49 protein-coding genes, 1 tRNA gene and 1 other RNA gene (1 of these 51 only partly in view) are annotated in these 57,671 nt (G+C 65.9%); 30 read left to right on the top strand and 21 right to left on the bottom strand.

Features of this window, described 5'->3' with window-relative positions:
* Positions 1-259, top strand: partial view of an amino acid ABC transporter substrate-binding protein gene (locus tag API01S_RS17070; protein ID WP_006221132.1) — the 3' portion only. 764 nt of this gene lie to the left of the window's left edge; 259 of the gene's 1,023 nt are visible here — the last part of the coding sequence; its start codon lies beyond the left edge, outside the window; its stop codon occupies positions 257-259.
* 212 nt (positions 260-471) lie between these two features.
* Entirely contained in the window at positions 472-2,031 is a 1,560-nt protein-coding gene (locus API01S_RS17075; RefSeq protein ID WP_061305404.1) for an acetolactate synthase large subunit, read from the top strand.
* 29 nt (positions 2,032-2,060) lie between these two features.
* On the opposite strand, the gene API01S_RS17080 is transcribed toward API01S_RS17075, so the two are convergent.
* From API01S_RS17080 to API01S_RS17110, 7 genes are all read right to left on the bottom strand, one after another.
* The gene (locus API01S_RS17080) at positions 2,061-2,771 is read right to left on the bottom strand and encodes an ABC transporter ATP-binding protein (RefSeq protein WP_006221130.1); all 711 of its coding nucleotides are present in this window, start codon (positions 2,769-2,771) and stop codon (positions 2,061-2,063) included.
* A complete protein-coding gene (locus API01S_RS17085; protein WP_061305405.1) occupies positions 2,759-3,538 on the bottom strand; it encodes an ABC transporter ATP-binding protein in 780 nt (259 codons plus the stop codon). Before API01S_RS17085 ends, API01S_RS17080 begins: the two co-directional genes overlap by 13 nt.
* 19 nt (positions 3,539-3,557) lie before the next feature.
* Entirely contained in the window at positions 3,558-4,709 is a 1,152-nt protein-coding gene (locus tag API01S_RS17090; protein ID WP_061305406.1) for a branched-chain amino acid ABC transporter permease, read from the bottom strand.
* 2 nt (positions 4,710-4,711) lie between these two features.
* Positions 4,712-5,593, bottom strand: coding sequence for a branched-chain amino acid ABC transporter permease (locus tag API01S_RS17095; RefSeq protein ID WP_006221127.1), 882 nt, complete (start codon positions 5,591-5,593; stop codon positions 4,712-4,714).
* Between the two features lie 18 nt (positions 5,594-5,611).
* Entirely contained in the window at positions 5,612-6,772 is a 1,161-nt protein-coding gene (locus tag API01S_RS17100) for an ABC transporter substrate-binding protein (protein ID WP_061305409.1), read from the bottom strand.
* A gap of 81 nt (positions 6,773-6,853) precedes the next feature.
* The gene (locus API01S_RS17105) at positions 6,854-8,449 is read right to left on the bottom strand and encodes a benzoate-CoA ligase family protein (protein WP_061305418.1); all 1,596 of its coding nucleotides are present in this window, start codon (positions 8,447-8,449) and stop codon (positions 6,854-6,856) included.
* A 69-nt stretch (positions 8,450-8,518) separates the two neighbouring features.
* The gene (locus API01S_RS17110; protein WP_050730846.1) at positions 8,519-8,995 is read right to left on the bottom strand and encodes a DUF4863 family protein; all 477 of its coding nucleotides are present in this window, start codon (positions 8,993-8,995) and stop codon (positions 8,519-8,521) included.
* Between the two features lie 178 nt (positions 8,996-9,173).
* Here API01S_RS17110 and API01S_RS17115 point away from each other — a divergent pair, with 178 nt between their 5' ends.
* The 5 genes from API01S_RS17115 to API01S_RS17135 all read left to right on the top strand — a co-directional run bounded on the left by API01S_RS17115 (position 9,174) and on the right by API01S_RS17135 (position 15,222).
* Positions 9,174-10,082, top strand: coding sequence for a helix-turn-helix transcriptional regulator (locus API01S_RS17115; RefSeq protein WP_006221123.1), 909 nt, complete (start codon positions 9,174-9,176; stop codon positions 10,080-10,082).
* A 117-nt stretch (positions 10,083-10,199) separates the two neighbouring features.
* A complete protein-coding gene (gene boxC, locus API01S_RS17120) occupies positions 10,200-11,888 on the top strand; it encodes a 2,3-epoxybenzoyl-CoA dihydrolase (protein ID WP_061305420.1) in 1,689 nt (562 codons plus the stop codon).
* Positions 11,889-11,918: 30 nt separating this feature from the next.
* A complete protein-coding gene (gene boxB, locus API01S_RS17125) occupies positions 11,919-13,346 on the top strand; it encodes a benzoyl-CoA 2,3-epoxidase subunit BoxB (RefSeq protein ID WP_006221121.1) in 1,428 nt (475 codons plus the stop codon).
* A gap of 54 nt (positions 13,347-13,400) precedes the next feature.
* A complete protein-coding gene (gene boxA / locus API01S_RS17130; protein WP_061305422.1) occupies positions 13,401-14,651 on the top strand; it encodes a benzoyl-CoA 2,3-epoxidase subunit BoxA in 1,251 nt (416 codons plus the stop codon).
* A gap of 127 nt (positions 14,652-14,778) precedes the next feature.
* Positions 14,779-15,222: a MaoC family dehydratase gene (locus API01S_RS17135; RefSeq protein WP_006221119.1), complete on the top strand. Its 444-nt coding sequence runs from the start codon at positions 14,779-14,781 to the stop codon at positions 15,220-15,222.
* 98 nt (positions 15,223-15,320) lie between these two features.
* Here API01S_RS17135 and API01S_RS17140 read toward each other — a convergent pair whose 3' ends face one another.
* Complete coding sequence (locus API01S_RS17140; protein WP_006221118.1) at positions 15,321-16,514, bottom strand: acyl-CoA dehydrogenase; 1,194 nt, start codon at positions 16,512-16,514, stop codon at positions 15,321-15,323.
* Between the two features lie 132 nt (positions 16,515-16,646).
* Positions 16,647-18,329: a thiamine pyrophosphate-binding protein gene (locus API01S_RS17145; RefSeq protein ID WP_061305424.1), complete on the bottom strand. Its 1,683-nt coding sequence runs from the start codon at positions 18,327-18,329 to the stop codon at positions 16,647-16,649.
* Between the two features lie 169 nt (positions 18,330-18,498).
* On the opposite strand from API01S_RS17145, the gene API01S_RS17150 reads away from it, so the two are divergent.
* From API01S_RS17150 to ybaK, 3 genes are read left to right on the top strand one after another with little or no spacing between them, the layout of a single operon-like run.
* A complete protein-coding gene (locus API01S_RS17150) occupies positions 18,499-19,413 on the top strand; it encodes a LysR substrate-binding domain-containing protein (protein WP_006221116.1) in 915 nt (304 codons plus the stop codon).
* A gap of 54 nt (positions 19,414-19,467) precedes the next feature.
* Positions 19,468-20,451, top strand: coding sequence for a site-specific tyrosine recombinase XerD (gene xerD, locus API01S_RS17155; protein ID WP_082306171.1), 984 nt, complete (start codon positions 19,468-19,470; stop codon positions 20,449-20,451).
* Between the two features lie 44 nt (positions 20,452-20,495).
* Complete coding sequence (ybaK, locus tag API01S_RS17160; protein WP_061305426.1) at positions 20,496-20,984, top strand: Cys-tRNA(Pro) deacylase; 489 nt, start codon at positions 20,496-20,498, stop codon at positions 20,982-20,984.
* Between the two features lie 44 nt (positions 20,985-21,028).
* On the opposite strand, the gene API01S_RS17165 is transcribed toward ybaK, so the two are convergent.
* Positions 21,029-21,940: a LysR family transcriptional regulator gene (locus tag API01S_RS17165; protein WP_254598604.1), complete on the bottom strand. Its 912-nt coding sequence runs from the start codon at positions 21,938-21,940 to the stop codon at positions 21,029-21,031.
* A 152-nt stretch (positions 21,941-22,092) separates the two neighbouring features.
* Here API01S_RS17165 and API01S_RS17170 point away from each other — a divergent pair, with 152 nt between their 5' ends.
* The 5 genes from API01S_RS17170 (at position 22,093) to API01S_RS17190 (ending at position 26,723) form a co-directional block, all read left to right on the top strand.
* Positions 22,093-23,031, top strand: coding sequence for a dihydrodipicolinate synthase family protein (locus API01S_RS17170; RefSeq protein WP_006221112.1), 939 nt, complete (start codon positions 22,093-22,095; stop codon positions 23,029-23,031).
* A 98-nt stretch (positions 23,032-23,129) separates the two neighbouring features.
* Entirely contained in the window at positions 23,130-24,098 is a 969-nt protein-coding gene (locus API01S_RS17175; protein ID WP_061305432.1) for a Bug family tripartite tricarboxylate transporter substrate binding protein, read from the top strand.
* Positions 24,088-24,804 (top strand): SDR family NAD(P)-dependent oxidoreductase, encoded by a 717-nt coding sequence (locus API01S_RS17180; RefSeq protein WP_061305434.1) that lies wholly within the window; start codon positions 24,088-24,090, stop codon positions 24,802-24,804. Before API01S_RS17175 ends, API01S_RS17180 begins: the two co-directional genes overlap by 11 nt.
* A 30-nt stretch (positions 24,805-24,834) precedes the next feature.
* The gene (locus API01S_RS17185) at positions 24,835-26,001 is read left to right on the top strand and encodes a mandelate racemase/muconate lactonizing enzyme family protein (protein ID WP_050730855.1); all 1,167 of its coding nucleotides are present in this window, start codon (positions 24,835-24,837) and stop codon (positions 25,999-26,001) included.
* Positions 26,002-26,144: 143 nt separating this feature from the next.
* Positions 26,145-26,723, top strand: a complete 579-nt coding sequence (locus tag API01S_RS17190; RefSeq protein WP_006221108.1) for a DJ-1/PfpI family protein — start codon at positions 26,145-26,147, stop codon at positions 26,721-26,723.
* 111 nt (positions 26,724-26,834) lie between these two features.
* Here the strand turns inward: API01S_RS17190 and adhP are convergent, their stop codons facing one another.
* Positions 26,835-27,860 carry an alcohol dehydrogenase AdhP gene (adhP, locus tag API01S_RS17195; RefSeq protein ID WP_039883504.1) on the bottom strand — a complete coding sequence of 342 codons (1,026 nt, stop codon included), beginning with the start codon at positions 27,858-27,860 and terminating at the stop codon, positions 26,835-26,837.
* A gap of 229 nt (positions 27,861-28,089) precedes the next feature.
* Here adhP and API01S_RS17200 point away from each other — a divergent pair, with 229 nt between their 5' ends.
* Positions 28,090-28,479: a ribbon-helix-helix domain-containing protein gene (locus API01S_RS17200; RefSeq protein ID WP_061305435.1), complete on the top strand. Its 390-nt coding sequence runs from the start codon at positions 28,090-28,092 to the stop codon at positions 28,477-28,479.
* Between the two features lie 64 nt (positions 28,480-28,543).
* On the opposite strand, the gene pbpG is transcribed toward API01S_RS17200, so the two are convergent.
* Both pbpG and API01S_RS17210 read right to left on the bottom strand, forming a co-directional pair.
* On the bottom strand, positions 28,544-29,743 hold the full coding sequence (gene pbpG, locus API01S_RS17205; RefSeq protein ID WP_006221104.1) for a D-alanyl-D-alanine endopeptidase: 1,200 nt from the start codon (positions 29,741-29,743) through the stop codon (positions 28,544-28,546).
* Positions 29,744-30,052: 309 nt separating this feature from the next.
* Positions 30,053-30,127: transfer RNA gene (locus tag API01S_RS17210), tRNA-Arg, on the bottom strand.
* Between the two features lie 278 nt (positions 30,128-30,405).
* On the opposite strand from API01S_RS17210, the gene API01S_RS17215 reads away from it, so the two are divergent.
* Complete coding sequence (locus API01S_RS17215; protein WP_061305436.1) at positions 30,406-32,049, top strand: ATP-binding response regulator; 1,644 nt, start codon at positions 30,406-30,408, stop codon at positions 32,047-32,049.
* Here the strand turns inward: API01S_RS17215 and API01S_RS17220 are convergent.
* The 4 genes from API01S_RS17220 to API01S_RS17235 form a co-directional block, all read right to left on the bottom strand.
* Positions 32,031-32,687, bottom strand: a complete 657-nt coding sequence (locus API01S_RS17220) for a response regulator transcription factor (RefSeq protein WP_061305439.1) — start codon at positions 32,685-32,687, stop codon at positions 32,031-32,033. The two genes, API01S_RS17215 and API01S_RS17220, sit on opposite strands and share 19 nt — an antisense overlap.
* A gap of 7 nt (positions 32,688-32,694) precedes the next feature.
* Positions 32,695-34,650, bottom strand: coding sequence for an acetate--CoA ligase (gene acs / locus API01S_RS17225; protein ID WP_061305440.1), 1,956 nt, complete (start codon positions 34,648-34,650; stop codon positions 32,695-32,697).
* A gap of 143 nt (positions 34,651-34,793) precedes the next feature.
* Positions 34,794-36,470: a cation/acetate symporter ActP gene (gene actP, locus API01S_RS17230; protein ID WP_050730882.1), complete on the bottom strand. Its 1,677-nt coding sequence runs from the start codon at positions 36,468-36,470 to the stop codon at positions 34,794-34,796.
* Positions 36,467-36,760 carry a DUF485 domain-containing protein gene (locus API01S_RS17235; RefSeq protein ID WP_061305442.1) on the bottom strand — a complete coding sequence of 98 codons (294 nt, stop codon included), beginning with the start codon at positions 36,758-36,760 and terminating at the stop codon, positions 36,467-36,469. Before API01S_RS17235 ends, actP begins: the two co-directional genes overlap by 4 nt.
* A gap of 292 nt (positions 36,761-37,052) precedes the next feature.
* Here API01S_RS17235 and API01S_RS17240 point away from each other — a divergent pair, with 292 nt between their 5' ends.
* The 12 genes from API01S_RS17240 (at position 37,053) to API01S_RS17290 (ending at position 53,122) form a co-directional block, all read left to right on the top strand.
* A complete protein-coding gene (locus tag API01S_RS17240; protein ID WP_006221095.1) occupies positions 37,053-38,264 on the top strand; it encodes an MFS transporter in 1,212 nt (403 codons plus the stop codon).
* Positions 38,265-38,279: 15 nt separating this feature from the next.
* Positions 38,280-38,450, top strand: coding sequence for a hypothetical protein (locus API01S_RS29340; protein ID WP_006221094.1), 171 nt, complete (start codon positions 38,280-38,282; stop codon positions 38,448-38,450).
* A gap of 102 nt (positions 38,451-38,552) precedes the next feature.
* The gene (locus API01S_RS17245) at positions 38,553-41,216 is read left to right on the top strand and encodes a PD-(D/E)XK nuclease family protein (RefSeq protein ID WP_061305634.1); all 2,664 of its coding nucleotides are present in this window, start codon (positions 38,553-38,555) and stop codon (positions 41,214-41,216) included.
* Positions 41,217-41,219: 3 nt separating this feature from the next.
* Positions 41,220-44,669 (top strand): UvrD-helicase domain-containing protein, encoded by a 3,450-nt coding sequence (locus API01S_RS17250; RefSeq protein ID WP_061305443.1) that lies wholly within the window; start codon positions 41,220-41,222, stop codon positions 44,667-44,669.
* An 856-nt stretch (positions 44,670-45,525) separates the two neighbouring features.
* Positions 45,526-45,623: signal recognition particle sRNA small type (gene ffs, locus API01S_RS17255), an RNA gene on the top strand.
* A 151-nt stretch (positions 45,624-45,774) separates the two neighbouring features.
* Positions 45,775-48,132 carry a DNA polymerase III subunit gamma/tau gene (dnaX, locus tag API01S_RS17260; RefSeq protein WP_061305446.1) on the top strand — a complete coding sequence of 786 codons (2,358 nt, stop codon included), beginning with the start codon at positions 45,775-45,777 and terminating at the stop codon, positions 48,130-48,132.
* A gap of 43 nt (positions 48,133-48,175) precedes the next feature.
* Positions 48,176-48,502, top strand: a complete 327-nt coding sequence (locus API01S_RS17265; RefSeq protein ID WP_006221090.1) for a YbaB/EbfC family nucleoid-associated protein — start codon at positions 48,176-48,178, stop codon at positions 48,500-48,502.
* A 21-nt stretch (positions 48,503-48,523) separates the two neighbouring features.
* The gene (gene recR / locus API01S_RS17270) at positions 48,524-49,132 is read left to right on the top strand and encodes a recombination mediator RecR (protein ID WP_006221089.1); all 609 of its coding nucleotides are present in this window, start codon (positions 48,524-48,526) and stop codon (positions 49,130-49,132) included.
* Positions 49,133-49,209: 77 nt separating this feature from the next.
* Positions 49,210-50,469 (top strand): CaiB/BaiF CoA transferase family protein, encoded by a 1,260-nt coding sequence (locus tag API01S_RS17275; protein ID WP_006221088.1) that lies wholly within the window; start codon positions 49,210-49,212, stop codon positions 50,467-50,469.
* Positions 50,470-50,481: 12 nt separating this feature from the next.
* The gene (locus API01S_RS17280; protein ID WP_006221087.1) at positions 50,482-51,522 is read left to right on the top strand and encodes an ABC transporter substrate-binding protein; all 1,041 of its coding nucleotides are present in this window, start codon (positions 50,482-50,484) and stop codon (positions 51,520-51,522) included.
* Positions 51,515-52,324 (top strand): ABC transporter ATP-binding protein, encoded by an 810-nt coding sequence (locus API01S_RS17285; protein WP_061305448.1) that lies wholly within the window; start codon positions 51,515-51,517, stop codon positions 52,322-52,324. The genes API01S_RS17280 and API01S_RS17285 overlap by 8 nt, the downstream gene beginning before the upstream one ends.
* A 3-nt stretch (positions 52,325-52,327) precedes the next feature.
* On the top strand, positions 52,328-53,122 hold the full coding sequence (locus API01S_RS17290; protein WP_006221085.1) for an ABC transporter permease: 795 nt from the start codon (positions 52,328-52,330) through the stop codon (positions 53,120-53,122).
* A gap of 29 nt (positions 53,123-53,151) precedes the next feature.
* On the opposite strand, the gene API01S_RS17295 is transcribed toward API01S_RS17290, so the two are convergent.
* The 4 genes from API01S_RS17295 to API01S_RS17310 are packed head-to-tail and all read right to left on the bottom strand — an operon-like array spanning position 53,152 to position 57,021.
* A complete protein-coding gene (locus tag API01S_RS17295; protein WP_061305450.1) occupies positions 53,152-53,727 on the bottom strand; it encodes a biliverdin-producing heme oxygenase in 576 nt (191 codons plus the stop codon).
* Positions 53,728-53,743: 16 nt separating this feature from the next.
* On the bottom strand, positions 53,744-54,436 hold the full coding sequence (locus tag API01S_RS17300) for a hypothetical protein (RefSeq protein ID WP_254598606.1): 693 nt from the start codon (positions 54,434-54,436) through the stop codon (positions 53,744-53,746).
* Between the two features lie 13 nt (positions 54,437-54,449).
* Positions 54,450-54,803: a response regulator gene (locus API01S_RS17305; protein ID WP_231689523.1), complete on the bottom strand. Its 354-nt coding sequence runs from the start codon at positions 54,801-54,803 to the stop codon at positions 54,450-54,452.
* Positions 54,804-54,828: 25 nt separating this feature from the next.
* The gene (locus tag API01S_RS17310) at positions 54,829-57,021 is read right to left on the bottom strand and encodes an ATP-binding protein (RefSeq protein WP_061305455.1); all 2,193 of its coding nucleotides are present in this window, start codon (positions 57,019-57,021) and stop codon (positions 54,829-54,831) included.
* A 99-nt stretch (positions 57,022-57,120) separates the two neighbouring features.
* Here API01S_RS17310 and API01S_RS17315 point away from each other — a divergent pair, with 99 nt between their 5' ends.
* Positions 57,121-57,648: a carboxymuconolactone decarboxylase family protein gene (locus API01S_RS17315; protein ID WP_006221080.1), complete on the top strand. Its 528-nt coding sequence runs from the start codon at positions 57,121-57,123 to the stop codon at positions 57,646-57,648.
* The last annotated feature ends 23 nt before the right edge of the window (positions 57,649-57,671 follow it).

Raw genomic sequence — 57,671 nt, forward strand, 5'->3', positions numbered from 1 at the left:
CGGCATCACGCAAAAGAACGTCGACGAGATGCTCAAGAGCAACAACCCCAACGTCTTGCGCATCCTGGGTGTGACGCCGGGGGCGGGCAAGAATATGGGCCTGGATGAAAAATGGGCCTACAACGCCATCAAGGCCGTGGGCAATTACAGCGAAGTGTTCGAGCGCAACGTGGGCAAGGACAGCAAGCTGGGTCTGGCACGCGGCACCAATGCGCTGTGGAGCAACGGCGGCGCGATGTATCCGTGGCCGATCCGCTGACCCATCTTCTGCGCTGACAAGGCGGCCTGCGCGATGCAGGCCGTTTTCTTTGGCCGCCCGGTGGTTTTATTCCGGCAGGCGAAATGCACGGCGAATGGTTCCATGCCGCCAGCCGCAAATGGGTCTATCGCGTTTTTGATACGCTACCTATCATGCTTATCAGGCGGGCGCGGATGCGCCCGCATCGCCATTGAAAACGACTAGGGAAAATCATGAACGGCGCTGACAGTCTCTGCGATACCTTGCTGGCCAACGATGTCGACGTATGTTTCGCCAACCCCGGCACATCGGAAATGCACTTTGTCGCGGCGCTGGATCGCAAGCCCCGCATGCGCTGCGTGCTGGGCCTGTTCGAAGGCGTGGTGACGGGCGCCGCCGACGGCTATGCGCGCATGGCCGACAAGCCGGCCGCCACCTTGCTGCATCTGGGACCGGGCCTGGGCAACGGCCTGGCCAACCTGCACAACGCCAAGCGCGCCCGCACGCCCATGGTCAACATCGTGGGCGACCACGCCACCTATCACGTGCAATACGACGCGCCCCTGACCAGCGATGTGGAAGGCGTGGCGCGTCCGATGTCTCATTGGGTCAAGCGCACAATGACCGCCGCCGCCGTGTCGGCCGACGCGGCCGAGGCGATTGGCGTGGCCCGGCAGGCCCCGGGCAACATCGCCACGCTGATCCTGCCGGCCGACACCGCCTGGACCGATTTGCCCGACAACGCGCCCGCGCCCGTGCAGGTCAAGGATGCCGCGCTGGCGCAGACCTCTGCCGACGCCGTGCGCGCGGCGGCTGCTGCGATCCGCTCGGGCGAAGTCACCGTGCTGATGCTGGGTGGCGCGGCGCTGCGCGAGCGCGCGCTGAACGCCGCCGGCCGCATCGCACGCGCGACCGGCGTGCGGTTGATGTCCGAAACGTCGAATCGCCGCATCGAACGTGGCGGCGCTCGCACGCCGGTCGATCGCCTGCCTTATCCCATCGATCTGGCCGTGGCCAAGCTGAAAGACGTCAAGCATCTGGTGCTGGCCGGCGCCAAGGCCCCGGTGGGCTTTTTTGCGTATCCCGGCAAGCCCAGCCTGCTGGCGCCGCCCGACAGCAACCAGGTGGTGCTGGCATCGGCCGAGCAGGATCTGGCCCACGCGCTGGAATGGCTGGCCGACGAGCTGGGCATTGCCGCCGACGCCCCGCGCCTGGCGACGCCGGCCGCCGCCTATGAAGTGCCGTCCAGCGGCAAGCTGACCGGCGCCGCCGTCAACATCCTGATCGCTCACACGCTGCCGGAACAGGCCATCGTGTGCGACGAATCCATCACTCAGGGCCGCGAATTCCCCATCTACAGCGCCAGCAGCGCCCCGCACGATTGGCTGATGCTGACGGGCGGTGCGATCGGCATCGGCCTGCCGCTGGCCACCGGCGCCGCCGTGGCTTGCCCGGACCGCAAGGTCATCACCTTGCAGGCCGATGGCAGCGGCATGTACACCTTGCAGGCGCTGTGGACGCAGGCGCGCGAAAACCTGAATTGCCTGACGGTGATTCTCGCCAACCGTTCCTATGCCACGCTGCACGGCGAGATGAAGAACGTCGGCGTGAAGGAACCGGGCCGCAACGCCCGTCGCATGCTGGACCTGGAAGAACCCTATCTGGACTGGACGCATCTGGCTCAGGGCATGGGCGTGGAGGCGGTCAGCGTGGATACGGTCGAAGGTTTCGCGCGTGCGCTGGCCGATGGCTTGAAGCGCCGTGGTCCGTTCCTGATCGAAGCCGTCATCTGATCATCTGATCGTTTGACGGCGGGCGCGGCCTACACGCCCAGATAGCGCGTCAGCTGTTCCGGTTGCCGGGCCAGCGACGCGCTATCGCCGTCTTCGACGATCAGCCCCTTTTCCATCACCAGGCAGCGGTCGGTGTGTTCGAGCACCGCGCGATAGTTGCGGTCGACGATCAGCGTCGACATGCCCGTTGCACGGATCTCGCGGATGATGCGCCAGATCTCGGCCACGATCAGCGGCGCCAGCCCCTCGGTGGCCTCGTCCAGAATCAGCAGATCGGGGTTGGTCATGAGCGCGCGGCCGATCGCCAGCATCTGCTGTTCACCGCCCGACAACTGTTGGCCGCCATGGCCCAGGCGTTCGCGCAGCCTTGGAAAGGTATCCAGCACGCGAGCGTAAGTCCAGCCCCTTGCGCCTTGCACGCCGGCGCGCGCCGCCACTTGCAGGTTTTCGCGCACGTTCAGATTGGGAAAGATGCCGCGCCCTTCCGGCACGTAGGCCACGCCCATACGCGCAATCGCGTGCGACGGCGCGCGCGTGCAATCGCGGCCCGCCACGCGCACCTGCCCACGCGTGCTTTTCACTTGTCCCATCAGGCTGCGGATCAGCGTGGTCTTGCCCATGCCGTTGCGTCCCACCAGCCCCACCGACTCGCCCCGCGCGATGTGCATGTCCACGCCACGCAATACGTGGCTGGCCCCATAGTGCACGTGCAGGCCGCCCGCTTCGATCAATGCGTGCATGCGTGCTCTCCTTGCGTGGCGGTTTCTTCGCCCAGGTAGGCCGTGCGCACCTCGGCGTTGGCGCGGATATCGGCCGGCGCGCCGCTGGCAATCGCCGTGCCATTGACCATGACCGTGATCGTCTCGGCGATGCGGAACACCGCATCCATGTCGTGTTCCACGAGCAGGATCGCGTGGTTCGCCTTCAGCGATTGCAGCAGGTCGAGGATGCGGTCTGTCTCTTCGGGTCCCATGCCCGCCAGCGGCTCGTCCAGCAGCAGCACGCGCGGTTCGCCCGCCAGGCACATGGCGATTTCAAGCTGCCGCTTGCGGCCGTGCGGCAGCAGCCCGGCCGGCCGCGCGGCGTCGCCCGTCAAGCCCGTGCGCGCGAGCGCTTCGTGCGCCAGTTCCGCGCTGCGCCGGCATGCGGCAGCGGGACGCCACCAATGCCAGAAACGCTGGCGCGCGGCCTGCGCCGTCAGCCGGCAGTTTTCGAACACGCTCAGTTCAGGAAACAGCGTGGACCGTTGGTAGCTGCGGCCCAGGCCCGCGCGGGCGCGCTCCGGCTGGCGCCACGCGGTGATGTCGCGTTCGCCCAGCACAACCTGACCGCTGCTGGGGGCCAGTTCGCCCGACAGGATGTTGATCAGCGTGGATTTGCCCGCGCCGTTGGTGCCGATGACGGCGTGCACCTGACCGCGCGCCAGCGCAAGCGATACGCCGTTGACCGCTGTCAGTCCGCCAAAGCGGCGGGTCAGTCCGATGGCGGCAAGCAAGGTGTCAGACATGGGGTTCTTCCTGGATCGGCTAGCGGCTGGCCGCAGGGGTGGACACGGAGGGGGGCAGGGCGGTCTTGGAAGACGCGCCATGGGTCTTGGCGGAAGAGGTGGGGGCGTTCGTGCTGGCGGCATCCGCGCCTGATGTTCCTGCGCGCGCAGCCCGAGCGTGTGAATCCCCGGTATTCGGCTCCTGCCCGCCGGTCTCCTGCGCACCCGCGCGCCGCGCATCGCGGCGGCTGCGCCACTGCGCTGGCAAGCCGGCAATGCCGTTGGGCAGCAGCGCCACCAGCGCGATGATGGCGATGCCCAGCGGCAGATGCCAATGGCGCGCGTAGTCGCCGAACAGCGCCTGCGACTGAAATAGCTCTTGCATCAGCACCAGCGTCACGGTTCCGATCACCGCGCCGCCCAGGCTGGCCATGCCGCCCAGGATCACCATCAGCAGCACCAGCCCCGACTGCTCCCAGGCCAGCAGCTCGGGCGTGACGAAGCCGTCTTTCAGCGCGAACAAAAAGCCCGCCAGACTGGCCAGCGTCGCGCCGACCACATAGGCCGTCAGCTTGTAGGGATACGTGGAATAGCCGGCCGCGCGCATGCGTTGCTCGTTGATGCGTATGCCGGCCAGCGCCGCGCCAAACGGCGACCGGCGCAGCAGCGCCAGAAAGCCCCAGGCCAGCGCCAGGCAGACCAGCACGAAGAAGTAGAACGTGGTGGCGTTGCCCAGGTCGAACGGCACCCAGCCGCCCACCGCGAGTTCGGGCCGGAAGTAAAGATAGATGCCGTCGCTGCCGCCGCCCACCTTGGTGTCGTGAAAGACGTAATAGGCCATCTGCGAAAACGCCAGCGTGACCATGATGAAATACACGCCGCGCGTACGCAGCGCCAGTGCGCCGGTCGCCAGGGCATACAGCGCCGCCGCCAGCAGCGCGGCCGGCAGCAGCCACCACAGGCTGGCCGCTGCGGACTCGGGCGACAGCAAGGCCGCCACGTAAGCGCCGATGCCGAAGAACGCGGCATGCCCCAGGCTGACCAGCCCCGCGCCGCCCACCAGCAATTGCAGGCTCAATGCGAAGATGGCGTAGATCATGACCTTGATGGCCAGGCCGGTGTAGTAGTCGCTGCCGCTGAATGCAAACGCGGCCAGTGCCAGCAGCGTTGCGATGGGTAGGAATTTCTGCATGGCTAGCCCTGTTTGAACAGCCCTTCGGGCTTGCAAAGAAGAATGAACGCCATCAGCAGATACACCAGTACGCCGGCCGCCGACGGGAACAGCACCTGTCCGAAGGTCTCGACAAAGCCCACCAGCATCGCGGCCAGGAACGCGCCGCGTATCGACCCGATGCCGCCGATCACCACCACCACGAAGCAGATGATGAGCACGCCGTTGCCCATGCCCGGATACACCGACGACACGGGCGCGGCGATGGTGCCGGCCAGCGCGGCCAGCGCCACGCCAGCTGCGAACACCAGCCGGTACAGCTTGTTGACGTCGATGCCCAGCGACCCGGTCATTTCCCGGTTGCTGGCGCCGGCGCGCAGCATCATGCCCAGGCGGGTACGCGAGATGACCCAGTACAGCAGCAGCGCCACCGCGATCCCCACGGCCGAAATGAACAGCCGGTACACGGGGTAGGTCATCACGCCGCCCAGCGAAATACTGCCTTGCAGCCAGTCGGGCAGCGGCACGCCGTGCACGTCGTTGCCCACCAGGATGCTGCGCAGCTCTTCGAAGACCAGGATCAGCCCGTAGGTCATCAACACCTGCTGCAAGTGGTTGCGGTGGTACAGGTAGCTGAAGAACGCGGCCTCCAGCACGTAGCCCAGCGCGCCGGCCAGCAGCACGCACACCGCCAGCGTCGCCAGAAAGCCGCCGCCCAGCCAGCGATCCACCACCGGACCCAGCGCGAACGCCATGTACGCGCCGATCATGTAGAAGCTGCCATGGGCCAGGTTGATGATGCCCATGATGCCGAAGATCAGCGTCAGGCCGCTGGCCACCAGGAACAGCAGCAAGCCGTACTGGAATGCGTTCAGGCTTTGGATAAGCAGGATGCTGATGTCCATGGGGCCTCCCGCGTGGCGTCAGAGCTTGCAGCCGCGGGCCGGATCGGCCAGCTTCTTCGCCGCGACTTCGACCACCTTGTTCTCCAGGCCGTCGACGCGCCGCAGGTAGATGTCCTGCACCGGGTTGCCCGCCGCCGACAGCGTGAACGGGCCGCGCGGGCTGTCCACCGTGGCGCCGCGCATGGCGTTGCGGAAGTCCGCCTTCTTGGCAAAGTCGCCCTTCACCGCGGACAGGCCCGACTGCATCAGCTGCGCGGCGTCATAGCCCTGCACCGCATACACGTCAGGCTGGGCGTTGTAGTTCTTGGAGTAGTCGGCGCGAAAGGCGTTGTCGCGCGGCGTGTTCAGGCCGTCGGCGTAGTGCAGGGTGGTCAGCAGGCCTTGGGCGGATGCGCCCTGCGCCTGCAAGGTGCCGTCCGTGAGGAAGCCTGATCCGTACAGCGGAATCGTCTTGTCCAGGCCTGCCGCGTGATAGTCCTGCACGAACTTCACCGCGCCGCCGCCCGCGAAGAACGTGAACACCATGTCGGGCTTGGTGGCGGCGATCTCGGTCAGCAGCGACTGGAATTCCACGTTGGGAAACGGCAGGCTCAATTCCTTGACGACCTTGCCGCCCGCCTTCTCGAAGCCTTCCTTGAAGCCGCCGATGGCTTCATCGCCCGCCGCGTATTTCCACGTGATGGTGACGGCCGTCTTGTGGCCCTTGGCGTAGGCGACCGGCCCCATGGCGTAGGCCGGCTGCCAGTTGGTGAACGAGGTGCGGAAGATGCCCGGGCCGCACAAGGGCCCCGTGATGGCGTTGGCGCCGGCGTTGGTGACGATGAGCGTCGTGTCGCTGTCCTTGGCGGCCTTGGCCAGCGCCATCGCCACGCCCGAATGCACGGTGCCGATCAGCACGTCGACCTGGTCGCGCTTGATCAGGCGGTTGGCGTTTTCGGCGGCCTTGGCGGGGTTGGATTCGTCGTCCACCTTGAAGTATTCGATCTCGCGCCCGCCCAGCTTGCCGCCTTGCTCGGCGACGTACAGCTTGAAGCCGTTCTCGATGGCGTTGCCCAGCGCGGCGTAGGTGCCGCTATAGGGCAGCATGAAGCCGACTTTGAGCTTGTCGGCGGCCTGCGCGCCGGTGGCGGCAAACGTCAGGGCCGCGGCAATCGCAGCCCGGGTCAGGGCGTGGTTCATGGTTTGTCTCCGTGCTTATCATGGGCTGGCTCGAGGCCGGCCGGGTTTAACCAACGCGCCGAGGATGTCGGCGAGGGGCTTTCATAGCGTTGCCTCTTCCAGCTGGCGCAGCCGGAAGCGCTGGATCTTTCCCGTGGCGGTCTTGGGCAGCTCTTCGGTGAAGTTGATCTGGCGCGGATATTTGAAGGGGGCAAGGTGCTGCTTCACATAGCGTTGAAGCGCGGCGCCCGTCTGTTCGTCGGGCTCGAAGCCGGGGCGCAGCACTACATAGGCTTTCGTCTTGACCAGCCCGTCGTGGTCCGGCACGCCGATCACGGCCGCTTCCAGCACGGCTTCGTGCTGCACCAGGATGTTTTCGACTTCCACCGGCGAGACATACTGGCCGCTGACCTTGATCATGTCGTCGCTGCGGCCGGCGTAGGTGTAGTAGCCGTCGGCGTCGCAGGTGTATTTGTCGCCGCTTTTTAGCCAGTCGCCCAGGAAGCACTGACGCGTCTTGTCGCGGTTGTTCCAGTACATCAGCGCGGCGCTGGGGCCCTTGATGTAGAGGTCGCCGATGGCGCCGGGCGCAACTGGCGCGCCGCTGTCGTCGCGCAACTGCACTTCATACCCCGGCACGGGCTTGCCGGTGGTGCCGTAGCGCAGTTGCCCCGTCTGGTTCGAGATGAAGATGTGCAGCATTTCCGTCGAGCCGATGCCGTCCAGGATCTCGCAGCCGAAGTGCCGCGTGAAGCGTTCACCGATGTCGCGCGGCAGGGCCTCGCCGGCCGATGTGCAGACCCGCATCGCAACTTGCTCGCGTGGCGGCAGTTCGGGCGAGGCCAACATGCTGGCGTACAAGGTGGGCACGCCGTAGAACACGGTGGGCCGGTGCCGCGTCAGGCGTTGGAACACTGCCTGGGGCGTGGGCCGTTCGCCCATCAGGATGACGGTGGCGCCCACCGACAGGGGAAAGGTCAGGCCGTTGCCCAGGCCATAGGCAAAGAACAGCTTGGCGGCGGAAAACACCACGTCGTCCTCGCGTATGCCCAGCACGGGCTTGGCATAGAGTTCGGCCGTGTGCCAGAGGTTGCCATGCGTGTGCACGACGCCCTTGGGCTTGCCGGTGGAGCCGGACGAATACAGCCAGAAGGCGATCTCGTCGGACAGCGTGCGCACGGCCGGGGCCAGTGGCGCGGCGGCCAGCAGCGCTTCGAAATCCAGCGTGTCGATGTCGGCCGATGGCGTGTCGACGGGCTGTGAGACGACGGGCTGCGTGTCGACGGGCTGTGAAACGACCACGTGTTCGACATCGCCCGGCGTCTGCGCCAGCGCGGCCTGCAACGTGGGCAGCAGCGCGCCGGAGACGAATACGGCGCGCACGCGGCTGTGCGTCACGATGTAGGCGTAGTCGTCCGGCGTGAGCAGCGTGTTGACGGCCACCGGCACCACGCCGGCGTGCAACGCGCCCAGGAACACGACGGGCCAGTCCACCGTGTCCTGCATCAAGAGCAGAATGCGTTCTTCGCGGCGCAGTCCCAGTTGCCGCAGCGCGCCGGCCATGCGCGCCACGCGTTCGGCCAGTTGCCCGTAGGTCAGCTGACGCGAGTCGTCGATGTAAGCGGGCTTGGCGGCGCGCGCGGCGTTCAGCGCCGCCAGATGGCTGGCGAAGTTCAATTCTGCGGGGCAGGTATTCACGGTTGTCTCCTGATGTCCTGGTGGGGCGCGCCACGGCATTGTTTTTTTGTGGCCGGGCACGGGCGAAGGTCAGCCGCCCGGCCGCGTGAAGTCGATGGCGCCGCCGGGCAGCAGGTACAGCACCAGCGCGCGGCCTTGGGTCACGGTGGGGCTGTGCGCGCTGCCGGGGCCGTAGACGAGCCAGCCGGCGCCATGGCCGTCGAAGCGCGCGTCGGCGGTCAGCGGCATGATCAGGTCGATTTCGCCGTTGGGGTGGGCGTGGTGGGGGCCGGCCAGATCGTTCATGTCGACCACATCCACCGAGCAGCCGGCCAGATCGTCGGCCGGCTTGATGACGCGGCCGTAGCGGATGCCCCCGCCTTCGCGGTTGCACATCCATCCGTCTGCCACGCCCTGCTTACAGGCGGCGAAGATGCGCTCGTACAGCGCGCTGCCGGGGCCGGCCTCGCGGTTCAGCGTCGCCTGGAGCCCGTCATCCAGCGGCTGGTTCGCCACCAGGCGCGTGGCCTCTTGCATCAGGGCATGGAATTGATCTGGCGTGCTCACCGGGACTCCTCCTTTACACTGTCGGCGCCTTGGACGCGGCATGTATTTCAATGCCGCTTTTTTGCGCAATGACGGCTTGGAACTGCTTGGAAGGAAAAATAGTGCTTCCATACGAAAGGGTCAAGCACTATAGTGCATAAAACAAGGCTTATCAGGGTATTTGCGGAGTCAGCCAAACATGAACCAAGCGCTAGATGCGGCGCCATCCGAACCCAGGCGGGAAGCTTTCCTGGTGGCTTTAGGCGAGCGGGTGCGCCGCCTGCGAGCCATACGCGGCATGACGCGTAAGAGCCTGTCGCAAGTCACAGGGGTGTCAGAACGGCATCTGGCCAATCTTGAGCATGGGGTGGGCAATGCGTCCATCCTCGTCCTGTTGCAGATCGCGCGCGCCTTCAACTGCGCGCTGGCCGAGCTGGTGGGGGACGTCACCACGGAATCGCCCGACTGGCTGCTGATCCGCGAACTGCTCAGTGGCCGCACGGAATCCGACCTGCAACGCGCGCGCGAAGCCCTGACCCAGCTGTTTGGCGTGGGCGCGGGGGCGCAGCGGCCCAACCGCACGCAGCGCGTCGCGCTGATCGGCCTGCGCGGGGCGGGCAAATCCACGTTGGGGCAGATGCTGGCCGACGACCTGGGCTATCCCTTCGTCGAACTGAATCGCGAAATCGAGCGCGTGGCCGGGTGCAGCATCCTGGAAATCCACAACCTGTATGGCCCGAACGCCTATCGCCGCTACGAGCGGCGGGCGCTGGAAGAGGCGGTGCAGATCTATCCCGAGATGGTGCTGGCTACGCCCGGCGGGCTGGTGTCCGAACCCGCCACGCTGAACCTGCTGCTGGCCCACTGCTATACGGTATGGCTGCGCGCCACGCCGGAAGAACACATGGGCCGGGTCATGGCGCAAGGCGATTTCCGGCCCATGTCCGGCAATAACGAGGCCATGGCGGACCTTAAGCGCATCCTGGCCGGGCGCGAAGCCTTTTACGCCAAGGCCGACCTGACCTGGGTCACCAGCAACCTGGAAGTGCAGGAAAGTTTCGCCGGCCTGCGCACCCAGGTACGCAAAGCCTGCGGCCTGCCGCTGTAAACCTGCACTTTTCTGCATGTCTCGCTTGACGTGCGTTTTTGCCTGAACTAATCTGCACAATAATTCATGTAATGCAGTATTTTTCCTGTTCAGGCAGGGCGTACGAGGAGACACACCATGAGCAGCACCGCAAACGGGCTGGACACCCGGCCCGAGGCCCGCGTCGATTTCCGCACCCGGCCCGACCTGTATCGCCATTGGCGCCTGACGTTCGATGGCCCCGTCGCCACGCTGGCGATGGACGTGGCCGAAGACGGCGGCCTGCGCCCCGGCTACAAGCTCAAGCTGAACTCCTATGACCTGGGCGTAGACATCGAGCTACACGACGCGCTGCAACGCATCCGCTTCGAACATCCCGAAGTGAAAAGCGTGGTGGTCACCAGCATGAAAGACCGCATCTTCTGTTCGGGCGCGAATATTTTCATGCTGGGGCTGTCGTCGCATGCGTGGAAGGTCAACTTCTGCAAGTTCACCAACGAAACGCGCAACGGCATCGAAGACTCCAGCCGCCACAGCGGCCTGAAATTCATCGCGGCGCTGAACGGCGCCTGCGCAGGCGGCGGCTATGAACTGGCGCTGGCCTGCGACGAAATCCTGCTGGTGGACGACCGTTCCTCTTCGGTGGCCTTGCCGGAAGTACCGCTGCTGGGCGTGCTGCCCGGCACGGGCGGCCTGACGCGCGTCACCGACAAGCGCCGCGTCCGCCACGATCACGCCGACATCTTCTGCACGCTGGTCGAAGGCGTGCGCGGCCAGCGCGCCAAGGATTGGCGGCTGGTGGACGACGTGGTCAAGCCCGCACGCTTTGACGAGGCGGTGCGTGAACGCGCGCTGGCGCTGGCCGAAGGCAGCCACCGCCCGGGCGGCGAACGCGGCATCGCGCTTACGCCCATCGAACGTACCGAATCCCCCGATCGCCTGTCGTATCGCTACGTGGACATACAGCTGGACCGCGACAAGCGGCTGGCCACCTGGACCGTGCGCGCCCCGCAGGACGCGGTGCAATCCGAACTGGACGACATCGTCGCGGCGGGCGCTGCGTGGTGGCCCTTGCAGATGGCGCGCGAACTCGATGACGCCATCCTGTCCATGCGCACCAACGAACTGGACATCGGCACCTGGATCTTCAAGGCCGAAGGCGACGCCGACGCCGTGCTCGCCGCCGACGTGGCGCTGGAGCGGCATGCGGACCACTGGTTCGTGCGCGAAACCGCCGGCATGCTGCGCCGCACGCTGGCGCGCCTGGACGTCACCTCGCGCAGCCTGTTCGCGCTGATCGAGCCGGGTTCCTGCTTTGCCGGCACGCTGCTGGAACTGGCGCTGGCCGCCGACCGCAGCTACATGCTGGACAACGAGGCCGAACCCGACGCCCCCGCCGCGCAGGTCGTGGTGGGCGAACGAAATTTCGGCGCGTATCCGATGGTCAATGGCCAGAGCCGGCTGCAACGCCGCTTCTATGAAGAGACTGGGCCGATGGAAGCCGTGCGCGCGCGCGCTGGCCAGCGCCTGTCCGCGCAAGACGCCCTGGAACTGGGCCTGGTCACCTATGCGCCGGACAGCATCGATTGGGATGACGAAGTGCGCATGATGCTGGAAGAGCGCCGCGCGCTGTCGCCCGACGCCTTGACCGGGCTGGAAGCCAATCTGCGCTTTGGCGGCCAGGAAACGATGGAAACGCGCATCTTCGGCCGGCTCACCGCCTGGCAGAACTGGATCTTCAACCGTCCCAATGCGGCCGGCGACAAGGGCGCGTTAAAGCTCTACGGCAAGGGCGAGCAGGCCACGTTCGACTGGAACCGGGTCTGAACCCGGTCTGAAAAAACAAGGAGCGAGACAATGTCTGGAATCAACTACACCGATAAGATCCCCAATAACGTCAACTTGTCCGGCGACCGCACCTTGCAACGCGCGCTGGAACACTGGCAACCCAACTACCTGCAATGGTGGCAGGACATGGGCCCCGACGGCTCGCATGGTTTCGATGTCTACCTGCGCACGGCCGTCAGCGTGGAACCCGACGGCTGGGCCAACTTCAACCACGTGCGCATGCCGGACTACCGCTGGGGTATTTTCCTGGCGCCGCAGGACGGCCAGCGCAAGATCCACTTCGGCGAGAACATGGGCCGCGACGTCTGGCAGGACGTGCCCGGCGAACATCGCGCCAACCTGCGCCGCATCATCGTGACGCAGGGCGACACCGAGCCCGCCTCGATCGAGCAGCAGCGCCACCTGGGCCTGACCGCGCCGTCGCAGTACGACCTGCGCAACCTGTTCCAGATCAACGTCGAAGAAGGCCGTCATTTATGGGCCATGGTGTATCTGCTGCACCGCTATTTCGGCCGCGATGGCCGCGAAGAGGCCGATGCGCTGTTGCAACGCACGTCGGGCGATGCCGACAACCCGCGCATCCTGGGCGCGTTCAACGAAAAGACGCCGGACTGGCTGGCGTTCTACATGTTCACGTACTTCACCGACCGCGACGGCAAGTTCCAGCTGTGCGCGTTGGCCGAGTCCAGCTTCGATCCGCTGGCTCGCACCACGAAGTTCATGCTGACCGAGGAAGCGCATCACATGTTCGTGGGCGAGTCCGGCATTTCGCGCGTCATCCAGCGCACTTGCGAAGTGATGAACCAGCTCAAGACCGATGACCCCGAAAGCGTGCGCGCGGCCGGCGTGATCGACCTGCCCACCATCCAGCGCTACCTGAATTTCCACTACAGCGTCACCATCGATCTGTTTGGCGCGGACCAGTCCTCGAACGCCGCCATCTTCTATGGTTCGGGCCTGAAAGGGCGCTATGAAGAATCCAAGCGTACCGACGACCATCAACTGAAGAACGACACCTATCGCGTGCTGACGGTCAACAACGGCAAGCTCAATGAAGTCGAAGTGCCGATGCTGAACGCCTTGAACGAAGTGCTGCGCGACGACTTCATCCGCGATTCCGTCGCGGGCATCGGCCGCTGGAACAAGGTCATCGAGAAAAGCGGCATTCCGTTCCGGCTGCACGTGCCGCACAAGGCGTTCAACCGCCAGATCGGCACGTTGGCCGGCATCCGCATGTCGCCCGAAGGCGAGATCCTGTCTGAATCGCAATGGCAGGCGAACAGCCACAAGTGGCTGCCCACGCCCGAGGACCGCGCGTTTGTCGCCTCGCTGATGGGGCGCGTCACCGAGCCCGGCAAATTCGCCAACTGGATCGCGCCGCCCGTCATGGGCATCAACCGCCAGCCGGTCAATTTTGACTACGTCCGTTTCAACTGAAGGCGTCGAGGGCGGCGCGTTGGCGCCGCCTGTCCGCGCATTGGGAAGACCGCGATGAACGCCCCCTTACCCGTAGACGTGCTCCGGCAGCACCTGATCGATCCCGAGATCTGCATCCGCTGCAATACCTGCGAAGAGACCTGTCCGGTCGACGCCATCACGCACGATTCCAACAACTACGTGGTGGACCCCGACATCTGCAATGGCTGCATGGCCTGCGTGCCGCCGTGCCCGACGGGGTCGATCGACAACTGGCGGCTGATGGTGCGCAGCGAAGCGTATTCGGTGCAGGAACAGCTGGGTTGGGAAGAGCTGCCCAAGGAAAAATCCCTGCCGACGCCCGCCGTGGAATCCGACGTGCTGGCGCCCGCCGCCGATGCGGCCTTGCCGGCCAGCGCGCCGGGCGTCGCCGCCACGTTCACGCCGGCCGGCGCCAGCGTGCCGCCGTGGTCGGCCGCGCATCCCTACGTCAATCTGTACACGCACAAGACGCCCATGACGGCGACCGTCGTGGGCAACTACCGCGTGACGGGCGCTGACACCGAAAGCGATATTCACCACATCGTGCTGGACTTCGGCGAGTTGCCGTTTCCGGTGTTGGAAGGGCAGTCGATCGGCATCCTGCCCCCCGGGCTGGACGCGCAGGGCCGCCCGCATCACGCGCGCCAGTATTCGTTGGCAAGTCCGCGCGATGGCGAGCGCGCCGGCTACAACAACCTGTCCTTGACGGTAAAGCGCGTCACCGAAAACCACGGCGGGGCGGCGGCGCACGGCGTGTGTTCCAACTACCTGTGCGATCTGGCCAAGAACGATACCGTGCAGGTCATCGGCCCCTTCGGCCACACGTTCCTGATGCCGAACCACCCGCGCGCCAACCTCATCATGATCTGCACGGGCACCGGGTCAGCGCCGATGCGCGCCATGACCGAGCGCTACCGACGCCGCATCGATACCGGCGAAAACGGCAAGCTGATGCTGTTCTTTGGCGCGCGCACCGAACGCGAACTGCCGTACTTCGGCCCGCTGATGAAACTGCCACGCGACTTCATCGACATCAATCTTGCGCTGTCGCGCGAGGCTGGGCAGCCCAAGCGCTACGTGCAGGACCTGATCCGCGATCGCGCCGAGCAGGTATGCGCGCTGCTGGCGGACCGTAACACCTGCATCTACGTGTGCGGCTTGAAGGGGATGGAAGTCGGCGTGCTGGACGCCTTGCGTGACGTGACGATGCAATCGGGGCAGGATTGGTCTATTCTGCACGATGTGCTGCGCCGCGAAGGGCGTCTGCATTTCGAGACCTACTAGCGTCACCTAACCTTGGCGCCATGTAAAAACGGCGTCGTTCACCAACAGGCATTCGTGCCAGACGAAGGTGGTGAAGACCACGGCGCGCCTTGAGCGCGCCGCTTGCTTTTCGGGGGAAATAAAACAAATGAAGTTCGCTGAATTCAAGGACGGCATGCTGATAAAGGCCGGTCCCGTCACGATTACCGAAGCCGAGATCCTGGAGTTCGCCCGCAAGTTCGACCCGCAGTGGTTCCATACCGACCCGCAACGCGCGGCGGAAGGGCGCTGGGGCGGGCTGATCGCCAGCGGGTGGCACACCTGCGCGCTGGCCATGCGCATGGCCGTGGACGCGGCGCTGCATGACTCGGAATCGTTTGGTTCGCCGGGCCTGGGCGAAGTGCGCTGGCGCACGCCGGTGCGCCCGGGCGACACCCTGCGGCTGGAAGCGCGCGTGCAAGGCGCGCGCACCTCGTCCTCGCGCCCCGACCTGGGCATCATCACGTGGTCGTGGACGGTCATCAACCAGCACGACGAAGGCGTGCTGGAAATGGATGCGACGAGCCTGTTCGATCTGTCGGGCGAGAACTAAGCGCTGTATCGCCCACGCCGCTGCCCACGCGTCGGCGGCCCAAAGAAAAACCGCCTTCGATCGAAGGCGGTTTTTTCATTCAAAGGCCAGGCAAGCGATCAATAGAACGCCTGGATGCCCGTCTGCGCGCGGCCCAGGATCAGGGCGTGCACGTCGTGGGTGCCTTCGTAGGTGTTGACCACTTCCAGGTTCACCAGGTGACGGGCCACGCCGAACTCGTCGGAGATGCCGTTACCGCCGAGCATGTCGCGCGCCAGGCGGGCGATGTCCAGCGCCTTGCCGCAGGAATTGCGCTTCATGATCGAGGTGATTTCGACGGCGGCGGTGCCTTCGTCCTTCATGCGGCCCAAACGCAGGCAGCCTTGCAGGGCCAGCGTGATTTCGGTTTGCATGTCGGCCAGCTTTTTCTGGATCAGCTGGTTGGCGGCGAGGGGGCGGCCGAACTGCTTGCGGTCCAGCGTGTACTGGCGGGCGGTGTGCCAGCAAGCTTCGGCGGCGCCGACAGCGCCCCAGGCGATGCCGTAGCGGGCGGAGTTCAAGCAGGTGAACGGACCCTTCAGGCCGGACACGCCCGGCATCATCTGGTCTTCGGACACTTCCACTTCGTCCATGACGATTTCGCCGGTGATCGAGGCGCGCAGGCCAACCTTGCCGTGGATGGCCGGGGCCGACAGGCCCTTCATGCCCTTGTCCAGGATGAAGCCGCGGATCTTGCCGTCGAAGTCGCCGCCGACGCACTTGGCCCACACCACGAACACATCGGCGATGGGCGAGTTGGTGATCCACATCTTGTTGCCGGAAATCTTGTAGCCGTCGGACGTCTTGACGGCGCGGGTTTCCATGCCGCCGGGGTCGGAACCGTGGTTGGGTTCGGTCAGGCCGAAGCAGCCGATCCATTCGCCGCGAGCCAGCTTGGGCAGGTACTTCTGCTTTTGCGCTTCGCTGCCGAATTCGTTGATCGGCACCATCACCAGCGAGGACTGCACGCTCATCATCGAGCGGTAGCCGGAGTCGATGCGTTCGACTTCGCGGGCGATCAGGCCGTAGCTGACGTAGTTCATGCCCGCGCCGCCGTAGGCTTCAGGAATGGTGGCGCCGAGCAGGCCGAGTTCGCCCATTTCCGAGAAGATTTCCGGATCGGTCTTCTCGTTGCGGAAGGCGTTCAGCACGCGGGGGGCAAGCTTGTCCTGCGAATAGGCATAGGCGGCGTCGCGCACCATGCGTTCTTCTTCGGTCAGTTGCTGGTCCAGCAACAGGGGATCTTGCCATTGAAAAGAAGGATTCGAGGACATGCTGGGTCTCCGCTATGGATTTCCGTAATCGGAATCTAGAAAGTTTAAACCTAAAATAATTCGGGCGGCAAGTTCGGGTTTGCGCGGGCGGCGCGCCTGGGCGCGCCGCCTGTTTGCCGGCCGGTCGGGGTATCAGTGCTGGGCTTTGAGCGCCGCGTCGCGGATCTTTTCCAAGGTCGTCGACGGGGTGATGGTTTCAGGGTCGATGAAGCAATGCAGGATGGCGGGCTTGCCGCTGGCCAGCGCGCGTTCGAACGCCGGGCCGAATTGATCGGTGGTTTCGACGCGTTCGCCGTGGCCGCCGAAGGCGCGCGCGTAGTCGGCGAAATCGGGGTTCTTCAGTTCGGTGGCGGAGACGCGGCCGGGGTAGTGCTTTTCCTGGTGCATGCGGATGGTGCCGTACATGCCGTTATCGACCAGCACCACGATGATGGGCAGGTCGTACTGGACGGCGGTGGCGAATTCCTGGCCGTGCATCAGGAAGCAACCGTCGCCCGCAAAGCACACGACGGTTTTGTCGGGCCATACGCGCTTGGCGCCCACGGCGGCCGGCAGGCCGTAACCCATCGAGCCCGAGGTGGGGGCCAGTTGGGTGCCAAAGCGGGTGAAGCGGTGAAAGCGGTGCAGCCAGGTGGCGTAGTTGCCTGCGCCGTTGGTCATGATGGCGTCGGCCGGCAACGTCTTTTCCAGATAGGCCATCACCTGACCCATCTGCAATGCGCCCGGCGTGGTGATCGATGCCGGGTCGCTCCATTTGAGGTACGACTCGCGCATGGCTTGCGTGCCTTCCGCCCAGACCGGCTTGGCGGGCGCTTTGACGCCGCCAAGCGATTCGGCGAAGGCAGCGGGCGACGTGTTGATCGCCAGCGTGGCGCGATACACGCGGCCCAGCTCGGCGGTGTCGGGATGCACGTGCACCAGCTTTTGCTTGGGCACGGGGATGTCCATCAGCGTGTAAGCCTGGCTGGGGTTCTCGGACATGCGGCCGCCCACCAGCAGGATCAGGTCGGCGTCGGCCACGCGCTTGAGCAGCGCCGGGTTGATGCCCAGGCCCACGTCGCCGATAAAGCACGGGTGGTCGGCCGGGAACAGCATCTGGCGACGGAACGACACCGCCGTGGGCAGCGCATGGCGCTGCGCGAAGTCGGCGAACTGCTGCACCGCGCGGGCGTCCCAGCGGGTGCCGCCCAGGATGGCGACGGGGTTCTTGGCGTCGGCCAGCAGTTTTTCCAGGTCGGCCAACTGGCCGGCCGTGGGCGCGGATTCGATCAATTCGTAGCGCGGGGCGTCGGCCACCTTGGCGGCTTCGACCAGCATGTCTTCGGGCAGCGCGATCACGACGGGGCCGGGACGGCCGGACGTGGCGATGTGGAAGGCGCGCGAGATCAGTTCGGGAATGCGTTCGACCTGGTCGATCTCGGTGACCCACTTGGCCTGCGTGCCGAACACGGCGCGGTAGTCCATTTCCTGGAAGGCTTCGCGTTCGCGCATGCCGCGTTCGATCTGGCCGACGAACAGAATCATCGGCGTGGAATCCTGTTTGGCGATGTGCACGCCGGCCAGCGCGTTGGACGCGCCCGGGCCACGGGTCACCATGCAGATGCCGGGTTCGCCGGTGAGCTTGCCGTGCGCATCGGCCATCATGGCCGCGCCGCCTTCCTGGCGGCACACCGTGACTTTGATGTCAGCATCGTGCAGGCCATCCAGCACCGCCAGGTAGCTTTCGCCGGGAACGCAGAAAACGTGTTTGACGCCCTGGGCGACCAGTTGGTCGACCAGAATGTGACCGCCAAGGCGGGAATCTTGCTGAGACATGGTGGGGTGTCGTGGTGAGCCGAGGATAAGACTCCCGAGGATATGTGCCCTGGCCGCACAACGCAATTGATAAAATTGCACAATCTATTGATTCCCCGGCACGTAGTGCCTCGTTGCGTCGCGCCAGTCGGCGCGCCCGGTTCCGGCCGGTTTCAGGCAGTTTTGGTCCATGAGAAACGGCATCCCCAATCTGACCGCCTTGCAGGCGTTCGAGGCATCGGCCCGCCTGGGCAGTTTTTCGCGCGCCGCCGAGGAACTGTCCCTGACGCACAGCGCCGTGTACCGGCAGGTTGCCAGCCTGGAAGCGCGACTGGGCGTGCAGTTGTTCACCCGGGTGCGGCGGCGCATCGTGCTGACCGACCACGGCGCTGAATACGCCGGGCGCATCCGTCACCATCTGGACCAGATCGAAAAAGACACGTTTGGCCTGGTCAGCCGCACGGGCATGGGCCGCAGCATCCACATTGCGGTAGTGCCCACGCTGGCCACCACCTGGCTGATCCCTCGTCTGGCCGATTTTCAGGAAGCGCACGCGGACATCACCGTCAGCCTGTCGGTGCGCACCTTGCCCTTCCAGTTCAAGGATCAGCCCTTCGACGGCGCGCTGTATCACGGCGACGCCTTGTGGCCCGGCACCCAGGGCGTGCTGCTGTTTCCCGAACGCGAATTGGTGCCGGTATGCGCGCCGGCCCTGGCCGAGCGCGCCGCCCAGGCGGCGCAAGCCGGCGTCAGCGTGCTGGCCGGCATGACGCATCTGCATCTGGCCTCGCGCCCCGACGCCTGGCGCCAGTGGTACGGCGCCAACAACCATCTCTATGGTCCCCAGGCCGCGGGCGGGCCGCGCTATGAACTGTTCACCATGGTGATGGCGGCCGTGCAGGCCGGCCTGGGCGTGGGGTTGATGCCGCGCTTTCTGGCGCAGCCGGCGCTGGACCAGGGCACGCTGGCGATGCCTGTGCCGCAGTCGTTGACCGTCAGCCAGGGTTATTACTTCGGGTATCCCCAGCGAAGTGAACGCTCGGATGCGCTCAAGCTGTTCGAAACCTGGCTCAAATCGGCGGCGGCGGGGGTGGGGGAACGATAGGCCGGTATCTGGCCCGATACCTCTCCGGAACGTCTTAAAATGCCGCACCCGCCTATGTCGACCACCCGCCCACCCTTAGCCTCGCAAGCCGATATCGACGCCTTCATCGACGCCGTGTGGCTGGAAGACGGCCTGTCCGCCAATACGCTGGCCGCCTATCGCCGCGACCTGACCGGCTTTGCGCGCTGGCTCGAAGACCCGCAAGCCTATGCCCGCGAAATGGCCGACCGCCATGGCGACGCGGCCGGCGAACACGCCTTGCCCGTGGGGCCGGCCAAACCGCTTTGCGACGCGCAAAAGGCCGACATCGAAGCCTGGTTTGCCTTCCGTCACGAAGAAACCCGCGCCACCACCGCCAACCGCCGGCTGGCGGCGCTGCGGCGCTTTTTCGCCTGGGCGTTGCGCGAGCACCGTTCGCAGCGCGATCCCTGCCTGACGCTGGTCGCGGCCAAGCAGCCGCCCCGCCTGCCCAAGACCTTGTCCGAGCAGCAGGTGGACGCCTTGCTGCGCGCGCCCGACGCCACGCAGCCGCGCGGCCTGCGCGACCGCGCCATGCTTGAAACGCTGTACGCCACCGGTCTGCGCGTGTCCGAACTGGTGGGGGTGCGCGCACTGGATGTCAGCCTGAACGAAGGCGTGGTGCGCGTGGTGCTGGGCAAGGGCGGCAAGGACCGCTTGGTGCCGCTGGGCGCGGAAGCGGCCCACTGGATTGACCTGTACTCGAAAACCGCTCGCCCCGAGCTGGCGGCAGGGCGGCAGAGCGATGCGCTGTTCATCACCGGCCGAGCCGAAGCCATGTCGCGGCAGGCGTTCTGGCAACTGGTGAAAAAATACGCCTTGCTGGCCGATATCCATGCGCCGCTGTCGCCGCACGTACTGCGTCACGCGTTCGCCACCCATTTGTTGAATCATGGCGCAGACTTGCGCGTGGTGCAGATGCTGCTGGGCCACGCCGATATCTCCACCACGCAGATCTACACGCACGTGGCGCGCGAACGGCTCAAGGCGCTGCACGCCGCCCATCATCCGCGCGGTTAGCGCCACTTGCATCCCCTGATTCCTGTCTTTGATCCGGCCTACCCATGAGCAAAGCCCGCCACGTTTCCGAAACGCCCGCCACCCAGCTGCTCAAGCAGCACAAGATTGCCTACACCGAACACACCTACGACTACGTGGACCACGGCGGCGCCGGTGAAGCCGCGCGCCAGCTGGGCCTGGACCCGCATGCGGTGGTCAAGACGCTGGTGATGGAGGATGAATCCGCCAAGCCGCTGATCGTGGTCATGCACGGCGACCGCGAGGTCTCCACCAAGAACCTGGCGCGTCAGGCCGGCTTGAAAAAGGTCGAGCCCTGCAAGCCCGAAGTGGCGCAGCGGCATTCCGGCTATCAGGTGGGCGGCACCTCGCCGTTCGGCACGCGCAAGAAGATGCCGGTGTGGGTCGAGGCCGACGTGCTGACTTACCCGGTCGTCTACATCAACGGCGGGCGCCGGGGGTATCTGATCGGCATCGATCCCAACGTGCTGGTCACCGTGCTGGGCGCCAAGCCGGTGTCGGTGGCGCTGGAGTAAGGCCGCAGAGGGGCACGCGGCGCTTTGAAGGCGTCGCTTCCGGGCTAGCGCGCCGGCTCCGCCGCCTTCACCAGGGTCCAGAGCTTCTCGGCCACCGGCGCCATCTCGGTAGGCTGGCGGAACAGGCAGATTTCCAGCGGAATGTCCCACTGCGTATCACCCGCGCGCACCAGGCTGCCGTGCACCAGATCATCGTGCACCAGCATCTCGGGCAGCCATGCAATACCCCGGCCTTGCAGCGCCATTGAGCGCAGCAAGGTGGCGTGCGGTCCGACGAACGTGCTCTGGATGCGCTCGATGCGCATGGGCGTGTACCGCAATTGGCTCGTCACGATGCGGCCCAGCCCCGAGGGCGGCCCATATGCAAGAAAGGGCACCGGGCCGTCGCCGGCCAGACTGTGCAGGGGCGCGCCGGCTTGGCTGTCTGACGCGGGCGCGCTGACCGGAACCAGCACATCGCTGCCCAGGCGCGCCTTGGGATAAGAGATTTCATCCAGCCGGCTGGCCACCTGCGGATGGCGGTGGCACAGCAGAAACTGCACGCGGCGCTGCGCCATCAGATCTTCGCAAGCCTGGAAACTGTCGGACATCATCTGGATGGCGCCGACGTCAAGATTGGCTTCCAGCCCCCTGAGCCACTTCGGAAAAAAAGTCAGCGACAACAGATGCGTGGCGGCGAAGCGCAGGCTGGCGCCTTGCTGGGCGTGCGCCGCCATGGCCTTGATGCGCGCCGCTTCCAGATCGGCCATCACCTGGCGCACCAGCGGCAGGAATTTCTGCCCGGCGGCGGTCAGCTCGGTCGGGTGCGTGCTGCGGTCGAACAGATCCGCGCCAACCCATTCCTCAAGCGCCCGGATGTGGCGGCTGAATGCGGGCTGCGCAATGACGCGCGCCTGAGCCGCGCGCGAAAAACTTCCTGTCTCGGCCAGTGAACAAAAGTCCTCCAGCCAATTCATGTCCAGCGGTCTGTTTCCGGGTCCCATGAGGCGTGTGCGGGTGTGTGCGCCGCAGCAAAAATAATTCTATGCATTTCGAGTATTGGACGGCCGCGAGGGGCTACCGCGATGATAACTGCCATTCCCCCACACACAAGACTCGGAGACAGAGCATGCCTTCCATCTCGAACTATCGCGGCATTATCCCGGCGATTTCCTGCCCCTTCACAGCCGATCACCGGATCGACGAGCCGGCCCTGCGCCGTCTGGCCTCGTGGCTGGCCGGCCATGAGGGCGTGGTCGCCGTCATGACCAACGGCCACACGGGCGAGGTGTTTTCCCTGACGCCGTCCGAGCGCGCGCAGGTCACGCGCATCGTGGCCGATGAGCTGCGCGGCAAGCTGCCGGTGATTTCCTCGATTGTGTGCGAAGGCATTGCCGAGGCGGCCGAACATGCCCGCGCCGCGCGCGAAGCGGGCGCGGCCGCGCTGGACGTCATGCCGCCGCACCACTGGCTGCGCTTCGGCTTCACGCCCGGCCATGCGCTGGATTACTTTCATGCCATCCACCAGGCCGCGCCCGACCTGGACCTGGTCTGCCACGTCTACCCCGCCTGGACGCGCGCGTCGTACTCATCGCAACTGCTGGCCGATCTGGCGCGCTTGCCGTACGTGCAGGCGTTCAAGGTGGGTCAGCGCGACATGAACAAATATGCGCGCGACATCCAGGCGCTGCGCGAGGCCGATGCGTCCAAGGCCATCCTGACCTGCCATGACGAATACCTGCTGGCCTCGATGGTGCAGGGCGTGGACGGCGCGCTGGTCGGATTCGCCACCTTCATCCCGCAGCTGATCATCGATCTGTGGGACGCGGTCAAGGCTGGCGATCTCAAGCGCGCGCAACAGGTGCAGGCCTTGATCACTCCGCTCAAGGACGCGGTGTATGGCGGCGGCGAACCGACTGGCGAAGCGCATGCCCGCATGAAGGCCGGCATGTATCTGGCCGGCGTGCTGGAGAACGCAACGGTGCGCCCGCCCACCGAGGCCCCGGGCCCGGGCGAGCTTGCGGCCTTGCGCGCCGCGCTCACGAACGCGAATCTGCTGGCCCGCTGAACACGTCCTGCCCTTGCGGCGGCACGCAAGCACGCGGATGGTCTTGAGCCATACCGCGTCACGATGCCGCCACCGAAAATCATAAGAGGAGACACACCATGCAGAAAAGAAACGCGTTGCGCGCCATCGTTGCGCTGTGCATCGGACTGGCGGGCGGCCTCGCGCATGCGCAGGACCCGTACCCCGCACGCCCGGTCCGCTTCGTGATTCCGTTTCCGCCGGGCGGCACGCTGGACATGCTGGGCCGCGATCTGGCGCAGAAACTCAGCGAGCAGACCGGCCAGAGCTTCATTGTGGAAAACCGCTCGGGGGGCAACGGCATCATCGGCGCGGACGTGGTCGCCAAGTCGCCGGCCGATGGCTACACCTTGCTGTTCAACGCCTCGACGTTCACCACGGCGCCCATGACCATGAAGTCGGTGCCGTTCGACGTGGACAAGAATTTCGTGCCGGTGGCCATGGCGGGCAAAGCGCCCTTGTCGGTATCGGTCAAGAAAGACCTGCCGGTCAAGGACCTGGCCGGCCTGCTCGTCTACGCACGGCAGAACCCGGGCAAGCTGACGTTCGCGGTCGGGTCCATCGGGTCGGCCGGCCATCTGGCCACCGAACTGCTCAAGCGCCAGGGCGGCCTGGACTATACCGTCATTCCGTATCGCGGCACGTCTCCCGCTTTGCAAGATCTGGTGGGCGGGCGCATCGACGGGTTCATCGACCCGGTGCTGGGCGCCATGTCGTATTACAAGAGCGGCATGGTCAAGATCCTGGCCGTGACGTCCGACGCGCGCCTGCCCAATCTGCCCGAGGTGCCGACCGTGGGCGAGGTGCTGCCCGGCTACCAGTTCTACAGCTGGTATGGGCTGTGGGCGCCGGCCGGCACGCCCGCACCCGTGGTCGAGAAATTGAACGCCGAGGTCAACAAGGCGCTTGCGTCGGGCATGACGGCCAAGTACGAAGCGCTGGGCGTGTCCTTGACGCCGGGTTCGTCCGCCGCGTTCGCCCGCTTCCAGAAAGACGACATGGCGCGTTCGCGCAAGATCGTGGACGAGGGCCGTATTCATGTCGAATGAACGCAATGCCGGCCTGGCCGTAGTGACCGGCGCGTCGGGCGGCATCGGCCTGGCCATCGCGCAGCGGCTGTTGCAGGCAGGCTGGCGGGTGGCTGGCCTGGACATCGGGCCGGCCGCCGTCCAGCACGCCGCCTACCGCCACGTCACGGTCGACTTGTGCGATGCGGATGCAACCGGCGCGGCGCTGGAAATGCTCAAGGGCGGCGGGGCGCAGGTCGACGCGCTGGTGCATGCGGCGGGGATCCTGCGGGTGGGGCCACTGGCGCAATTGGACCCGCTTGATGGCGAACGCATGTGGAAGCTGCACGTTGACGTTGCGGTGCGGCTGGCGCAGGTGCTGGCGCCTGAGATGGCCACGCGCGGCGCGGGCCGCGTGGTGCTGGTCGGCAGCCGGGTGGCCCAGGGCATGCCCGGCCGCAGCCAGTATGCGGCGTCCAAGGCCGCGCTGGTGGCGCTTGCGCGCAGCTGGGCGGCGGAGCTTGCGCCGCAGGGCGTCACGGTGAACGTGGTGTCACCCGCCGCCACGCAGACCGGCATGTTGCAAGACCCCGCGCGCGCGGCGAGCGCGCCGCGCCTGCCACCCATCGGCAGGTTGATACAGCCCGAGGAAATCGCCGCGCTGGTGCAGTTCTTGCTGTCGCCCGAAGCCGCCGCCATCACCGGGCAGGACATCGCCATCTGCGGCGGCGCATCGCTGCCACGCTGAATCTCTGATACCAAACCAAGGAAGTCCGTTATGAAAATCGTAGATATCCGTGAGTCCACCCGTCCGATCCGTTCTGATATCCGCAACGCCTACATCGATTTTTCCAAGATGACGTTGAGCCTGGTCGCCGTGGTGACCGATGTGGTGCGCGATGGCCGCCCGGTCATCGGCTACGGCTTCAATTCCAACGGCCGCTACGGCCAGGGCGGGCTGATCCGTGAACGCTTCCTGCCGCGTCTGCTTGAAGCCGATCCCGCCTCGCTGATCGACGAGACCGGCCAGAACCTGGACCCGCACAAGATCTGGAACCGGATGATGATCAACGAGAAACCGGGCGGGCATGGCGAACGCTCGGTGGCGGTGGGCACGCTGGACATGGCCGTGTGGGACGCCGTCGCGAAAATCGCCGGCAAGCCGCTGTACCAGTTGCTGGCCGAGCGCTACGGCACGGGCACGCCCAATCCGCGCGTCTTCGTGTACGCGGCTGGCGGCTACTACTATCCGGGCAAGGGTCTGGACGGGCTGTGCGCCGAAATGTCCAGCTATCTTGAGCGCGGCTATTCCGTCGTCAAGATGAAGATCGGGGGCGCGACCCTGGCCGAAGACTGCGCGCGCATCGAAGCCGTGCTCAAGATACTGGGGCCGGGCCAGCAACTGGCGGTGGATGCCAACGGCCGCTTCGATACCGACACGGCGGTCGCCTATGCGCGCGCGCTGTCCGACTATCCGCTCTTCTGGTACGAAGAGGCGGGCGATCCGCTGGACTACGCCTTGCAGGCGCGGCTGGCCGAGGTCTACGAAGGGTCCATGGCCACTGGCGAAAATCTGTTCTCGATGCAGGACGCGCGCAATCTCATCCGTTACGGCGGCATGCGGCCCGACCGCGACTGGCTGCAATTTGACTGCGCCTTGAGCTACGGGCTGGTCGAATACCTGCGCACGCTGGACATGCTCCGCGAAAACGGCTGGTCGCCCGCGCGCTGCATTCCGCATGGCGGCCACCAGATGTCGCTGGCAATTGCGGCTGGCCTTGGCCTGGGCGGCAACGAAAGCTATCCCGACCTGTTCCAGCCCTACGGCGGCTTTCCCGATGGCGTAAAGGTGCGCGACGGCTATGTCGATCTGCCGCCCCTGCCGGGCATCGGTTTCGAGGGCAAGGCCGACCTGATCGCCGAAATGCGCACGCTGGCCTCTTGAGAAGAGGGGGTAAGAGGGGGCGAGTGGTATCCCGCTACTACCGCTGGCCCCGCCGACCCGGGCACAATGGTTCGCAGAACATCAAGAACCGGGTCCCCACGCTGGGCGCGCAACCGGCTGCCCCCTCATCCAAGGAGACAATCATGAGCAAGAGACTGTTGATGCTGGTCGGCGATTACGCCGAAGATTACGAAACCATGGTGCCGTTCCAAACCTTGTTGGCGGTAGGACATACGGTCCATGCGGTGTGCCCGGACAAGAAATCCGGCGACTCGATTGCAACGGCCATCCACGATTTCGAAGGCGCGCAAACCTATAGCGAAAAGCGCGGCCACAACTTCGCGCTGAATTTCGATTTCGATCGCGTCGAGCCGTCTTCCTACGACGGTCTTGTCATTCCGGGCGGCCGCGCTCCGGAATACCTGCGCTTGAATGAAAAAGTGCTGGATATCGTGCGTTATTTCGATCAGGCCGGCAAACCGATTGCCGCCGTCTGCCACGGCGCGCAGTTGCTGGCCGCCGCCGGCATCCTGAAGGGCCGCACCTGCTCGGCGTATCCCGCCTGCGCACCCGAAGTGCGCCTGGCCGGCGGCACCTACGCCGAAATCGGCATCGACCAGGCCTATACCGATGGCAACCTGGTCACCGCGCCGGCCTGGCCCGCGCACCCGGCCTGGCTGTCTCAATTCCTGGCGGTATTGGGCACGAAGATCACGCACTGAGCCAGCAACGCGCGGCCATCGCCGATTCCCGCGATTGCCGCCAGAAACGACAAGGCTCCCGGCGCATGTCTGCACCGGGAGCCTTTGCATTCATCGTCCTGCCAACGCCGCTCAGGCGAAATCGAGCACCACGCGTCCTTCGATCTGCCCCTTCTTCATGCGGTCGAACACGTTGTTGATGTTCTCCAGCCGATCCGTGGAGACGGTGGCGTGTACCTTGCCTTCTTCGGCAAATTGCAGCGACTCTTGCAAGTCCAGGCGCGAGCCCACGATGGAGCCTCGCACGGTCACGCCGTTCAGCACCATGTCGAAGATGGACAGCGGGAAGTCTCCGGGCGGCAAGCCATTGAGCGCCACGGTGCCGCCACGGCGAACCATGCCCATCGCCTGCTCGAACGCCTTGGGCGACACGGCGGTGATCAGCGCGCCATGCGCGCCGCCGATTTCGCGTTTCAGGTACGCGGCGGGATCGGTGGTCTTGGCATTGACGGTCACTTCGGCCCCCAGGCGGCGGGCCAGATCCAGCTTGTCATCGTCGATGTCGACCGCCGCTACGTTCAGGCCCATGGCCCGCGCATATTGCACCGCCATATGGCCCAGGCCGCCAATGCCCGAAATCACGACCCAGTTGCCGGGCCGCGTGTCTGTCATCTTCAGGCCTTTGTAGACGGTGACGCCCGCGCACAGCACCGGCGCGATATCGACGAAGCCGACATTCTTGGGCAGCAAGCCCACGTAGTCGGCGGCGGCCAGCGCGTATTGCGCGAACCCGCCATTGACGGAATAACCGGCGTTCTGCTGTTGCTCGCACAGCGTTTCCCAGCCGCCCAGGCAATGTTCGCAATGGCCGCAGGCGGAATACAACCAGGGGATGCCGACGCGGTCGCCTTCCTTCACATGGGTGACACCCGCGCCCACCGCCACCACGTGGCCCACTCCTTCGTGGCCGGGAATGAAAGGCGGATTGGGTTTGACGGGCCAGTCGCCTTGCACGGCATGCAGGTCGGTATGGCAAACGCCGCAGGCTTCGATCTTGACCAGCAATTCGCCGGGGCCGGGGCGGGGTACCGCAACTTCTTCGATCACCAGCGGCTCGCCGAATGCGCGCGCCACTGCGGCTTTCATGGTGCTATCCATCTCTACCTCCGAAGTCAGGTCAGTTTCCCCATGCTCGAACGACAACAACTTTTAATCCATGACTTATATCAACCATGGGTGGATGGAAGGGCGTAGAGAAACGTGTGGTTGCAGATTCATGAGGCCGGCGCAGGCATCTTGCAGCCGCCGCGGCAAACGTCGTACAGTGATCCATCGCACGCGCATCGCCGGGCCCAGCGCCCTCGCACCGCGCCGCAGGAGTCCTCCCATGTGTGAAATCTTCATCCGCGCCAGCGAGCAATCGTACGCGCCCGAGACCCGTTCGCTGCGCCTGCATGGCGTGGCCACCAGCTTGCGGCTGGAGCAATTGTTCTGGCAGACGCTGGAAGAGATCGCCGGGCGCGACGGCATGCGCGTCACGCAACTCATCGAGCGCCTCTACGACGAGCTCATCGAATACCGGGGCGAGGCCGCCAATTTCACTTCCTTCCTGCGCGTGTGCTGCCTGCGCTATCAACTGCTGCAAGCCGATGGCCGGATTCCCCGCGACGCGGCCGTGCCGATCCAATCCTTGAATCCGCAAACTGTGTTGCAAGGCCTGCCCGCATCCCTGTTCGACGCCGAACCGCTGCGACCCAAGCGGCGCGAGGCAGCCTGAACGTACCCAAAGAAAAAGGCCCGATCAGATCGGGCCTTTTTCTTTGCGGCGCGGCGTTGCGCGATCAACCGCCTGGTTGAATCGAGGCCAGGGCCACTTCATTCTGCACGATACGGCGGATGCGTACGGCATCGCCGATGCGCGACAGCTTGCCCTGCGAATCCAGCAGCACGATGGCCAGATCGCGGCCATTGATACGGGCCAGCATCACCAGGCATTCGCCGGCTTCGTTGATGTAGCCGGTCTTGGACACCTTGATGTCCCAGTCGGGCTTGCGCACCAGCAGATTGGTGTTGCGGAAGGTCTGCGTGCGGTTGTTGATTTCAACGTCGTACTCGGTGTCGGTCGAGTAGCGGTGGATAAGCGGGCGTTGCGAGGCCGCGCGCAGCAGGCGCGCCAGATCGTGCGGCGACGATACGTTGTTGCTGGACAGGCCGGTCGGTTCGATGAAGCGCGTGCTGGTCATGCCCAGCGACTGCGCCTTGGCGTTCATCGCGGCCACGAAAGCCGGCAGGCCGCCCGGGTAATGGCGACCCAACGCGTTGGCCGCGCGGTTCTCGGACGACATCAGCGCCAGATGCAGCATGTCGCCGCGCGACAGCTTGGTGCCCACGCGCAGGCGTGAGGTGGTGTGCTTCAGGCCATCGACGTCGTCGTCGGTGATCTCAAGCATTTCGTCCATCGGCAGGTTCGCGTCGACCACGACCACGGCGGTCATCAGCTTGGAGATGGACGCGATGGGGCGGACCACGTTTTCGTTCTTGGCGAACAGGACCGTCGACGTTTCCAGGTCTTGCACGTAGGCGGTGCTGGAACGCAGCGCGGCGGCTTCGGCACGCACTGATGAGGCGGGCGGCGGCATGGCAGCGGAGGCGGCCGCTACGCGCTGTCCACGAGCGGGTTTGTTCGGTTTGCCGTTCTTGCCCGTGGCCGCGCCCTTCTTGGGCGGCGTGTCTTTCGCGGCGACCTGCTTGCCGCCTTTGGGCGGCGCTTTCTTGGCGGTGGACGAGGACTTGGGCGGGGCTTTCTTGGCGGTCGAAGACGATTTAGGCGCGGCTTGCTTGCCGGCCGAGGTCTTACCGGAACTGGCCTTCGGGGCAGGGGCCTTCTTGGCTTGTTGCGCCTTGCAAGCCGCCGACTTGGCGTTCGTCTTGCAAGGGTCTGAATTTTTCGCGGCTTGCGCGGCGGGGGGCAGGAGCGCGCACAGCGCCAGCGCTGCCGGCGCTACCGCGTTCGCAATTGCACGTTTCCAGGAAAATGCCATGGTTGAGCAGGCTTGTCAGTCTGTGAAAAAGTATTTCTTAAGCCGGCGTTTCGTCGGTTCAGGAAAAGTCCAGATGAATTAGGGGCTTACGCGTCGAATTTAAACAGTACATGAAGATGCGCGCAAGGCGATTTGCCATCTTGCCCGAAAAAAATATCGGTGACGCATTGACGAAGATTCAATTAGTCACAAGGCGCGACATGAGAAGCTAACGGCGCAGCGCGCGAGAGCGTAGCCCGGATTAACCCTCATCTGGCTGAACGTGCGGTAGGGCGGGGAAGGGAAGGCGTCGGAACCGAGGCCGGAAGCTGGCCTCGCCGGGTGGAATCGAACCACCAATTGACCCTTAGGAGGGGTCGGTTATATCCATTTAACTACGGCGAGACGGTAAGGCTGGCGCCGCGCACAGGGTGACGGCCGGGCCAGAGTTTATCACTGCCGCGAGGCAATCAACGCCTTGCATTGACCAATATGCGCCCATCGCCGCCAAGCGGCTTGGGACCCCGCAGCCATTTTCGGATTCTTCTGAAATTGCGCCGTGGACGGGGCCCGGATGTACTCGCGGCCACGGGTGGGCGTCATAATGCGCGCAATGTCGCCGGGCGCCATGACAATTACAACCTGCGCCCGTGGCTTGTTGCCTGATGCAGGAGATTCCCGCCATGACGCTCGGCTGGCTTGCGCTTGCCTCGTTCATCCTCGCCTCGCTGGCGGTCGCCGCCGTCCGCTTCAGTGGTCGATTGCGCGCGGGCAGTGGCCGCGCCCAAGCCCAGGTGTCCGATCTGCTGGCCACGCTGGAGGGCGTCGACGAAGGCGTCAGCGTGGTGGACGCGCGCATGCGGCTGGTGGCGTGGAACCGGCAATATCAGCAGTTTTTTGATTATCCCGATGGGCTGTTATGCGTGGGCCGGCCGGTGGCCGATGTCATACGCTTCAGCGCGCGGCGGGGCAAGTACGGGTTGGGGCCGGGCCTGGATATCGACGCGCTGGTCCGCAAGCGCGTCGGGTTCATGCGGGCCGGCACGGTCTACCGCAGCCAGCGCACCTTGCGTTGCGGGCGCATTGTCGAATTGCGCGGCCGGCCGCTGCCGCGCGGTGGCTATGTGACGAGCTATCGCGATGTCACCGACCTCAAACGCATGCGGAGTCAGCTGCGTGACATTCATGACACGTTTGAGCGGCGCGTCCGTGCGCGGATTCGCCAGGCCGAGGCCATCGAGCAATCGCGCACGCAGTTCCTGACGGCGGTCAGCCACGATGTCTTGCAGCCGATCAATGCCGCGCGGCTGTTCGCGTCGGCGCTCAATGAAGAACACGAGCCCGAAGCGCAGCGCTATCTGGCCGGCCGCATCAACACCTCGTTGCGCGCGGCCGAGGAATTGCTTGATGGGCTGCTGGACCTTACCCGCTTGAACGCGGGCGCGTTGCAGTCGGAGCAAAAAGATTTCGACGTGGAGCCGCTGCTGCGGCAGCTTGCGGATCAGTATGGCCACGTGGCGCTGCGCGCCGGCCTGCAATTGCGCCTGCATGCCAAAGGCCCGTTGCCCGTGCGCAGCGACCCGCGCCTGTTGCGCCGCATCTTGCAGAATTTCCTGGCCAACGCGGTGCGCTACACGCGCAGCGGCCGCATCCTGTTAAGCGCCCGGGCAAGCGCCGGGAGCGTGCGATTGCAGGTCTGGGACACCGGGCCAGGCATCGCGCCGCATCGGTTGCCCCGCGTCTACGACGAGTTTCATCGTGATGAGCAGGGGCAAGGCTTTGGATTGGGTCTATCCATCTGCCGGCGCTTTGCGTTGCTGCTGGGGCATCCGCTGGACGCGCGATCAGAGATCGGACGCGGCAGTGTGTTTTCAATCAGCGTTCCGCGGGCGCTGCGGCAACTGGATTGCCCGGCGCGCAAGTCGGACCCGCTGGAAACGCATGCCTCGCTGCAAGGCCTGCGCGTGCTGTGCCTGGATAACGACGCGGATGTTCTTGCCGGCATGCAGGCGTTGCTGGGTCGCTGGCACGCCAGCGTGCTGTGCGCCGCCACGCTGGATGAGGCGTTGTCGTTGATGCGCCATCGGCCGCACGTGCTGCTGGTGGACTATCACCTGCGCGACCGCCTGAATGGATTGGATGGCCTGGACGCGCTGCGCGCTGATGCGCCGGAAACGCGGGGTGCGCTGCTGTCGGTCCATGGCGATGAGGCCTTGATGGAGTCGGCGCGATCGCGCGGCTACCGGGTGTTGGCCAAGCCGATCAAGCCCGCGTCGTTGCGTGCATTTCTGGCGGCAAAGCTGCGCGCTCAGGCCTTGCCGCCGTAACGCCAGCTGCCCAAGCCCAGCCGGCCTGCGATCAGCACCGCCTGCGTTCGGTTGGTCACGCGCAGCTTGCGCATGATGGCGGTCATGTGCGCCTTGATGGTGGCTTCCGATATCTGCAATTCATGCGCGATCTGTTTGTTCAGCAACCCTGCGCCCACCATCTGCAACACACGAAACTGCTGCGGTGTCAGGTCGCGGACGGTGGCCGCCAATGTGGGCGCGCGCGCGGGCGCGGCCGTGATGGCACGCACCGGGTCGGGCCACCACGTGCCGCCGTCCAGCACATGCCGCAAGGCCGCGCCCAGCGTTTCCGCATCGAACGATTTCGGAATGAAACCCATCGCGCCGTGATCCATGGAGCGCCTGATCAACAGCGGGTCTTCGTGCGCCGACACGATGACGATGGGCAACGGCGGATGCCGGGCGCGCAAGTGGCCCAGCGGTTCAAGGCCGGACGAGCCCGGCATGTCCAGGTCCAGCAACAGCAGGTCGGCGTCCGGGCACGCGTCGACCAGATCGTAAAGCGCGCTGATCTGATCGGCCTCGTGGATGACGCTGCCCGGAAGCACCCGGCCGATCACGCCACGCAGGGCTTCTCGAAACAGCGGGTGGTCGTCGGCGATAAGCAGGACTGGCATCGGGCGATCATGCCACACGCCGCTCGCGCACCAGCGCCTGCACCACCGAGGGATCGGCCAGCGTGGTGATGTCGCCCAGGTCATCGACCGTGTTCTCGGCGATCTTGCGCAGGATGCGCCGCATGATCTTGCCCGAACGCGTCTTGGGCAGGCTGGGCGCCCATTGCAGATGGTCGGGCGTTGCGATGGGGCCGATTTCACGGCGCACGTGCGCGACCAGTTCCTGGCGCAACGCATCGGACGCTTCGGCCCCGGCCTTGAGCGTGACGTAGACATAGATGCCCTGGCCCTTGATGTCGTGCGCGAAGCCCACGGCGGCGGCTTCCGCGACCTTGGGGTGCAACACCAGCGCGCTTTCCAGTTCGGCGGTGCCGATGCGGTGCCCGCTGACGTTGAGCACGTCGTCCACGCGCCCGGTGATCCAGTAGTCGCCGTCTTCGTCGCGGCGGCAGCTGTCGCCGGTGAAGTACATGCCGGGGTAGTCCTTGAAGCAGCCCTGGATATAGCGCTGCTCGTCGCCGTACACGGTGCGTGCCTGACCCGGCCAGGAATCACGGATGTAGAGGTTGCCTTCGCCCGCGCCCGTGATGATCGCGCCGGTCTTGACGTCGACCAGTTCGGGCTGGATGCCGAAGAAGGGTGTGCTGGCCGCGCCGGGCTTGGCGGCCTTGGCCCCCGGCAGCGGCGAAATCAGGATGCCGCCGGTTTCGGTCTGCCACCACGTGTCCACGATGGGGCAGCGGCCCGCGCCCACCACGCCGTGATACCAGCGCCAGGCTTCGGGGTTGATGGGTTCGCCCACCGTGCCCAGCAGGCGCAGCGATTGACGCGATGTGCGCAGCACCGGCCCCGCGCCTTCGCGCATGAGCGCGCGGATGGCGGTGGGCGCGGTGTAGAAGATGGTGACCGCGTGTTTGTCGATGACCTGCCAGAAGCGCGAAGCGTCCGGGTAGCTGGGCACGCCTTCGAAGATGACGGTCGTGGCGCCGTTGGCCAGCGGCCCATACACCAGATAGCTGTGGCCGGTGATCCAGCCGACGTCGGCCGTGCACCAGAACACGTCGCTGTCGCGGATGTCGAAGATGGCCGCGTGCGTGTACGCGGCGTAGACGAGGTAGCCGCCCGTGGTGTGCAGCATGCCCTTGGGCTTGCCGGTGCTGCCGGAGGTGTAGAGGATGAACAGCGGGTCCTCGGCGTTCATACGCTCTGGCGGGCAGTCGGTGGATTCGCTTTCCATCAGGCGATCCAGCCAGTGGTCGCGGTCGGGGTTCATGGTGACAGCTGTGCCGGCGTGGGGCACCACCAGCACGGTCCGCACGCCTTGCATGCCGGGCATGGCCAGCGCGGCGTCCACGTTGTCTTTCAGGGCGATGTTGCGGCCGGCGCGGCGGCCGCTGTCGGCGGTGATGATGGCCGTGGCGCCGCAGTTGCGCACGCGGTCCGCGATGGAGGCGGGCGCGAAGCCGCCGAACACCACGTTATGCACTGCGCCGATGCGGGCGCAGGCCAGCAGCGCCACCACGGTTTCGACGATCATCGGCAGGTAGATCGTGACGCGGTCGCCCCGGCTGATGCCCAGACGGCGCAGCGCGTTGCCCATCTGGCAGACCTTGGCATGCAGCTCGCGGTAGCTGACGTGTTGCGAAGGCAGGTCGGGGTCGTCGGATTCCCAGATCAGCGCGGTCTTGTCGCCGCGCGCTTCCAGGTGCCGATCCAGGCAATTGACGCTGACGTTCAATTCGCCGTCGGAATACCAGCGGATGTGAAAGTTATCGGCGGAAAAGTCGACGTCCCGGATCTGCGTGGGTTCGCGATACCACTGCAAGCGCTTGGCGGCTTCGGCCCAGAACGCATCGGGGTGCTTCAACGACGCCGCGTAGTGTTGCTCGTACTGGTCCTGCGTCACCGTCTGCGGCCCGGCAAACCCGGCGGGGACGGGGTAGAGATCGGGTAGAGGTTCCATAAGGGCTCCTGGATACGTTGTTGGACGCTGGTTGGCCGGCGTGGGTTGTTCCGATTAGGTCGTGCTACATACGTTGGCGGGCTTGCCCCAAACATGGGCAAGCCCGATGGATCTGCTTTGATCCGCGTTGGTCGAACCGCCTGTCAGTGGGCGACCGCGCTGGTCGCGCCTATGCCCGTCTGGCTGCGCACGGTCAGCGCATCGAAGGCGTCGGCCTCGTCCTGCGCGCGCTCACTGTTGTCCAGCTTGGAGAACAACCAGATCGAGAAGAACGCCAGCGGGATGGACAGGATGCCCGGGTTGGGGAACGGCGTGATGGGCGTGGCGAAGCCGAACACGTCCACCCATACCGTTTCGCTCAGGACCACCCACACCGTGGCGGTGAACAAGCCCAGGAAGCCGCCCACGGTGGCGCCGAGCGTCGTGCAGCCGCGCCATGAAATCGACAGCACCAGCACCGGAAAATTGGCGCTGGCCGCGATGGCGAACGCCAGGCCCACCATGAACGCCACGTTCTGGTTTTCAAACACGATGCCCAGCAGGATGGCCATGACGCCCAGAGCGATGGTCGACAGCCGCGAGATCCGCATCTGCTGCCGTTCGGTGGCGCGGCCACGTGCGATGACGTTGGCGTAGAGGTCATGCGATATGGCGGCCGCGCCGGCCAGCGCCAGCCCCGCCACCACCGCGACGATGGTGGCGAAGGTGACGGCCGCCAGGAAGCCCAGCAGCAGGTTGCCGCCGACCGCATTGGCCAGATGCACGGCCACCATGTTGGTGCCGCCGATCAGGTTTTTCAGCATGTCGAAATGGCCGTCCGCGCCGGTCGCGAAATATTCGGGATGGCGCACCAGCAGGGCGACGGCGCCAAAGCCGATGATGAAAGTCAGCAGGTAGAAGTAGCCGATGAACGAGCTGGCGTAGATGACGGACTTGCGTGCCTCTTTCGCGTTGGACACCGTGAAGAAGCGCATCAATATGTGCGGCAGGCCGGCCGTGCCGAAGGCCAGCGCGATGCCCAGCGACAGCGCGTTCAGCGGGTTGCTGCTGACCTGCGCGCCGGGCGCCAGCAACTCGCGGCCCGTGGGATGCACGCGCGCGGCTTCGGCCAGCAGCGCGTCGGGGCTGTACTTGAAGGCGGCCAGCACCAGCACCGTCATCAGGGTGGCGCCCAGCAGCATCAGCACGGCCTTGATGATCTGCACCCAGGTGGTGGCGGTCATGCCGCCGAACGCCACGTAGATCATCATCAACGACCCGACGATCACCACGGCCACGTTGTAGTCCAGGCCGAACAGCAGCACGATCAGCTTGCCCGCGCCCACCATCTGCGCGATCAGGTACAGCGCGATGATCAGCAGCGACGCGCTGGCGGCCAGGACGCGCATCGGTGTTTGCGCCAGCCGGAACGAGGTGACGTCGGCGAAGTTGTAGCGGCCCAGGTTGCGCAGCCGTTCGGCGATCAGGAACATGACCACGGGCCAGCCGAACAGAAAGCCGATGGCGTAGATCATGCCGTCGAAACCGCTGACGTAGACCATGCCGGCAATGCCCAGGAACGAAGCGGCGGACAGGTAATCGCCCGCGATCGCCAGGCCGTTCTGAAAGCCCGACAGCCCGCCGCCGGCGGTGTAGAAGTCGGACGTGGTGCGAGTGCGTTTGGCGGCCCAGTACGTGATGCCCATCGTGCCGGCGATGAAGGCCAGGAACATGACGATGGCCGACATGCTGGCCTGCCCGGTGCTGGCCGCGTGCGCGGACCCGGCCAGCACGCATCCCGACGCGACGAACATTGCGGCGCCCAGTTTCTTGTTTTTCATGACACGTCCTTGATGATGGCGGCCAGCAGGGGGTCGAACACGGAATTGGAGATGTGTACGTAAGCGGAAATCAGCACCACGGCGCTGCATACGACCACAATGCCGGTCAGTACGCCGATGCTGATGGTCATGCCGGGCACGGCGCTGCCGAAGAATTCGGGATCGAACGCCAGGGTCAGGATGAAGCCGGCGTAGATGACGGCGGTGATGGCGAAGAACAGCAGGCTGGTGCGGCTGCGGCGTCGCAGCAATTCCTGGTATTTGGGATGTCGCATGACGGCGGCGGTCATGGGGTCGGGGGTGGGCACGGTAGGGCTCCTTGTTGTTATTGCCGGACGACGTGGAGGCGTCCGGGTGGGCCGGTTCAGCGATGACTTACGGGCCTCTACCCAATATAGAGACGCATCAGCAAGGCGGACACACGACCTTGGTCGTAGGGGCTAGGCCCTAGTGACAAGACGACATAAAGCGTGATTCGGCAGAAGGGCTATTACCGTCGCGCGCGCGGCGACTTGTATATGATGTTGGCCGAGTCCCGAGGAGGGGACGCAGACCCACACAACAACGAGAGACACGGGTTTCATGTCTAGCCAAACCGATACGAATTTCACGCGCACCCTGGTCCTGGGCACCCTGGTGGTGCTGCTTGCCATGGGCGTGCGCGCCACTTTTGGCCTCTTCATGCAGCCGATGGGCCTGGCCCACGGCTGGGGCCGCGATGTGTTTTCCATGGCCTTCGCGCTGCAAAACCTGGTCTGGGGCGTGGCCTGTATCTTCATGGGCATCCTGGCCGACCGCTACGGCTCCGGCCGCACGATCGCGCTGGGCGCGGTGCTGTACATGCTGGGCATGATCGGCACCCGCTTCGCCACCGATGAAACCACGCTGTATCTGTCGGCCGGCGTGCTGGTCGGGCTGGGGCAGGCGGGCACCACCTTCCCGGTGATCCTGCCCGTGGTGGCGCGCGCGGTGCCGCCCGCCTACCGCAGCACGGCGATGGGCATCGCCAGCGCGGGCGGCTCGCTGGGCCAGTTCGCCGTGGTGCCGACGGGGCAAGCGCTGATCACGGGCATGGATTGGCCCGGCGCGCTGTGGGTGCTGTCGCTGTTCGTGGCCTGCGCCGCGCCGCTGGCCTACTTCCTGCGCGGCCGTCCGCAAGCGCATTCGGGTCCGCAGCAGTCGCTGGCGTCGGCCGTGCGGCAGGCGGTGCGCCATCCTTCGTTTCACTTCCTGTTCTGGAGCTACTTCGTCTGTGGCTTCCATACCGCGTTCATCACGCTGCACTTGCCCGCCTACGTGACCGACGGCGGCCTGACGCCCGGGCAGGGCGCGACGGCGGTGGCGCTGATCGGCCTGTTCAACGTGCTGGGCTCGTTCTACGCGGGCAAGCTGGGGGGCAAATACAGCAAGAAGCGTTTGCTGGCCATCGTGTATTTCATGCGCGCCTTCGGCATCCTGCTGTTGCTGGCGATGCCGCTGTCGGCGTGGGTGCTGTACGCGTTCGCCGCCTGGATGGGGCTGTTCTGGCTGGGCACCGTGCCGCTGACGCAAGGGCTGATCGGGCAGATCTACGGCCTGCGCTATGCCGCGACGCTGTCGGGCATCGTGTTCCTGGGACATCAGTTGGGCAGCTTTATCGGGGTGTGGCTGGGCGGATACGCTTATGCCAAGACCGGCAACTACGACATGGTCTGGTGGCTGGGCGTGGCGCTTGCCGTCATTGCCGCGCTGCTTTGCCTGCCGGTGCGTGAACAGCCGGTAACGCCCGTGGACGTCCGTCCCGCTTCCGCCTGACCCCATTGAGTCGCCATGCCCTCGCACGAACCGTCGCAAATTCATCCACCCGCCCGCCGCCATCGCGCATGGCGCGCGGTGGGCGCGGTGGCGCTGGCGGCGGTGCTGGGCTTGGCGTTCTGGGGCTACACCACGCCCGACATGCAGCTGCATTGGGAAAACCTGGCGTCCCTTTGCGGGTTCTAGCCGTCTTTCCCCCTGCGGCTCGCGGTATCCTACGACGGTAATTTTCCCGTCGTTTTTTTTGTCTTCCCGCGCGGCCATCAGGCGCGCGATCAACGGATGCCCATGCAGGACGCGCCGCTTTCACATCCTCTTCTGACGCTGCCGGACATCGGCGCGCTGGCCGCCGCCGACACGCTGGTGCTGACGGTCAACAACCGCCTGTCGCGCCGGCTCACGCTTGAGCTGGCCGGCCTGCTGCGCCAGGAACGCCAGGTCAGCGAACTGCCGCGCATCCTGCCACTGTCCGCCTGGCTTGCCGAATCCGCCAACGAACTGGCCTTTGAAACCGACGACGACGTGCCCGCGTATCGTCTGGACAGTTTCGCCACGCAACTGGTCTGGACCGAAGCCATACGCGCCGAGGAAGCCGAGCGCGTGCTGCTGGACGCCAGTCAGGCGGCCCGGCTGTCCATGGATGCCGACCAGTTGATGGACGAGTGGGACCTGCACGTACCTTCCGGCGCGGACACTGACGAATATCGCGGCTTCGCCCGATGGCGCGTGCGCTATCGGCAGACGCTGGCGGGCATCGACGCCGAAGACGCGAACCAGGGCTATGCGCGTGTGCTGCGCGCTTTGGAAGAGGGCCGGCTGCCCACGCCGGCGCATCTGGTGCTGGCCGGTTTCACCGATGTGTCGCCGCGCTTTCATCGCCTGCTGCGCGCCTTCGAGGCGCAGGGGACGAGGGTGTCGCAGTGGCGCGACGAACAGCGCATTGAAACCGTGGCGCGTCGTTTCGAAGCGGCGGATGAGGGCGCGGAATGGCGCGCGGCGGCGGCGTGGGCTGCCGGGCAATTGCAAGCACATCCGCACGGCCGCTTCGCGATCGTGTCGCCGCAGTTGGAAGCCGAATCGCCGTTCGCGCGGCGCATCCTGAGCCAGGCGCTGGCGGGCCGCGACGGCGCGCCCGCGCATGCCTTCAACGTGGCCGTGGGCCGGCCGCTGAACGAATGGCCGATGGCGCGCGCCGCCTTGGCCTGGCTGCGCGCGCTGGCCGAATGCGCGGGCGGCAAGGGCTGCGGCATGGACGTGCTGGGCGCGGCCTTGCTTGCCGGCCACTGCGCGGGCGACGTGCGCGAACGCGCGCGGCTGGCCGCCATCGACGCACGCTGGCGCCGTCAGGCGGTCCAGCACGTCAGCCCGCACGATTGGAAAAGGCTGCTGGCCGACATTCCCACCTTGGCGCAGGCCTGGAACCAGGCGTTTGAAATCTGGACGCAAGGCGGCCGGCAGGCCACCTGCGATGTCTGGATGCTGCGCATGAAGGCCGCGTTGACCGCGCTGGGTTTCCCGGGCGAGGGCGTGCTGGACAGCGTGGCCTATCAGGTGATGGGCGCGTTGGGCGACGCGCTGGGCAGCTTCTCGGCCCTGGCGCCCGCAGCCGGACGGCTGGGCGGCGTGGCGGCGGTGAACCTGCTGCAAAGCGTGGCGCGCTCGGCCTCGTTCCAGCCGCAGCGCGACCCCACGGCGCGGCTGGACGTGCTGGGCCTGCTGGAAGCCGAAGGCGGCTATTGGGATGGCGTCTGGTTGCTGGGCTTGACGGACGACGTGCTGCCCGCTTCGCCCAAGCCCAATCCGCTATTGCCGCTGGCCGTGCTGCGCCAGGCCAAGGCGCCTCGCGCCACCCCGGAACGCGAACGCGAATGGGCTGAGGGCATGTACGCCGCGCTGTGCCGCTGCGCGCCCGACATCATCGTCAGCCACTCGCACATGGACGGCGAACGCGAACTGCGGCCTTCGCCGCTGATTGCGGGCACCGCGCTGACCGACTGGACGCCGCCCGTGGCCGACCGCGTCGCGGCCTTGCCGCAGGAATCGCTGGAGGACAACCAGGGTCCGCCGCTGGCGCCGGGCAACCGGGGCGGCGGCGGCCTGGACGTGCTGGACACGCAGGCCCGCAACCCGCTATGGGCGTTCGTGCGGCACCGCCTGGGTGGGCGCGAATTGTCGCCCTATGCCGACAGCGCCACGGTGAACGTGCGCGGCCAGTTCCTGCACAAGGCGCTGGAACTGGTGTGGGGCATGATGCCCGACCAGGAAACGCTGCACGACGTCATGGCCACGGGCCGGCTGGCGGCCTTGCTTGAACAGGCGGTCGCCCAGGCCGCCGACGAAGAACTCAAGGATTACGCCCCCGCCCTGAAGGCGCTGGAATGCCAGCGTGCGCGCGCCGTGCTGGCGGCCTGGCTGGACACCGAGGCGCGGCGCCTGCCGTTCGCCGTTGCCCAGGTCGAAAAAAACCACCAGTGGCAGCGCGGCGCGCTCAACCTGAAGCTGCGGCTGGACCGCATCGACAGCCTGGCTGACGGCCGCAACGTCATCATCGACTACAAGACGGGCGTGGCGCCGGCCAAGCCGGAACCCGATTGGTCCCGCAGCCGTCCAGTGAACGTGCAACTGCCGTTCTACGCTTCGGTGCTGGCGGACGCGGCGGGCGGCGAAGTTGCAGGCCTGGTGCTGGCCCAGATCCACGCGCGCCAAGTCGCGGCGCAAGGCCTGGCCGACGAAGACCTGGGCGTGCCGGGCGTGACGCTGGCCGCCGACAGCAAGTTCTTCCAGGGCCTGTCCTGGCCCGAGATCCGGCAGCGCTGGCGCACTGCCATCGAGGCGCTGGCCGATGAGTACGTGGCGGGCGTGGCCAGCAACGTGGCTTACCGCCGCGACGATTTGAAATACTGCGATGCATTGCCGTTCTTGCGTTTGCATCTTGACGACGAGGACGCCTGAGCCATGGCCGACACCGAACGCTTGCCGCAAGACCACGCCGCGCGCACCGACGCGCTGGACCCGACCCGTTCGTTCCTGGTGCAGGCGCCAGCCGGCTCGGGCAAGACCGAGCTGCTGACCGATCGCATCCTGGCGCTGCTGGCTACCGTGAACCGGCCCGAGGAAATCGTCGCCATCACCTTCACGCGCAAGGCCGCATCGGAAATGCACGCGCGCGTGTTGAGCAAGCTGCGGCGCGGGCTGGACGCCCCACCCGAGGCCATGCACGAACGCCGCAGTTGGGAGCTGGCGCGCGCCGCGTTGGCGCGCAACGACGAGCAGGGCTGGCATCTGCTGGATCACCCGGCGCGGCTGGCCATTCGCACCATCGACTCGTTCTGCGCGGGGCTGGTGCGCAGCATGCCCTGGCTGTCCGAACTGGGCGGCATGCCCGAGATCACCGACGATGCCCGCGCGCATTACGAAGCGGCGGCGCGCGCTACGCTGGATCTGGCCGACGACTACGACGCCGTGCGCATCCTGCTTCAGCATCTGGACGTGGATGTGCAGGCGGCCAAGGACGCCATCGCCGACATGCTGGGCCAGCGCGACCAATGGTTGCCGCTGCTGCGCCACGGTTCCGATCGCGAAGGCATGCAGGCCATGCTGGCCGAGGCCATCGGCGAAGATCTGGACGCGCTGTGCGAGGCCATGCCCTACGGCTGGGGCGAGGCGCTATGCGGTCCCGCGCGCCTGGCGGCTACGCATTTGCAGGACGGCGACGACGACAACAAGCTGCTGGCGTTGCTGGACTGGACGGATGACCTGCCCCCGGACGCGCAGGTGCTGGATCAGTGGCGGGCGGTCGCGCATCTGCTGCTGACCGGCACGGGCAGCCTGCGCAAGACGGTCAATAAAAACCTTGGCTTTCCGGCCAAGTGCGCGCACAAAGAACCCTTTGTGGCGTGGTTGGAAGCGGCCGACGGCGAAGCCGCGTGGGTGCGCCGCCTGCACGCCGTGCGCGATATTCCCGCGCCGCATTTCACGGACGCGCAATGGGAAGTGCTGGGCGCGCAACTGATGACGCTGGCGTTGGCCGTGGCGCAGTTGCGGCTGCGATTCGCCGACAAAGGTGAGGTCGACTTCATCGAGATCGCCCAACGCGCCGCGGCCGCGCTGGGCAGCGCCGACGATCCTGGCGAACTGCTGCTCAAGCTGGACGCATCGATCCGCCATCTGCTGATCGACGAATTCCAGGACACCAGCCAGACGCAGCTGGACCTGCTGCGCACGCTGACTTCGGGTTGGCAGGCGGGCGACGGGCGCAGCCTGTTCCTGGTGGGCGACCCGATGCAATCCATCTACCGTTTCCGCAAGGCGGAAGTGGGGCTGTTCCTGGAAGTGGCCGATATTGGCGTGGGCGAACTGACGCCCGATTTCCTGAACCTGACCGACAATTTCCGCTCGCAGGCGGGCATTGTCGAATGGGTGAACCAGTCGTTCGCCAACCTGCTGCCCAAGCGCAGCGACGCGGCGGCCGGCGCCATCGCGTACAGCCCGTCCACCGCCTTTCACGACGCGCTGCCCGAGGCCGCCGTGCGTTTCCACCCGGCCTGGTCGCGTGCCGGCGGAACGCCTGCGGAGGAACAAGCCGAGGATATCGCGGTGGGGCTGGTGCGCCAGGCGCTGATCGATCACAAAGGCGCCAAGCACCCCGTGGCGATACTGGTGCGGGCCCGCAGCCACCTGGGCAATCTGACGCGCCGGCTGGCGCAGGAAGGCATTCGCTGCCGCGCCGTGGATCTGGTGCCGCTCGCGCTGCGGCCGGTGGTGGCCGATCTGGTGCAACTGGTGCGGGCGCTGTCGCATCCGGCCGACCGCATGGCGTGGCTATCGGTGCTGCGAGCGCCATACTGCGGCTTGACGCTCACCTCCTTGCAGCGACTGTTTGGCGACGATCACATCACGCCCGTGCCAGTGTTGCTCGAACGCGCGCTGCGCATGACGCCCGCCACCGCGCCGGCCGTTGTCAGCAGCGCCCCGCAGGGCTCGTTGTTCGATAGCGCGCCGGCCACGCCCGACACGCCCTCGGCGCAAGCGCTGTTGAGCGCCGACGAATTCGAGCGGCTGCGGCAGGTCGCGGCCGTGTTGCTGGACAAGCGCAACGCCTCTGGCGCGATGCCGTTCGCGGCTTGGGTCGAATCGCTGTGGCGGCGGCTGGGCGGCCCCGCGTTGTACGCCGGCCTGTCGGTGGCGAACGACGCCGAAAGCCTGTTCCAACTGGTCGAGCGCCTGGCGCCGCACGGCGCAATCGATCCGGCGGCGCTGGATGCCGGCATCTCGCGACTGTTCGCCGCGCCCGACGCAGCGGACGAAGACGAAGGCGCGGTCGAGATCATGACCATGCACAAGTCCAAGGGCCTTCAGTTCGAAACCGTCATCCTGTATGGCCTGCACCGCGCGCCACGCGGGGATCAGGCGCCGCTGGTGCGTTTCGAACAAAGCGGCGGCCGCGTGCTGTTCGGCCCGGTCAAGCCGCGCGCCGAAGCGGAAGCCGATCCGATATCGCGTTACCTGGGCGCCCGCGAAGCCCGGCGTGCGTCCTACGAGATCGACCGCCTGCTGTACGTGGCGGCCACGCGCGCGCGCAAGCGCCTGCATCTGGTGGGCCATGTGTCCATCGACGAGGCCAGCGGCCAGGTCAAGACCCCGCCATCCGCAAGCCTGCTGGGCCGCCTGTGGCCATGCCTGCCCACGCCCCAGCCGCCCGCGCAGGACCAACAGGCCGAACCCGACGCCGTCGATGCCCCCGAATGGCAAGGCGAACCCCTACGCCGCGTAGCCACCGAGGGCCTGGCCCAACTGGCCCGCCAGTCCAACGTGTCCATCAGCGCAGGCTTCGGCACCGCCGAACGCGGCGCGTGGGGCGACGGCAGCGAGCACCCCGCCTGGCAACTGGAAGCCGGCTACGACGCAGCCATCGGCACCCTGGCGCACGCCTGGCTTGCCCGCATCGGCCAAGACGGCACCCACGCCTGGCCCGCCCCCGCCTTGGCCGACCGCCTGCCCGCCATGCGCCGCCAACTGACCCGCGCCGGAATCCCCGCCAGCCAGGCCGACGACGCCGCCCAAGCCGTACTCGAAACCCTGCAAGCCACCCTAGCCGACGAACGCGGCCTGTGGCTGCTATCCCAATCCGGCGCCCGCCGCGAATGGCCCCTGATCGACGCCGCCGGCAAGGTCTCCGTCATCGACCTGGCCTTGAGCACCGAAGACGGCTGGCTGATCGTCGACTACAAAACAGGCCGCCCCCACCCCGGCGAATCCCCCACCGCCTTCGCCACCCGCATGCGCCAACGCCACGGCGAACAACTCCTGCGCTACTGCACCCAAGTCACCGCCCTGGACGGCCGACTCGCCCGCGCCGCCCTCTACTTCCCCCGCGCCCGCGCCTGGATAGACCTGAACCCCTGACCAACAGCCTGCCCTGGTCGACTCGACCCGTCCCACGGATCAACAGGCTGCCAGTAGCGCAAGACGTCCAAAGCCAACAAATCAAAATCGAAGCCCCCGTGCGGGCGAGCCAAAAAGGGGGAGGGCGCAGCAAGCAGTCAGGGCCGAATGGCAAGCAACTGGGCAAGGCATGGACCTTGCAGCAATAGAGCAGGCGGCCAAAGCAGGGGCCATGCCAAGTAACTGAGCAAGACGGCCAAAGCAGGCAGGCATGGCAAGCACCTGAGGAAGACGCCAAAGCAGGCGGCATGGCAATCACCTGAGGGAGTCGGCCAAAGCTGGGGCCATGCCAGGCAACTGAGGAAGACGGCCAAAGCTGGGGCCATGCCAGGCAACTGAGGAAGACGGCCGAAGCAGGAGCCATGCCGAGCAACTGAGGAAGACAGCCAAAGCAAGCGGCATGGCAAGCACCTGAGGAAGACGCCCGAAGCAGGCGGCATGGCAAGCGCCGAGGGAGACGGCCAATGGAATCGGCCATGGCAAGCAACAGATGGCGGCGGTCAAACCAAGCGGCCACAGCAAGCAGTCGAGGACGACCACCAGAGCACAAGCATCCAAGACAACCCAACAAAGCAGCAAACAACCAAGCGAGGCAAGCAAGCGAAGCAAGCAAGGGAAGCAAGCAAGCAAGCGAAGCAAGCAACCGACAACGCCAGCAAGGCAAAGCGAAGCGAGCCAAAAATGGCAAGCGAAGCAAAGCCATCACCCCCTCCCCCTCGGGGGGAGGGCCGGGGAGGGGGCAACATACCGCCCCTCAGGGGCCCGCCAACCGGAAGGCTGCAAGCAAGCGAAGCGCAGCTCTGCTAGAATTCCGGTTGGCGGGCCCCTCCGCATGGTTCGACGGTGAACCTGGTCAGGTCGGGAACGAAGCAGCCATAGTCGTTTAGGGTCAGTGCCGGAGTAAGGCTCGCCAACCGGATTCTTCAAAGCAAAGGGTCATGAATTCATCTCATGGCCCTTCGCTTTCAAGGGGGACGGGGTTATTTTCCAGGGATTCGTTCCACGGGAATAAGCCCGTCCCCTTTGCATTTCAGCCAGCACGCGAAACAGGCTCTACAATCCAGCCATGACTTATCTGGTACTGGCCCGCAAGTGGCGGCCGAGATCGTTCGATACCCTCGTGGGACAGGATCACGTGGTGCGCGCGCTGACTCATGCGCTCGACACTCAACGCCTGCACCATGCCTGGTTGTTCACCGGCACGCGGGGCGTGGGCAAGACCACGTTATCCCGCATCCTGGCCAAGTCCCTCAACTGTGAAACCGGCATCACGTCCAAGCCTTGCGGCGTCTGCCGCGCTTGCACCGAGATCGACGCCGGACGCTTTGTCGACTACCTCGAACTGGACGCGGCCTCGAACCGCGGCGTCGAGGAAATGACCCAGTTGCTGGAGCAAGCGGTGTATGCGCCGGGCGCAGGGCGCTTCAAGGTCTACATGATCGACGAAGTGCACATGCTGACCGGCCACGCCTTCAACGCCATGTTGAAGACGCTGGAAGAACCGCCCCCCCATGTCAAATTCATCCTGGCCACCACCGATCCGCAGAAGATCCCGGTGACGGTGCTGTCGCGCTGCCTGCAATTCAATCTGAAGCAGATGCCTGCCGACTCCATCGTGGGCCATTTGCAGGCCGTGCTGGGTCACGAAGAAGTGGCTTTTGAAGTGCCGGCCTTGCGTCTCATCGGCCAGGCCGCCCAGGGTTCGATGCGCGATGCGCTGTCCCTGACCGACCAGGCCATCGCCTACAGCGCTGGCAACATGACCGAGGACGCCGTGCGCGGCATGCTCGGCACCATCGACCAGCGCCACCTCGTACGCCTGCTGGACGCCTTGTCCACCGGCGACGCCAAGGGCGTACTGGCCGTGGCCGACGAGCTGGCCGTGCGCGGGCTGTCGTATGCCGGCGCGCTGGCCGACCTGGCGGTCCTGTTGTCGCGCGTTGCGATCGAGCAGCGCGTCACGGGCGTCACGCCCGCCGAAGATCCCTTGGCTGCCGACATCGCGCGGCTGGCGCTTGGCCTGCATCCCGACGCGGTTCAACTGTTCTATTCCGTCGCGGTGCATAGCCGAGGCGAACTGACGCTGGCGCCCGACGAATACGCGGGCTTCATCATGGCGTGCCTGCGCATGTTGGCGCTGAATGGCGACGCCGGTCCGCAGACCGCCTTGGAAGCGCCCGCCGCGCCCGCCCGCCAGGCGGCCGAGCCGGCCGAAGCCGTGACGGCGTCCGCGCCAGCCGCAGATGCCCCGATGGCGGCGGCTCCGGTGGCGGCGGCTGTTGCGCCTGCTATCGCGACCGCCGCTGCGCCTGCTATTTCGCCTGCCGCCGCGCCTGCCAGCGCGGTTCCCGCTGTTGCGTCCACGCCTGCACCGACCGCTGTCGCGTCGCCAACCGCAGCCGTGCCCGCAGCCGGGGCGGCAAGCGCCGTATCGGCTTCGCCTTCCTCGCCGGCCGGCAACGTCGACGCTGCTGCTCCCGCCCCGCAGGCGGCTGCCTCCGCGACGACGGCTGCCTCCACGACGACGGCTGTCGCCGCATCGGCGGAAGGCGTTCCGCCCTGGGAAGATCTGCCTGAAGAATCGACTGCGTCGGCGAACCAGGCGGATCCCGCCTCCGCCGAGTCCGTAACATCGGCCCCCGCAACGACTGTGGCCGCCCCGCCGGCCGCCGATTCACCGGCCGCCGAGCCTCCATCCCCCCAATCCTCGCCCGCCTCATCGTCTCCCGCCGCCGATGCCGCTGCCGCCAAGGCCGCTGGTTCGGCCGCGCTGGCTGTCACGCCCGCCGTGGCGGCCGTGCTGGCGACGGCGCCTGCCGACGCCGATGGTCCGCCTTCGTGGGTCGACGAAGAAATCCCCTTCGAAGCCGAAGGCGGTTTCGTGCCGGACGGGGGCTTCACGTCCGACCCGGACGATGACGATTTTGAAACGCTGGCAAGCGCGCCCTCGGTCGCGCCTGCCGCTCCCGCCGCGCGCCGAGAAGCGCCCGCGCCGTCGCGCAAGCGCTCATCGCGCGCCCGCCTGGCCGACATGACGCCGGCCACCTGGCCCGAGCTGGCCGCGCGCTTGCCCGTCACAGGGCTGGCGGCCGAGCTGGCCAAGCAAAGCGAATGGGCCGGCGTGCAGGGCGATGCGATCATCCTGCGGGTGGCCGTGAAAACCCTGGCCGAAAGCGAAAGCCGTGTCCGGCTCCAGACCGTCCTGTGCGAACATTTCGGCCAAGGCATCCGGCTGGACGTCGAAGTCGGCATCACCGGCGAAGCCACGGCGCATGCCGTTGCGAAGGCCGAGCGCGCCGCGCGCCAGCAGGCTGCCGAAGACGCTGTGGCCGTGGACCCGTTTGTACAAGCGTTGCTGGCCGATTTCGGGGGCCAGGTGGTCCCCGGTTCCATCCGCCACGTTGATCCCCCGGCCGCTGCCTGAGGCGGCGGCCCCTCTTATTCCCCTCGTTCAAGGAACATCCATCATGATGAAAGGACAACTGGCCGGCCTGATGCGCCAGGCGCAGCAAATGCAGGAAAACATGAAGAAGGCGCAAGACGCGCTGGCCGAGATCCTGGTCGAAGGCGCCTCTGGCGGCGGCCTGGTCAAGGTCACCATGACCTGCCGCCACGACGTCAAGCGCGTCGTCATCGATCCGTCGCTGCTGGGCGATGACAAGGACATGCTCGAAGACCTGGTTGCCGCCGCGTTCAACGACGCGCTGCGCAAGGCCGAGACCACCTCGCAGGAAAAGATGGCGGGCGTCACCGCCGGCATGCCGCTGCCCCCGGGCATGAAGCTGCCGTTCTGATCAAGGCTGCCCTGGGCTGCAATGGATCCCTTACTGCCTGAACCCGAACCGCTGGTGTCTCTGATCGAGGCGCTTCGGCGCCTGCCCGGCGTGGGCGTCCGATCAGCCCGGCGCATGGCCTATCACCTGTTGCAGCACGACCCGCAAGGCGCGGACATGCTGGGGCGGGCGCTGGCCGGCGCGGTACGGGATCTGAAGCATTGCGCCCGTTGCAACAGCTTTTCCGAAGAGGAAGTCTGCGGCACCTGCTCCAATCCCAAGCGCGATCCCTCGCTCCTGTGCATCGTGGAAACCCCGGCCGACCAGAACATGATCGAGTCCAGCCACGGCTATCGTGGCCTGTACTACGTCTTGATGGGCCGGGTCGCGCCGCTTGAAGGCATTGGTCCGCGCGAACTGGATTTCGAGCGCATCATCAAGCGCGCTACCGACGGCGAGGTTCAGGAAGTCATCCTGGCCACCAACTTCACGGCAGAGGGCGAGACGACCGCCCATTTCCTGGGTGAAGCGCTGGGCGAACGCGGCCTGCGCGTCACGCGGCTGGCGCGCGGCGTGCCTGCCGGCAGCGAGCTTGAATACGTGGATGCGGGCACCATCGCGTGGGCGCTGATGGAGCGCAAGACCACCTAGCACGGCAGGGCTCGCAAACGTCAAAACAGCCGCCCGGCAATGCATCGGCGCGGCACGAAACGTGAGGAAGACAAACCATGTCAGCGCTGACCGGACTGAAAGTCCTGGAACTCGGCACGCTTATCGCCGGCCCCTTCGCCGCGCGCATCTTCGGCGAATTCGGCGCCGACGTCATCAAGGTCGAAACCCCGCACGGGCCGGATGGCACGGGTGGCGGCGACCCCATCCGCAGTTGGCGCCATCTGCACGAGGGCAATTCGCTCTGGTGGACGGTGCAGGCCCGCAACAAGCAATCCATCGCACTGAATCTGAAGGACCCGCGCGCGCAGGAGATCGCCCGCAAGCTGGCGCTGGACGCCGACGTCGTGGTGGAAAACTACCGGCCCGGCGTGCTGGAGAAGTGGGGCCTGGGCTATGAGCAATTGCGCGCCATCAATCCGGCGCTGATCATGGTGCGGCTGTCGGGCTATGGCCAGACCGGCCCCATGAAAGATCAGCCGGGCTTCGGCGCCATCGGCGAAAGCATGGGCGGCCTGCGCTACGTGTCGGGGCATCCCGATCGGCCCCCGGTGCGTGTAGGCATTTCCATTGGCGATTCCATCGCCGCGCTGCACGGCGTGATCGGCGCGATGATGGCGCTGCGCCATCGCGACGCGACCGGCGGCCGCTGGAATGGCAAGACCGGCGAGGCGTGCCAGGCAGGGCAAGGCCAGATGGTGGACGTCGCCCTGTACGAAGCCGTGTTCAACATGATGGAAAGCCTGGTGCCCGAATACGACGTGGCCGGCGTGGTGCGCGAACGCACTGGCGGCGCGCTGCCCGGCATCGTGCCGTCCAACACCTACACCACGCGCGATGGCCAGAACATCGTCATCGCCGGCAACGGCGACGCCATCTTCCATCGGCTCATGCGCGCCATCGGCCGCGATGATCTGGCCGAGGACCCCGAACTGGTGCGCAACGACGGCCGCGCGCGCCGCGTGCAGGACATCGACGGAGCGATCCAGCAGTGGTGCGATGGGCGCACCATCGACCAGGCGCTGGACACCTTGAAAGCGGCGGACGTGCCGGTCGGCAAGATCTACAGCGTGGCAGACATGTTCAACGATCCGCAGTTCCTCGCGCGCCGCATGATCGAGCAACATCAGCTTGCCGACGGCAGCCCCGTCAAGCTTCCCGCCGTAGTTCCCAAGCTGTCGGAGACCCCTGGCCAGACGCGCTGGGTAGGCCCGAAATTAGGGGAACATACCGAGGAAGTCCTGAAAACGCTGGGGTATGATTCAGCGGCTATTGACGAGCTGGCGAAGACCGGCGCTATCGGCAAACCCGACAACTAAGGAGACAACCCAATGTCAGTTACTCGCCGTGAGTTGCTCAAGATGGCCGGCGCTGCCGGCGTCATGAGCATGGCGCCCGCCATCGTGCGGGCTCAAAAGCTGGAAAAGACCAAGGTTCAGATCGCTGTCGGCGGCAAGCCCCTGATCTACTATCTTCCGCTGTCCATCGCGGAAGCGCGCGGCTACTTCAAGGACGAAGGCCTGGACGTCAGCATCGCCGACTTCGCCGGTGGCTCCAAGGCCCTGCAAGCCGTGGTCGGCGGCAGCGCCGATGTCGTGTCGGGCGCCTTCGAACACACGCTGTCGATGCAGTCCAAGGGCCAGGCCTACCGCGCCTTCGTGCTGCAAGGCCGCGCGCCGATGATCGGCGTGGGCGTGTCCAAGAAGAATCTGCCCAACTACAAGGGTCCCGCCGACCTCAAGGGCAAGAAGATCGGCGTGACCGCGCCGGGTTCGTCCACCAACATGGTGGTCAGCTTCTTCCTGGCCAAGCACGGCCTGAAGGCTTCCGACGTTTCCATCATCGGCGTGGGCGCTGGCGCCGGTGCGGTGACGGCGCTGCGCAGCGGCCAGATCGACGCCATCTCCAACACCGACCCGGTCGTGTCGATGTTGGAAATGCCGGGCGATATCCAGATCATTGTCGATACGCGCACCTTGAAGGACACGCAGGACATCTTCGGCGGCAACATGCCCGCCGGCTGCCTGTACGCGCCGCAAGCGTTCATCGACGCCAATCCCAACACCACGCAGGCGTTGGCCAACGCGCTGGTTCGCGCCGATAAGTGGATTCAAAAGGCAGGCCCCGACGAGATCGCCAAGATCGTGCCGGAAACCTATCTGCTGGGCGATCCGGCCGTGTACAAGGCCGCCATCTCCAAGAGCCTCGAAGGCCTGTCGCCGGACGGCATGATCCCGGAAGACGGTGCCGCCACCGCGCTCAAGGCGCTGGCCGCCTACCAGGCCGATTTCGACGGCTCGAAGATTGATCCGTCCAAGGTCTGGACCAACGATTTCGCGCGCCGCGCCAACGAGAAGTACGCCAATGGCTGAAGCCGCACTATCGCTGGAAAATATCAGTTGCACCTTTGTTTCGCGCGATGACCGGTCGCAGCGCTACACCGCCGTCAGCGACACGACCCTGGCCATTGCGCCCGGCGAGTTCGTGTCGGTGGTGGGCCCGACCGGCTGCGGCAAATCCACTTTGCTCAACGTCGGCGCCGGCTTGCTGACGCCGTCCAGCGGTCAGGTCAAGGTCTTTGGCCAGCCGCTGACGGGCATCAACGCGCGCGCCGGCTACATGTTCCAGGGCGAGGCGCTCTTGCCCTGGCGCAGCGCGCTGGACAACGTGGTGGCCGGGCTGGACTTCGCGGGCGTGCCGCGCCCCGAAGCGCTGGAGCGTGGCCGCGAATGGATGCGGCGCGTGGGCTTGGGCGGCTTTGAAAGCCGCTATCCGCACCAGATGTCGGGCGGCATGCGCAAGCGCGCCATGCTGGCCCAGACGCTGATCCGCGACCCCGACATCATCCTCATGGACGAACCGTTCTCCGCCCTGGATATCCAGACGCGGCAGTTGATGGAAAACGAGGTCCTGGATCTGTGGATGGCCAAGCGCAAGGCCGTGCTGTTCATCACGCACGATCTCGATGAAGCCATCGCCATGAGCGACCGCGTGATCGTGTTGTCGGCCGGCCCCGGCACGCACCCCATCGGGGAGTTCGCCATCGACCTGCCACGTCCGCGCGACGTGGCCGAGGTACGCGCCCATCCGCGCTTCGTCGAACTGCATTCGGCCATCTGGGCCGTGCTGCGCGAAGAAGTGCTCAAGGGCTATGCCCAACAGAAGCGAGCCTGAGGTATGTCGAAGTCATTCAAATCCGGTTCCGCCAGCCTGCGCTTCTGGCAACTGTTGCTGCTCGTCGTCATCCTGGGCGTCTGGCATTTTGCGTCGCGCGATTCCAAGGTGGCGTTCTTCTTTGGCGAACCGCTGAAAGTCTGGGGCCGCATCTGGGCCTGGTTCGTCACCAACGCCGACATCTACACCCATCTGTGGGTCACCCTGACCGAAACCGTGCTGGCGTTTTTCATCGGCACCATCGCGGGCCTGGCGTTCGGGTTATGGCTGGGGCTGTCACCGCGCGCCAGCGCCATCCTGGACCCCTACATCAAGGCCGCCAACTCGATGCCGCGCGTCATCCTGGCGCCTATCTTCGGCATGTGGTTCGGGCTGGGGATCTGGTCGAAGGTTGCGCTGGCGGTCACGCTGGTGTTCTTCATCGTGTTCTTCAACGTGTACCAGGGCGTGCGTGAAGTCAGCCCCACCTTGCTCGATAACGCCCGCATGCTGGGCGCGCGCAAGCGCCAACTGCTGCGCCACGTCTATCTGCCGTCGGCCACCAGCTGGGTGTTCTCCAGCCTGCATACGTCGGTGGGCCTGGCGTTCGTGGGCGCGGTGGTGGGTGAATACCTGGGCTCGGCAAGCGGCGTGGGTTACCTGATCCTGCAAGCCGAAGGCACGTTCGACGTGAACACCGTGTTCGCGGGCATCGTCGTTCTGACTGCGTTTGCATTGGTGCTGGACTACATCGTCGGCATCGGTGAAAAGCGCTTGATGAAGTGGCAGCCCAAGTCGGGCGAAACCGAAAAGCTCTGATCCGCCAGTGCGGCGGCGCCGTGGGCCTCTCAGGCCCGCAGCGCCTGCCGGCTGCGCAACCACGCCGTCAGGCTGTCGAAGGCGTCGCATGCGCCTTGCAACGCGTGGGCTTCGCGCCCTTGGGCGCCGGCTTCGCTGTCCAGATACTGCAAAAACGCTTTCCACATCGGGCCCAGCGCTTCGCCATAGCCGCGTAGATACCGCAGCGGCAGCGCGGGGCTGACATCGGCCAACTGCCGGGCCAGGAACCGCCCGCCCAGCTGCGATCCTTCCACCACATAAGCCACGCCCAGCGCATACGCGTCGGCGGCCACGATACGGGGCGCGTCGGGGCAGTGGGCAATCGGCCCGGTGTCACCCGCGGCAGCCAGGTCGGCTCGGATCCAATCGCTTTTGCCGGCCCGCTCGGAGGCTTGCAGGCTGTCGGGCCAATCCTGTTGCCAAAGCCGTTGTTCCAGTGGTTCCAGCCAGCCGAGCAAAGCGCGCAGATAGTTCAGATAGCTGTCGCGATCCACTTCGCCGCTGGCCAGGGCAAGCCCCTGATCCAAGGTCTCGTGCCTGTCGCGCGTGCCGTCGCGCAGCACTTGATGAACCGGAGAAATCATAAGCAGCCGCTCGTCGTCAAAGCGGGGCGGCGGGCAGGTGCAGTGACCAGCATTGCGCCGCGCGCTCCAGGCGCCAGCCCGATGCGGCAGCAAGCAGCTCGACCTCTTCCGGCGCAAAGGTGATAGAAGCAGAGGTTGCGGGCGATCTCGCGGCGGGCGACCCCGCAGCGGGCATTCCCGCGTCTGCCGTATTAGTGGACGAGACCGCCGGGAAATGCGCGTGCCACACTTCGGCGCTCGAACAGTCCAGCGTCAGCGCGGCGTCGGACGGCAAGACGGACAACAGGCCGAGCAACCAGGCCAGCAGCAGATACCGCGATGTGAACTGCGGCAGCTCGAATTGGGCTATCTCTTGCGGCCAGGTAACGCTGTGCCGCGACAGCAGCAGATGCGAAAACATCAGCTTGCGGCATTCGTTCAGCAGGGCCTCGGTCGAGGTCAGGGCGCCGCTGTCCAGCAACCATTGGTCCAGCTCGCGCACGATGGTGACGCTGTCCTCAAGCATGCCGGTCAGATCGCCCGCCAGCCGCTGGCAGCGCTGCTGCAACGCGTCGGCATTCGCGCCTTCCGGGCTATGGCGCAGCATCGCAGTGGCCAGCGTAGCGTTGGACAGGGGGCCGACGACCTCGTGACGCAAAACGGGAAACACCTGCGCCAGCACCTTGAACCGCACGCCCTGCGCGGCCAGGGCTTCCATGGAGTTAGCCATCGCCATCGCGGCCTCAGTGTGCCTGGCGCAAGATGGCCAGCAGCGCGTCGGGGTCGGCGGGCTTTTCGATCCAGCCATTGAACATGCCGTCTTCGTCGCGGCGCTCGTGCCTAGCCAGGCCGCTCAGTGCATAGATACGCGGGACTTCGGTGCGTGCGCGCAAACGGGAGGCCAACTCATAGCCATCCATGTCGGGCAACAGAATGTCGACCAGCACGGCCTCGGGGCGGAAGCTGTCCAGCAGTTCCAGAGCGGCCTCGCCTGTGGCGGCGCAGCGTGTTTCCACGCCCGAAAGCGCCAGGAACTCGGCAAGCAGCTCCGAGCCCATTTCATTGTCGTCGACCAGCAGGACGCGAACTGCGCGCACTTCGTTCAAAAGGTGTCTCCAAGGTTCAGGAATTGGGCGCGGCGCGAGATTCGCGCGGCAGCCTCACAGTAAAAATGACCAGGCCGTCCTGGCAATGCACGCCGATCTCGCCGTCATGGCCGCGCACCACCTGTTCGGCGATGTACAGACCCAACCCCAGGCCATTGCGATTGCGCGCATGGCCCAGCGATTCCGGCTTGAAGGGCGAGAACAGGTGCGCCAGCACTTCGGGTGCAATCGGCGCGCCATGGTTGATGACCTGCAATTCTATGTCGTCGCCGTCCTGCCGCGCCCGCACCAGGATGGGTTGGCGCGGCGCGCCGTGCTGGCGCGCGTTGCTCATCAGGTTGGTCACCACCTGGGCGATGCGATCGGTGTCGGCCATCAGCGCCAGGCCGGGTGCGATGTCGGGTTCGATACGCAGGCCGGGATAGGCCTGCCGTTTTTCTTCGATCAGTCCGTTGATCAGCTCGCTCAGGCTGCACGGGCTTTTTTCAATGCCCAGGCCCATGCCGCCCTGCAGGCGTGACAAGTCCAGCACCTGCGAGATCAGGCGTTGCATGCGACCGCTGGAATAGCGGATGCGTTCGCCCATGCGCGCGCCGGAATCCGTTTTGGACAGCAGCGTGGCGGCCATCGAAATCGATTGCAGCGGGTCGCGCAGATCATGGCCCAGCATGGCCAGCAGCGCGGTGCGCGCGCGGTCCACATCCGCCGTGCGGCTGGTGGCGATGTGAGAGAGCTCGTCGCGCAGGTTGTCGGCGGCTTCCAGTTCAAACGGCAACCACGACGTGCAAGTGTTGCGCACGACCTCGCGCCAGGCTTCGAACGAACCGCGCGGCGTCAGGCGCGGCCCCTGGCTGCCCACGGCGTATTGCTTTTCAGGCTTGCCGCCCCACACCAGGGTTTCGATCTGCTCTTTGCGCAGCCAGATCAACCAGCCGTTGTTCATCGGGTCGAACTTGCAGGCCAGCAGACCGGCGTAGGGCACCAGATCGGTTTGCAGTTCGGGGTAGTCGCGCGCGATGTTGTCGGTATGGACGACTCGCTGGCCGCTCTGGTCCAGCGCGCACAGAATGCCCGCCAGTTCGCCGCGTGGCGCAATGCCTCCGAACACCGTGACGCTGTTGCCCCAGAGGCATAGCGCGGCATCGTTGGCGATCAGCGAGGCGGGCGTGTCCGGTCCGCTGGACAAGGCCAGGTGCAGGTTTTCCGAAGCGGACACGCGTTCGGTCAGTTCGCTGACCAGCGCGGCGTTGCGGCGCGCCTGCGCCGCGCGCTCGGCGCCTTCAAAGTTGGCGACCGCCGCGGACAGCACCTGCGCCAGCGCTTCGCACGCCAGTCGGGCAGGGTAGGGGATGGGACGCGGCGCATGGTGATGGCAAGCGATCATGCCCCACAGCCGGCCGCCGATCACCAGCGACAGGCTCATCGAGGCCTGCACGCCCATGTTGGCCATGTATTCCAGATGAATGGGCGACACGCTGCGCAGCGTCGAGAAACTCATGTCCAGCGGTTGCGCGCTGGCCGAAGGCGCGCCCCGCACGCGCACCGGCGTGTAGCACGCATCGGCAATCTGACGCAGCGTATTGACGGTGTACAGGCGGCGCGCCTGCGCGGGAATGTCGCCAGCGGGGTAACGCCGGCCGACCCAATCCTGGAGCGATTCATGGCGCTCTTCGGCAACGATCTCGCCGCTGTCATCGGGATGGAAGCGATACGCCATGACGCGATCAAAACCCGTGGCGCGGCGCACTTCGCGCACGGCGCTTTCGAGCAGGCCAGCGATATCCCGTTGGCGGCGCACGCGTTCGATGCTGCGGTAGATGTGCGCCGGGTCCGCCATATGCGCGTCCGTCGACACGCGCCGTTCGAGTTCTATGATCGTCAAACCATCGCTGTTGCGATGTCCGATCACGTCGAACGTCGTGTCGTCCACGGCAAGCGTGAGGGGATCGAAAATGGGATCGGTGTTGTCGAGCCACACCGAGAGATAGTGCGCGAGGCTGGGCGGCAAGGTGCCTGCGGGGCAGCACTGGCCAAGCGTCAGCGGCGCGCCCAGCACCGCAGGCGCGTTCTCGCTGGCAAATTGAAGGACGCCATCCGAGTCGAACGCAAGCAACGCCCCCAACGGCTGGATGGCGCCCGGTACATGTATCGGTTCGCTGTCGCAGTTGGCGAGCGTGACTGGCGTGTGGGATTGGGTTGGCGCATTCATTCTGGGCGAGATACCTGGGACGCGCAATGAGCTGTCATTATGTCAAATATATTGTTTGAATGTGTGCATTTGCTGCCCTGTCGCCTATCTGGAGTTTTCATGGCCCGTCTTCCCTACGCCGATCTGTCTCATCCCGAAGCACGTCCCCTGGTGGACCGCATCGTTGCCGAACGAGGCAGCGTGCTGCACCTGTACCAAATGCTGTTGCACAGCCCGGCGGTCGCCGGTGGCTGGTTGAACTACCTGACTTCCATCCGGCAATTGAGCACCTTGCCGGGCGACCTGCGGGAACTGGTCATCATGCGCGTGGCGGTGCTTAACGGCGCGCCTTACGAGGCCGATCAGCATGCGCCGATCGCCCTGAAGGAAGGCGTGTCGCAAGCGCAGTTGGACGCGCTGGACGATTGGGAAAACTCAGCGCTGTTCGACGAGCGCGAAAAAGCCGTGCTGGCCTACACCGACGCCATGACACGCCACGTTCAGGTATCGGAAGTGGTGTTTCAGGCAGCCCGCGCGGCGATGGGTTCCGAAAAACTCATCGTCGAGCTGACCGCAACGGTGGCGGCATACAACATGGTGTCGCGCTTTTTGGAGGCATTGCAGGTGCATTCACACGACGACCGCTGACCTCATCAGCAAGTAGCGTTCCC

The sequence above is a fragment of the Achromobacter piechaudii NBRC 102461 genome (assembly GCF_001571245.1).
Taxonomy (GTDB): Bacteria; Pseudomonadota; Gammaproteobacteria; order Burkholderiales; family Burkholderiaceae_B; genus Achromobacter; species Achromobacter piechaudii.

Coding starts and splice junctions, on each gene's coding strand:
- API01S_RS17090 (WP_061305406.1), bottom strand. CDS start 4,709: ATGCAGAAATTCCTACCCATCGCAACGCTGCTGGCACTGGCCGCGTTT.
- API01S_RS17275 (WP_006221088.1), top strand. CDS start 49,210: ATGTCAGCGCTGACCGGACTGAAAGTCCTGGAACTCGGCACGCTTATC.
- API01S_RS17310 (WP_061305455.1), bottom strand. CDS start 57,021: ATGAATGCGCCAACCCAATCCCACACGCCAGTCACGCTCGCCAACTGC.
- dnaX (WP_061305446.1), top strand. CDS start 45,775: ATGACTTATCTGGTACTGGCCCGCAAGTGGCGGCCGAGATCGTTCGAT.
- API01S_RS17190 (WP_006221108.1), top strand. CDS start 26,145: ATGAGCAAGAGACTGTTGATGCTGGTCGGCGATTACGCCGAAGATTAC.
- API01S_RS17215 (WP_061305436.1), top strand. CDS start 30,406: ATGACGCTCGGCTGGCTTGCGCTTGCCTCGTTCATCCTCGCCTCGCTG.
- ybaK (WP_061305426.1), top strand. CDS start 20,496: ATGAGCAAAGCCCGCCACGTTTCCGAAACGCCCGCCACCCAGCTGCTC.
- API01S_RS29340 (WP_006221094.1), top strand. CDS start 38,280: ATGCCCTCGCACGAACCGTCGCAAATTCATCCACCCGCCCGCCGCCAT.
- API01S_RS17240 (WP_006221095.1), top strand. CDS start 37,053: ATGTCTAGCCAAACCGATACGAATTTCACGCGCACCCTGGTCCTGGGC.
- boxB (WP_006221121.1), top strand. CDS start 11,919: ATGTCTGGAATCAACTACACCGATAAGATCCCCAATAACGTCAACTTG.
- boxA (WP_061305422.1), top strand. CDS start 13,401: ATGAACGCCCCCTTACCCGTAGACGTGCTCCGGCAGCACCTGATCGAT.
- API01S_RS17115 (WP_006221123.1), top strand. CDS start 9,174: ATGAACCAAGCGCTAGATGCGGCGCCATCCGAACCCAGGCGGGAAGCT.
- API01S_RS17265 (WP_006221090.1), top strand. CDS start 48,176: ATGATGAAAGGACAACTGGCCGGCCTGATGCGCCAGGCGCAGCAAATG.
- API01S_RS17220 (WP_061305439.1), bottom strand. CDS start 32,687: ATGCCAGTCCTGCTTATCGCCGACGACCACCCGCTGTTTCGAGAAGCC.
- API01S_RS17200 (WP_061305435.1), top strand. CDS start 28,090: ATGTGTGAAATCTTCATCCGCGCCAGCGAGCAATCGTACGCGCCCGAG.
- pbpG (WP_006221104.1), bottom strand. CDS start 29,743: ATGGCATTTTCCTGGAAACGTGCAATTGCGAACGCGGTAGCGCCGGCA.
- boxC (WP_061305420.1), top strand. CDS start 10,200: ATGAGCAGCACCGCAAACGGGCTGGACACCCGGCCCGAGGCCCGCGTC.
- actP (WP_050730882.1), bottom strand. CDS start 36,470: ATGAAAAACAAGAAACTGGGCGCCGCAATGTTCGTCGCGTCGGGATGC.
- API01S_RS17185 (WP_050730855.1), top strand. CDS start 24,835: ATGAAAATCGTAGATATCCGTGAGTCCACCCGTCCGATCCGTTCTGAT.
- API01S_RS17135 (WP_006221119.1), top strand. CDS start 14,779: ATGAAGTTCGCTGAATTCAAGGACGGCATGCTGATAAAGGCCGGTCCC.
- API01S_RS17245 (WP_061305634.1), top strand. CDS start 38,553: ATGCAGGACGCGCCGCTTTCACATCCTCTTCTGACGCTGCCGGACATC.
- API01S_RS17300 (WP_254598606.1), bottom strand. CDS start 54,436: ATGGCTAACTCCATGGAAGCCCTGGCCGCGCAGGGCGTGCGGTTCAAG.
- API01S_RS17180 (WP_061305434.1), top strand. CDS start 24,088: ATGTCGAATGAACGCAATGCCGGCCTGGCCGTAGTGACCGGCGCGTCG.
- acs (WP_061305440.1), bottom strand. CDS start 34,650: ATGGAACCTCTACCCGATCTCTACCCCGTCCCCGCCGGGTTTGCCGGG.
- API01S_RS17150 (WP_006221116.1), top strand. CDS start 18,499: ATGAGAAACGGCATCCCCAATCTGACCGCCTTGCAGGCGTTCGAGGCA.
- API01S_RS17165 (WP_254598604.1), bottom strand. CDS start 21,940: ATGAATTGGCTGGAGGACTTTTGTTCACTGGCCGAGACAGGAAGTTTT.
- API01S_RS17250 (WP_061305443.1), top strand. CDS start 41,220: ATGGCCGACACCGAACGCTTGCCGCAAGACCACGCCGCGCGCACCGAC.
- API01S_RS17235 (WP_061305442.1), bottom strand. CDS start 36,760: ATGACCGCCGCCGTCATGCGACATCCCAAATACCAGGAATTGCTGCGA.
- API01S_RS17145 (WP_061305424.1), bottom strand. CDS start 18,329: ATGTCTCAGCAAGATTCCCGCCTTGGCGGTCACATTCTGGTCGACCAA.
- API01S_RS17295 (WP_061305450.1), bottom strand. CDS start 53,727: ATGATTTCTCCGGTTCATCAAGTGCTGCGCGACGGCACGCGCGACAGG.
- API01S_RS17315 (WP_006221080.1), top strand. CDS start 57,121: ATGGCCCGTCTTCCCTACGCCGATCTGTCTCATCCCGAAGCACGTCCC.
- API01S_RS17100 (WP_061305409.1), bottom strand. CDS start 6,772: ATGAACCACGCCCTGACCCGGGCTGCGATTGCCGCGGCCCTGACGTTT.
- API01S_RS17290 (WP_006221085.1), top strand. CDS start 52,328: ATGTCGAAGTCATTCAAATCCGGTTCCGCCAGCCTGCGCTTCTGGCAA.
- API01S_RS17175 (WP_061305432.1), top strand. CDS start 23,130: ATGCAGAAAAGAAACGCGTTGCGCGCCATCGTTGCGCTGTGCATCGGA.
- adhP (WP_039883504.1), bottom strand. CDS start 27,860: ATGGATAGCACCATGAAAGCCGCAGTGGCGCGCGCATTCGGCGAGCCG.
- API01S_RS17285 (WP_061305448.1), top strand. CDS start 51,515: ATGGCTGAAGCCGCACTATCGCTGGAAAATATCAGTTGCACCTTTGTT.
- API01S_RS17080 (WP_006221130.1), bottom strand. CDS start 2,771: ATGCACGCATTGATCGAAGCGGGCGGCCTGCACGTGCACTATGGGGCC.
- API01S_RS17095 (WP_006221127.1), bottom strand. CDS start 5,593: ATGGACATCAGCATCCTGCTTATCCAAAGCCTGAACGCATTCCAGTAC.
- recR (WP_006221089.1), top strand. CDS start 48,524: ATGGATCCCTTACTGCCTGAACCCGAACCGCTGGTGTCTCTGATCGAG.
- API01S_RS17280 (WP_006221087.1), top strand. CDS start 50,482: ATGTCAGTTACTCGCCGTGAGTTGCTCAAGATGGCCGGCGCTGCCGGC.
- xerD (WP_082306171.1), top strand. CDS start 19,468: ATGTCGACCACCCGCCCACCCTTAGCCTCGCAAGCCGATATCGACGCC.
- API01S_RS17140 (WP_006221118.1), bottom strand. CDS start 16,514: ATGTCCTCGAATCCTTCTTTTCAATGGCAAGATCCCCTGTTGCTGGAC.
- API01S_RS17085 (WP_061305405.1), bottom strand. CDS start 3,538: ATGTCTGACACCTTGCTTGCCGCCATCGGACTGACCCGCCGCTTTGGC.
- API01S_RS17075 (WP_061305404.1), top strand. CDS start 472: ATGAACGGCGCTGACAGTCTCTGCGATACCTTGCTGGCCAACGATGTC.
- API01S_RS17170 (WP_006221112.1), top strand. CDS start 22,093: ATGCCTTCCATCTCGAACTATCGCGGCATTATCCCGGCGATTTCCTGC.